Here is a 51380-nt window from a genome sequence, read left to right as displayed (position 1 = left end):
ATCGCCCGAATCGACTTGAACTTGCAGATCGTTACGGCAGGTAAGAAGATCTAAAACCGTCCACCATGTCTCCGAACATGTGTCCACCATGTCTCCGGTACATACACTCCCAGAGGTAGAGGGGGCCGACCGAGGTGTCTGGCGTTATCCATCGACCTGAAAGACCGGGTCGATTATGGATTCAATAAAGCACTTTCAGATCGGCGTAAATCTGAAATATCCCCCAATCAGTCCCCTCTCCCTCCGGGAGAGGGTTAGGGTGAGGGGCTCTTGACTTTGATGTCTATCAAGCCTTAAAAGCTTCGCGAGCAGGCTCGCGAAGGCGTCAGCTCAGGCACCGCATTTACTTGCCCTTGAACTCAGCCTCACGCTTGGCAATAAACGCCGCCATCCCTTCTTTCTGATCCTGCGTGGCAAACGCCGCATGGAACACTCGACGCTCGAAGCGCACGCCTTCCGTCAGGTTCACTTCAAAGGCACGATTCACGCTCTCTTTGACCATCATCGCAATCGGCAGCGACTTGCTGGCGATCACTACCGCAACCTTCAACGCTTCATCGAGCAACTCATCACTCGGCACGATCCGCGCGACGATACCGCAACGCTCGGCTTCCACCGCATCGATCAAGCGTCCGCTCAGGCACATCTCCATGGCTTTCGCTTTGCCGACGGCGCGCGTCAAGCGCTGGGTGCCGCCCATGCCCGGCAACACGCCGAGGTTGATTTCCGGTTGGCCGAATTTGGCGTTGTCGCCAGCCAGAATGAAGTCGCACATCAACGCCAGCTCACAGCCACCGCCAAGGGCGAAACCGTTGACCGCCGCGATGATTGGCTTGCGTCGGTTAGCCACACGATCGCTGTCGCTGAACAGGTCGTCCATGTAGATCTGCGGGTAAGTCAGCTCGGCCATTTCCTTGATGTCGGCACCGGCGGCAAAGGCCTTTTTCGAACCGGTGAGAACGATGCAGCCAATGTTCGCATCCGCTTCCAGCGCATCCAGGGCCTGGTTCACTTCGCTGACCAGTTGCGCATTCAGGGCATTCAACGCCTGCGGACGGTTGAGGGTGATCAGGCCAACGCGGCCATGGGTTTCCAGCAGAATGGTTTCGTACGTCATGAATCAAAATTCCTTCTTAAAGATTGCGCGAAATGACCATGCGCTGAATATCGCTGGTGCCTTCGTAGATCTGGCACACGCGCACATCGCGGTAGATGCGCTCCAGCGGGAAGTCGTTGAGGTAACCGTAACCGCCGAGGGTTTGCAACGCCATCGAGCAGACCTTCTCGGCCATCTCCGAGGCGAACAGTTTGGCCATCGACGCCTCGACCAGTGCCGGTTGCCCACTGTCACGCAGGGCCGCCGCGTAATGCACCATTTGCCGGGCGACGGCGATCTGCGTGGCCATGTCAGCCAAGCGAAAAGCCACGGCCTGATGCTCGATGATCGGCTTGCCGAAGGTGTCGCGTTCACGGGCGTAATCACGCGCCGCTTCAAACGCCGCGCGGGCCATGCCCACCGCTTGCGAAGCGATGCCGACGCGACCGCCTTCAAGGTTGGCCAGAGCAATCTTGTACCCCTCGCCCTCTTCACCCAGGCGGTTGGCCACCGGCACTTTGACGTCTTCAAAGAGGATCTGGCAGGTATCGGAGGCGTGTTGGCCGAGCTTGTCTTCGACGCGAGCGACTTTGTAGCCCGGTGAATCAGTCGGCACGATAAACGCGCTGATACCGCGTTTGCCGGCACTCTGATCGGTCACCGCAAACACAATTACGATCCCGGCGTTCTGCCCAGATGTGATGAACTGTTTGCAGCCGTTCAGCACGTAGTGATCGCCGTCCAGCCGTGCACGGGTTTTCAGGCTGCTGGCGTCGGAACCGGCCTGTGGTTCGGTCAATGCAAAGGCACCGAGCATGGCGCCGCTGGCCAACGGTTTGAGGAAGCGTTCACGCTGATCGTCGTTGCCGAACTTGAGGATCGGCACGCAGCCGACCGAGTTGTGCACGCTCATGATCGTCGAACAGGCGCCGTCGCCGGCGGCGATTTCTTCCAGGGCCATGGCGTACGCCAGGTAACCAGTGTCGCAACCACCCCATTGCTCCGGCACGAGCATGCCGAAGAAGCCCAGTTCGGCCATTTCAGCGATGGCTTCCTTGGGGAAACGGTGCTCGCGATCCCACTCGGCGGCGAACGGCTTCAAGCGTTCCTCGGCAAATTGCCGGGCCATATCACGGATCTGGGTTTGGTCTTCGTTGGGAATCATGGTGAATCCTTACTTCAAGTTCAGACACAAATCCTGTGGGAGCGAGCCTGCTCGCGAATGCGGTGTGTCATTCAACTCCAATGCTGGCTGACACGACGCCTTCGCGAGCAGGCTCGCTCCCACAGGGATTGGCGTTTGTTTCAGTAGACGCATTCCACAGCCATGGCCGTCGCTTCGCCGCCGCCAATGCAGATCGCCGCGATACCGCGTTTGAGCTTCTTCTGGCGCAAGGCCGAGAGCAACGTCACCAGAATCCGCGCGCCAGAGGCACCGATCGGATGGCCCAGCGCACAGGCCCCACCATGCACATTCAACTTGTCATGGGGAATTTCCAGATGTGTCATCGCCGCCATGCCGACCACGGCGAACGCTTCGTTGACCTCGAACAGATCGACGTCACCCAGCGACCAGCCGGTTTTCTTGATCAGCTTCTTGATCGCGTCAATCGGCGCCACCGGGAACAGGCCCGGGGTGTCGGCAAACGCGGCATGACCGTGAATCACCGCCAGCGGTTTCAGTCCGAGTTTCTGCGCCTGCGACTGGCGCATCAGCACCAGCGCCGCCGCACCGTCAGAGATCGAACTGGAATTCGCCGCCGTCACCGTACCGCCTTCACGGAACGCCGGTTTCAGCGAGGCCACTTTGTCGAGTTTGGCTTTCGGCGGCTGCTCGTCATGGCTGATCAGCACCTGTTCTTTGCCGACGGTCACGGTCAGCGGGACGATTTCGTCTTTGAAGCTGCCGTCCTTGATCGCCTGCTGCGCGCGGGTGGTCGAGGCGATGGCAAAGGCGTCTTGGGCCTCTCGACTGAAGTGGTTGGTTTCAGCGCAATCCTCGGCGAAGGTGCCCATCAAGCGGCCCTTGTCGTAGGCGTCTTCGAGGCCGTCGAGGAACATCGAGTCGAGCACGCGACCATGGCCCATGCGATAACCGGCACGCGCGCGATCCAGCAGGTACGGCGAGTTGGACATGCTTTCCATGCCGCCAGCGATGACCACATCGGCACTGCCGGCGATCAGCATGTCGTGGGCGAGAATGGTGGTCTCCATGCCCGAACCGCACATCTTGTTGACGGTGGTGCAACGGGTCGATTTATCCAGCCCGGCGCCCAAAGCCGCCTGACGCGCAGGCGCCTGACCGAGGCCCGCAGGCAATACGCAACCGAACAACACTTCATCGACTGCATCGCTGGCGACACCGGCGCGCTCAACCGCTGCCTTGATCGCTGCAGCACCGAGTTGCGGTGCGGTGAGGCTTTTCAGTTCGCCCTGAAAACCGCCCATTGGCGTGCGCACGGCGCTGACGATAACAATCGGATCGTTGGAAATAGTCATGACTAATCCTCCTTACTTGGCGGCCATGCGCAAGGCACCGTCGAGACGGATCACCTCGCCGTTGAGCATGCTGTTTTCGATGATATGCCGAACCAGCGCGGCGTACTCGGCAGGCTTGCCCAGACGCGGCGGGAACGGTACGCCGGCGGCCAGCGAATCGCGGACTTCCGGGGTCATGCCCGCCATCATCGGCGTTTCGAAAATGCCCGGGGCGATGGTCATCACGCGGATGCCGAAGCGCGCCAGTTCGCGGGCGGCTGGCAGCGTCAGGCTGGCGATCGCGCCTTTGGAGGCCGAGTAAGCCGCTTGGCCGATCTGGCCGTCGAACGCTGCGACCGAAGCGGTGTTGATGATCACACCGCGCTCGCCGTCCGCGTTGGCTTCGCTCTCGGCAATGGCCGCAGCGGCCAGACGCAGCATGTTGAAACTGCCGATCAGGTTGACGTTGATCACCTGAGCAAAGCTGCTCAGCGCATGCGGGCCGTTCTTGCCGAGGATCTTCTCGCCACGCACGATGCCGGCGCAGTTGACCAGACCGTTGAGGCTGCCAAAGGCTTTGACGGTGGCCTGCACGGCGGCTTCGGCAGCGGCTTCGTTGCTGATGTCGGCAACGACGCTTTGCGCGCCCAAACGCTGCGCCTGAGCGGCCACGGCTTCGGCGTTCATGTCCACCAGCATCACTTTCGCGCCGGCACTCACCAGCAATTCAGCGGTGGCAGCACCCAGGCCGGATGCGCCGCCGGTGACGATAAAAACCTTGTTCTCGATCTGCATGACTGTTTCCTTCGGTTCAAGCTGAAACGTTGTGCGCCGCGGCCTCTTGAGCCTTGGCGATTTCCTGGTTGCGCAAGATAAAGCGCTGCAATTTGCCACTTGGGGTCTTGGGCAATTCGCTGACAAATTCGATTTCACGCGGGTATGAGTGCGCGGCCAGACGCTTGCGCACATGTTGACGCAGCTCTTCGGCAAGCTCCGGCGCGGCACGGTATTGCGCACTCAGCACCACGAAGGCTTTGACCAGTTCGGTGCGCTCCGGGTCCGGTTTGCCGACGACCGCCGCTTCGACCACCGCCGGGTGTTCGATCAGCGCACTTTCCACATCGAACGGGCCGACGCGGTAGCCGGACGTGGTGATCACATCGTCGCTGCGGCCGACGAAGCTGATGCTGCCGTCCGGGTTCCATTCCACGGTGTCGCCGCTCAAGTAGTAATCGCCGACGAAGGCCTTGGTTGGCGCGCCTGCATAGCCGCCGAACCAGCACATCGGTGATTGCGGACGGTCTATGGCCAGGATGCCCGGCTGGCCGACGCCAAGTTCGTTGTACTGGTCGTCCAGCACGACGATGCGGTGCCCTGGCGAGGCAAAACCGGCAGCACCGACATGTACCGGGTGGTCGAGGCCGTGGTGGTTGCACAGCACCATGCCCAGTTCGGTCTGGCCGTAATGGTCGTGGATGACCACGTCGAGGTTGTCGGCGAACCAGCGGATCACTTCCGGGTTCAGCGGCTCGCCGGCGCTGCTGACGATGCGCAGCTTGCCTTTGATCGACTTGGCGAACTCATCGCCGCCCGCGATCAGCAGGCGATAAGCGGTTGGCGAACCCGTGAGGTTGGTAATGCCGTATTTGTTGATCACCCGACAGGTGCTTTCGAGGGTGAACGGGCCATCGTAAAACGTGATCGGATGGCCCATCGACAACGGCCCGGTGACGCCGAAGTAGATGCCGTAGGCCCAGCCCGGATCGGCGACGTTCCAGAACGAATCTTCCGGGCGCAGATCGACGGCATCACGGGTGTAACTCTGGAACGCGACGATGGCTTTGAGCGGCACCGACAGCGCTTTCGACGGGCCGGTGGTGCCGGACGTGAACATCAGCAGGAACGGGTCTTCGCCGGTCAGCAGTACCGGTTCGCACACATTGGAATAGTTGGCCAGTTCGGCCCAGAAGCTGAAGTCTCCACGGACGATGCCCTGGCCTTTCGCACCGCCGACGGTGACGAGGGTCGGGCAGTCAGCGACGTCAGCGAGTTTCGGCCGGTTGACCGCGTCGGTGACCACGACTTTAGCGCCGGAACAGTTCAGGCGATGCTCAAGGGCCTTGGGGCCGAACGCGGTGAACAACGGCTGATACACCGCGCCGATGCGCCAGGTGGCCAACACGGTGACGAGTAATTCGATATTGCGCGGCAGCAAACCGGCGACCTTGTCACCCTTCTGCACGCCTTGGGCGAGAAGGAAATTGGCGAAACGCGCGGCTTTGTCCTGCAGATCGCTGAACGTGTATGTCGCGCTGGCGCCGTCGCGGCCCTCCCAGAACAGCGCGATGCGCCCGGGCAAGGCGTGGCGGTCGCAGCATTCGACACAGGCGTTGAGCGCCTCAAGCGTACCGCTGAGCGCGGCATCGACGGTGTGCTGATAGTTGAACTGTGCGGTGGCAGACAAGTAATCGCGCATTGCCAGAATCCCTCTGTTTTTTATTAGGCTGGGAAGCGTAAACAACAGGGGGATAGTCGCGCTGTAGGGCGGTGGCGGCAATGGTCAAAGCCATCAAAGTGGCTGACTGGTTTGGCCATGCCTCAAGTTTTGTGTTGCCTGGACTGACCTCTTCGCGAGCAAGCTCGCTCCCACAGGGGGAATGCATTCCAAATGTGGGAGCGAGCTTGCTCGCGAAGAGGCCGGTTCAGACAACCTCGTTCAGGATCAACGTGCGGTAATGGCCCGGATTCGAACCCGACCACTTGCGAAACGCCTTGTAAAACGAACTCGCATCGGCAAATCCCAACCGCGCCGCAATCTCGACAAAACTGATCGAAGGCTCTGCCAGCCAGATAATGGCCAACTCCTTGCGCACACTGTCCTTGAGGCCTTGATAGGTCTGCCCTTCCTCGGCCAAACGCCGGCGCAGTGTCGAGGCCGACATGCACAGCTGTTGGGCCAGGGCTTCGGTTTCCGGCCATTGTTCAGCGGGCAGTTGCCGCAGATCCTGCTTGATCCGACTGGCCAGGCTCTCCGGGTCGCGGTACTTGACCAGAATGTTGGCCGGGGCTTGGGCGAGAAAACGTTTCAGCTCTTCGGCAGTGCGCTTGATCGGCAGATCGAGGCAATCGGCGGAGAAGATCATCCGTGTCCGTGGCCGCTCGAAACGCAGGTTTTCCGAGAACATCACCCGGTAGTCATCGGTGAAGTCCGGCGCCGCACAGCGCAATTCAATCGCCAGAATCGGTATCCGCCGCCCGGCCAGCCAGCAGGCCACACCGTGGACGATCATCCAGTAGGTGAAATAGCTGAAGGCGCGGCGTGGTTCGGGGTCATCTTCCATCAACACGATTTCCGCGAGACTTTGCTGGTGCAGCAGTTGCGCCGGCATGCGCTCAAGCATCAACGACAGAAAGCTCAAACCTGTGCTCAACCCCTCTGCCAGCGTCGGTTGCGCCATCGCGCTGCGACAGAGGAATTCAAGGCTGCCGGACTTGAGCTTGCGCGGGTCCATGCCGAAAAACTCGTCATCACCGCGTCGGGCCAATAACCGCCAGAGTTTCGCGTACTGCGAGGCCGGTACCCGGCCGTGCTCGGTTTGCAGCAACGCCGGATCAATCCCGACCTTGTTCAAGACCTCTTCGGTGGCTGTGCCCGGGGCACAACTTTGCTGCAGCGCTTCACGCACCAGTTGAACGGCGATGGTGTCTTTTTCCGACATGGAGCGCGATGAACCTTGTTGTTTTTAATTGACCGGCATCTTACCCCAAACCCGACTCCGATCCCTTGTGGGAGCGAGCTTGCTCGCGAAAGCGTTGGTTCAGTCACAGAGATGTCGACCGGTCAGCCCCCTTCGCGAGCAAGCTCGCTCCCACAGGGTTCTGTGTTGGGGCAAAAATTCAGGTCGTTCAGCAACTGTTCAGGTTTATGCCAATCATTGTCATGTGAGAATGCTTGTCATTATGTTACAACTTGTAACCTCTTCGAATGACTTGTTGGACACCGAATGCTCGTTCCCTTTCTGATCATGCTGCGCGAAGGCATTGAAGCCGCGCTGATCGTTGGCATTATCGCCAGCTACCTGCAACAGACCGGTCGTGGTCAATGGATGCCTGCCGTGTGGATCGGCGTATTCCTCGCCGCTGCCCTCGCCCTGCTGGTCGGCGGTGGTCTGGAACTGGTCAGTGCCGAATTCCCGCAAAAGCAGCAGGAGCTGTTCGAAGGCATCGTCGGCCTGGTCGCCGTGGCCATTCTCAGTTCGATGGTGTTCTGGATGCGCAAAGTGGCGCGTTCGATCAAGCATTCGCTGCAAGCCTCGCTGGATGAGGCGCTGACGTCTTCAAAACATCAGGTGATCGCACTGATCGCCATGGTCTTTTTCGCTGTCGCCCGTGAAGGTCTGGAAACGGTGTTCTTCCTGCTCGCCGTGTTTCAGCAGAGCGAAGGCCCGGGCGCGCCCGTCGGTGCTCTGCTCGGGCTGATTCTGGCGATCATTGTCGGCTTCCTGATCTACAGCGGCAGCATGCGCCTCAATCTTTCGGCGTTCTTCAAGTGGACCGGCCTGTTCATTCTGGTGGTCGCCGCCGGGATTCTTGCCAACTCGGTGCAAGCGCTGCATGAAGCCGGGCTGTGGAATCACCTGCAAACCGTGCTCTTCGACTTCAGCGCGACGTTGCCAATGGACGGCCCGCTGGGCTCGGTGCTGGCCGGCATGTTCGGTTATCAGGATGCGCCGACTGTCAGCACCCTCGGCGCGTATCTGATTTATCTGGTGGTGGCGCTGGTGATGTTTTTCTATCCCACCGCGCCGGCGACACCCACAGCCGCCAAATCGTCTTCAGTTTCCAGCCAATAAGGGCATTCATGTCAAAGCCTAATACTCCTCAGGCCTCCCCTCCTCGCGCCTTGCGCTGGGCGGTGGCCGGTTCGGTGGTGGTGATGATCGCCGCCGGTGGTCTGTTTTATTACGCGTCGAAAATGGCCGCGGCCAAGCGTCAGCACAACCACGATGAAGTGGTGGTGAATATCCATCCGGGCAATTGCGAGCCGAACGCGCTGACGGTGCCGGCTGGCCGCGCCAGTTTCCGCATCGTCAATCGCTCCGACCGTGCGGTGGAATGGGAAATTCTCGATGGCGTGCTCGTTGTCGAAGAACGCGAAAACATCGCGCCGGGCCTCAGCCAAGTGATCAACGCCAACCTGCAACCCGGCGACTATGCGATCACTTGCGGCCTGTTGAGCAACCCGCGCGGCACCTTGCACGTGACGCCAACCGCCGCCTCCGACGCTGCCGCCAAAGCCAAACCATCAATGGTCGCTTTCGTCGGGCCGCTGTCGGAGTTCCGCGTGTATCTGGCCAGCCAGGGCAGCGCGCTGATCAAAGCCGTCACGGCGCTCAATCAAGCGATTGAAAGCGGTGATCTCAGCCAAGCCCAGGCGTTGTACCTGCCCGCGCGTGCGGCTTATCAACATCTGGCGCCGGCCGCGCAGCGTCTGGCCGAACTGGACAACAGCATCAACGCCCGCGCCGATTACTTCGAAAAACGCGAGCAGGATCCAGCGTTCGTCGGTTTCCACCGTCTCGAATTCGGCCTGTTCCAGCAACGCAAACTCGACGATCTGACACCGGTCGCCCAACGCCTGCTCAGCGACGTGACCACACTCAAACAGCAACTGCTCGCGCAATCGCTGCCGCCGGAGCAACTGGTCAACATCGTCGTGCGCAACCTCAACACCTTGGCCGACGTGCGTGCTGCCAGCGGTGAAGAAGAACGCTACAGCCACAGCGACCTCAATGGATTCGCCGCCAATGCGCAAACCGCGCGTAAAGTCGTCGACCTGCTGCGGCCGATGCTGAGCAAATCTGCCGCTGACCTGCTGCCGAAAATCGACAAGGCACTGGCGGATTTCGACAGCGAACTCGACAGCTACAAGATCAAGGACGGCTACGCCAGCTACGACTCCATCAGCGGCGCACAACGCAAGCAGATCGCCGACAAGGCGCAGGCCCTGGCCGACGCACTGGATGGCATCGATCCCGCCCTCGGCCTCTCCGGCCTGTAAGCAGAAGACAAATTCCCGATGAAAGATTCAGAAAACCTCAACCTGCAACGTCGCCGCGTCCTGATGGGTATGGGCGCCGCGGGTGTCGCCCTCGCCGGTTCCGCCCTGAGCTGCCCGGCCATGGCTGCCGCGCCAGCACAAGTCACCGAAGCACCGAGCAGCGACAAGACTGAAGACCGCCACGATTTCCACGGCGTGCACCAGACCGGCATCGTCACCCCGCGTCCGGCGTCGGGCATGCTCGTCTCGTTCGATGTGTTGGCCAGTGATCGTGAAGATCTGGAGCGGCTGTTCCGCACGCTCAACGAGCGCATTGCGTTTCTGATGAAGGGCGGCCCGGTGGCGCAGATCGATCCGAAACTGCCGCCGCCGGATTCCGGGATTCTCGGCCCGAACGTCACGCCGGATAACCTGACCATCACCGTTTCCGTCGGTGAGTCGCTGTTCGACGAACGCTTCGGTCTGGCCGATGCAAAACCCAGACGACTGATGCGCATGGTCGGTTTCCCCAACGATGCGCTGGAAGCCGATTGCTGCCACGGCGACCTGAGCCTGCAGTTCTGCTCGAACACCGCCGACACCAACATTCACGCCCTGCGCGACATCGTCAAAAACCTTCCGGATCTGCTGCTGGTGCGCTGGAAACAGGAAGGCAGCGTGCCGCCGCAAGCCCCTGCGAAACCAGGGGTGCCGGCACAATCGGCGCGTAACTTCCTCGGCTTCCGCGACGGTTCGGCCAACCCTGACTCCAACGATGGCAAAGCCATGGACAGCATCGTCTGGGTGCAACCTGGCAGTGACGAACCGGCCTGGGCGGCGCACGGCAGCTATCAAGCGGTGCGGATCATCCGCAACTTCGTCGAACGTTGGGACCGCACGCCGTTGCAGGAACAGGAAAGCATCCTCGGTCGGGTGAAAACCACCGGCGCGCCTATCGGTGGCAAACATGAAAGCGAAGTGCCGGATTATCACAAGGATCCGGAAGGCAAGCTGACCAAACTCGACGCGCACATTCGTCTGGCCAACCCGCGCACGGCCGCGACTCAGGCCAACCTGATCCTGCGCCGGCCATTCAACTATTCCAACGGCGTCAACAAGAACGGCCAGCTCGACATGGGCCTGCTGTTCATCTGTTACCAGGCCGATCTGGAAAAAGGCTTTATCACCGTGCAGACCCGCCTTAACGGCGAGCCCCTTGAGGAATACCTCAAACCGGTCGGCGGCGGCTACTTCTTCACCCTGCCGGGTGTCACGGGCGACAAGGACTTCATCGGTCGCTCGTTGCTCAACGCTACACAACCGAAAACTGCTGCCTAAAACAACATCCCAACTGGAGCCGCCCCCATGAAAAAGACGCCACTCGCGTTATTGCTGACCCTTGGTTTGCTCAACACCCCGCTGTCGGCGTTTGCCGCGACAGCACCGCTGGATCTGGTCGGGCCGGTGTCGGACTACAAGATTTACGTCACCGAACAACTCGATGAACTGGGCAGCCACACCCAGCAGTTCACCGATGCGGTGAAAAAAGGCGACCTCGCCACCGCGCAAAAGCTCTACGCACCGACCCGCGTTTACTACGAGTCGATCGAGCCGATTGCCGAGCTGTTCAGTGACCTCGATGCGTCCATCGACTCCCGTGTCGACGACCACGAGAAAGGCGTGAAGGCTGAAGACTTCACCGGTTTCCACCGCATCGAATACACGCTGTTCTCGGAGAAAAGCACCGCAGGCCTGAACGAGCTGGCAGACAAGCTCAACAGCGACGTCAAAGACCTGCAGACCCGCGTGGCTGGCCTGACCTTCCCGCCTGAGAAAGTCGTCGGTGGTGCGGCTGCGCTGCTGGAAGAAGTGGCCGCCACCAAGATCTCTGGTGAGGAGGATCGCTACAGCCACACCGACCTGTATGACTTCCAGGGCAACATCGACGGTGCGAAGAAAATCGTCGACCTGTTCCGTCCGCAGATCGAGAAGCAGGACAAGGCCTTCGTAGCGAAAGTCGACAAGAACTTTGCCACCGTGGACAAGATTCTGGCCAAGTACAAGACCAAGGATGGCGGCTTTGAAACCTATGACAAGGTGAAGGATAACGACAGAAAAGCGCTGGTGGGGCCGGTGAATACACTGGCTGAAGATTTGTCCACGTTGCGTGGCAAACTGGGTCTGAATTAAGTTTATTTAGCGTCTAAGCGGGCCCCTTCGCGAGCAAGCTCGCTCCCACATTTTGAACTGCATTTCCCTGTGGGAGTGAGCTAGCTCCCACATCTGGAATGCATTCCCCCTGTGGGAGCGAGCTTGCTCGCGAAGGCTTTATCAGCCGCGCTAGATAATTTCGATTTTAGAGAATCCGGTAGAGCAACCGCTCAATCCGCACCCGACTCACGCGCTTGAGAAACTTGGCCACCCCGGCCGGGTATTCTGGCAGCGTCTCCAGACTCTGGAAATTCTCGATCCGTGTGGTGTGGCGGAAGATTTCTTCCAGCTCCTTCGCCCGAGGCGCCAGCCACTCGCCTTTCGGGTCATCAATCAGCAACGCGTTTTCCAGATCCAGGCGAAATGCCCGAGGATTGAGGTTGTTGCCAGTCAGCAACGTATAACGCTGATCGACCCACATGCCCTTGAGGTGATAGGTGTTGTCGCCATCACGCCACAGGTGCAGGTTCAACTGGCCGCTGTCGATGTTGCGCTGATGCCGTTTGGCAAAGCGGCGCAGGCTGATCTCGTACAGATACGGCAACGCCGCAATCACCTTGAATGGTTCGCTCGGCGGGATATAGAAGTCGTTGGCAGTCTTGTCGCCGACCACGATGTCGATCTTCACGCCACGGGCCAACGCACGGTTGACCTCACGGATCACGCCCAGCGGCAGGTTGAAGTACGGCGTGCAGATGGTCAGCTGTTTTTGCGCGCTGGCGATCAACTCAAGAATCGCCCGGTTCAACGGGTTGTTCTTGCCGACGCCGAGCAACGGGGTAACGGACAAGCCGTCTCGGGCGGTGCTGCCCGTGGCCGTGTCGTAAGTGGCATATTTCAAGCGGCTGCGCAGATCGCCGATGTCGTTGCGCAGGCTGCGCGTGGTCGGCAGATTCGGCAGATCGAGGCGGTGCACTGCTTTTGACTCGATCAGGCCGTGCTTGACCAGGTGATGCATCGAATCCGCCAGTTCGTGGCTTTGCAGGACGTGGTAGCGGTCGAAGCGGTACTTGTCGAACTTGTGCAGGTAAACGTTGTTCAGGCTCGCGCCGCTGTAAACCACGCAATCGTCAATCACGAAGCCCTTCAGATGCAGCACGCCGAACAGTTCACGGGTCTGCACCGGCACGCCGTACACCGGCACTTCGCTCTGGTGCGTGCGGGTCATTTCCTGATACCACGCCGAGTTGCCCGGCTGCTTGCCGGCACCGATCAGTCCACGCTGGGCGCGCAACCAATCGACGACCACGGCAATTTCCAGCTCGGGACGCTTGAGCTTGGCGGCGTGCAAGGCATCGAGGATTTCCTGACCGGCTTCGTCTTGCTGCAGATACAGCGCAACGATGTAGATACGCTGGGTCGCTGCGGCGATTTTCTCGAGCAGGCAACGACGAAATTCAGCGGCGCCGGACAGAATGGTCACGGCCTCGGCGGTCAGCGGGAAGCTGCGCAATTTGGGCAGCAAGGAGCGTTTGAAAAGCAACGGCATAGGGCTCGCAATGGGTCGAATCCGAAGAACCCGAGAGCTTACACCATCGCATCCTTCGGGTCTTGTTAGTGCCCGTAAAGAGATCAAAAGATCGCAGCCTTCGGCAGCTCCTACACGGGCCAATGTAGGAGCTGCCGAAGGCTGCGATCTTTTGATCCTAAAAAACCATTGCCAAAGGAGAACAATCGTTCTACTGTTCGTCACATGAACGAAATCACTAGCAACGACACACGCGACATCATTCTGGATGTCACCGAAAAGCTGATCTATAAAAGTGGCATCGCTGCCACCAGCATGGATCTTCTGGTGAAAACCGCCGGCGTCTCCAGAAAAAGTATTTACCGTTACTTTGCCGACAAGGACGCCTTGACCGTTGCCGCCCTGCAACGCCGCGACGTGCGCTGGATGCACTGGTACCGAAGCGCGGTCGATCAAGCCGAAACCCCGGCCGATCGCCTGCTCAACCTGTTTACCGTGCTCAAGAGCTGGTTCGCCTCGGAAGGTTTTCGCGGCTGCGCGTTCATCAACACCAGCGGCGAGACCGGCGATCCGCAGGACCCGGTGCGTCTGGTCGCCAAAGAACACAAACAGAAGCTGCTCGACTACGTGTGCGAGCTGTGTACCGAACATGGCGCCGAGGATCCGCAACTGCTGGCCAGACAGCTGCTGATCCTGATTGACGGTGCCATTACCGTAGCGCTTGTGATGGGTGATCACAGTGCCGCCGATAATGCGCAATGCATGGCGCGAAAGTTATTGGACCTGTAACGCCTTAATAAGCCGGACTTGTTGTTCAATTATTAATTAGATCGGGAGACTGAACATGTCTACTGCAGCCCAGGTACGTCCGCCATTGCCGCCCTTCAACCGTGAATCGGCCATCGAAAAAGTTCGTCTGGCCGAGGATGGCTGGAACTCCCGCGACCCGGAACGGGTATCGCTGGCTTACACACTCGACACCCAATGGCGCAACCGCGCCGAATTCGCCAACAACCGCGAAGAGGCGAAGGCGTTTCTGACCCGTAAATGGGCGAAGGAACTGGATTACCGTTTGATCAAGGAACTGTGGGCCTACTCCGACACCCGCATCGCCGTGCGTTACGCCTATGAATGGCACGATGATTCGGGCAACTGGTTCCGCTCCTACGGCAACGAAAACTGGGAATTCGATGAGCAAGGCCTGATGTTCCAGCGCTACGCGTGCATCAACGACATGCCGATCAAGGAAAGCGAACGCAAGTTCCACTGGCCGCTGGGTCGACGCCCGGATGATCATCCAGGCCTGTCCGACCTCGGTCTCTAAGACCCCGTAGATCTAATGTGGGAGCGAGCTTGCTCGCGAATGCGGTGTATCAGTAATCAAAATATTTACTGAAAGGACGCCTTCGCGAGCAAGCTCGCTCCCACAGGTTTTGCATAGGGTTCAGGCGACAGCGGCGGTCTTTTCGGCCTCCAGTTCGCGAACGAGCGGCAACACTCGCCGCCCGAAATATTCGACCTCTTCCTGAAAGTGCAGGAACCCCGCCAGCACCAGATCCACCCCCACCGCCTTCAAAGCCACAATCCGCTCGGCAATCTGCAATGGCGTACCAATCAGATTGGTCTTGAAGCCATCGTTGTACTGCACCAGATCCTCAAACGTCGATTTCGCCCAGTTGCCCTCACCCTCCGGCGATGCCCGGCCCGCCTGCTTCGCTGCATCGCCGAAGGCGTTCACGGCTTCCGGGTCAGCCTGATCGATGATCTGCGCGAGTACGGCCCTTGCCTCTTCTTCGGTGTCGCGGGCGATGACAAAGGCATTCACGCCAATCTTCACCGAATGATTATTTGCCGCTGCTTTGGCACGAATATCGTCGACCTGCGCCTTGATCCCCTCGACGCTGTTGCCATTGGTGAAATACCAGTCCGAAACCCGCGCCGCCATATCCCGTGCCGCACGGGAACTGCCGCCCTGAAAGATCTCCGGACGGCCCAAGGGTTTCGGTTTCAGGCTGTAATTGTCGAAACGGTAGAAGTCGCCGCGAAAGGTGAAGTTGTCCTGACTCCACACACCGCGCAATGAACGAATGAACTCTTCGGAACGGCGATAACGCTCGTCGTGCTCCAGCCAATGCTCGCCGATGGCCTGGAATTCGCCTTTGAACCAGCCGCTGACGATGTTCACCGCGATACGGCCGTTGGTGAGTTGATCGATGGTCGCCAGTTGCTTGGCGGCCAGCGCCGGTTGCCATGGGCCGGGGAGGATCGCTGCGATTACCTTGAGTTTGCTGGTGGCCGCGAGCAATGCGTGGCTGAACGCGACTGACTCATGCTGAAACTCGGCACCGTAGCCGGCGGTGAAGCGGATCTGCGTCAGCGCGTATTCGAACCCGGCCGCTTCGGCGATCTGTGCCAGTTTGCGGTTGTAGTCGATGCCCCAATCGGTGCGCTGCTCGATCTTGCTGACCACCAGCCCACCGCTGACGTTCGGCACCCAGTATGCAAATTTAACGGCTTGCTGACTCATTGGCGTGTCCTCGGGACATTTGCGGAGATGGGAGTGGTAGAGCAGCAAGCGTGCCAGGGTTGGAATGCCTGGTTTTGTTGGGTTTTCCTGTTATTCAGGTGTCTTTTTAAGTGAGATTTGTTGGCTGGATGTTGAGTAGGCAACAGTAGATTTTGGACTGGCTGGGAAGCCGCCTTCGCGAGCAAGCTCGCTCCCACAGGGGATTTGTAGTGATATTGATTTTGTGAACACCCCAAAAAACTGTGGGAGCGAGCTTGCTCGCGAAGGCGTCAACCGGGTCGCCGCAACAGTTGGATACAGGTAACATGACCGCCCTCCCCGCAGCCAAATCTGCGCCCTGCCGAATAAGCCGATTCCATGCCCTTCGAACTCAGCGTTGACCTCACCACCCTCGCCATTCTGGCCTTAGTCGCTTTCATTGCCGGTTTCATCGACGCCATCGCTGGCGGTGGCGGTCTGTTGACCACGCCTGCACTGCTGACGGCTGGCCTGCCGCCGCATCTGGTGCTCGGCACCAACAAGTTGAGTTCGACGTTCGGCTCGGCCACCGCCAGTTTCACCTTCTACAAACGCAAGCTGTTCCACCCGCGCCAATGGACCCACGCGATTGTCGGTACCCTTGTAGGCGCGCTCGCAGGCGCCATCGTCGCCCATTACCTGCCGGCCGAATGGCTGAACAAGATGCTCCCGGTCATCGTCTTCGCCTGCGGTCTGTACCTGTTGTTCGGCGGCACGCCAAAAGCACCGCTGGACAGCGACGCCCCAATCAAAAAGAAATGGCAATCGACCCAAGGCTTCAGCCTCGGTTTCTATGACGGCGTAGCCGGGCCCGGCACAGGCGCGTTCTGGACGGTGAGCAGCCTGCTGCTCTACCCGATCGACTTGGTCAAGGCCAGCGGCGTGGCGCGCAGCATGAACTTCGTCAGCAACATTGCGGCGCTGTCGGTGTTCGTGTTTTCCGGGCAGGTGGACTGGATCATCGGCCTGAGCATGGGCTTGTCGGTGATGGTCGGCGCGTTCTTTGGCGCGCGCACCGCGATCAGCGGCGGCGCCAAGTTCATTCGCCCGGTGTTCATCACCGTGGTGCTGGGTTTGACCGTGCGTTTAGCCTGGCAGCACTGGTTCAGCGTGGCCTAAACGCCGCGCCACGTAGACGTCGATCAGGTAACGGGCTATCGACTTTGACGCCGGCAACGGCGGCAGGTCGTGCACATTGAACCACTGGGCGTCTTCGATCTCGTCTTCCTGACAGACAATCTCGCCACCGGCGTATTCGGCATGGAAGCCGAGCATCATCGAATGCGGGAACGGCCAGCACTGGCTGCCTAGGTACTGAATGTTCTGCACCTCGATCTGCACTTCTTCACGCACTTCACGAATCAGGCAATCCTCGGCCGACTCGCCCGGTTCGGCAAACCCGGCCAGCGTGCTGTAAACCCCGGAGACGAAACGCGGCGAGCGCGCCAGCAGAATCTCGTCGCCGCGGGTGATCAGCACGATCATGCTCGGTGAAATGCGCGGATAACTGCGCAGATCGCACGGCTGGCAATACATCGCCCGCTCACGCGGTACTTGCGTCATCGCCTGGCCGCAATTACCGCAGAAGCGATGTTCGCGGGCCCACGTGCCGATCTGCGCGGCGTAACCGAGCACTTTATAAATGGTGTGATCGCCATCGAGCATGAACGCCCGCAGGCCTTTCCAGTTGCAACCCGGCACCTCACTGGCACTGCGCAACTCCAATAGGTACACCGGCTCGCCATCGAGATGGCCGATGCCGTGCTCGGCGAGGATCGACAAGTCCTGACGCTTGAGCCATTCCCGTGGGAACAGCGCGCCGTTGTCATCGAACAGAAAACCGTCCGGGCTGCGCGCCACGGCCCAGCCGCCGGGTTGATCGGTGTCCAGTACTGCAGTGGTCCAGCGAGATGTCATGGTTTCTCAGTCCAGAAATTCGGGTTTCTGTTTGCTCATATGGGCGGCCATGGCCACGCGCAAGTCGGTGGATTGCAACATGGCGGCGTTCCAGGTGGCAACGTATTCGAGACCGTCGTCGATGCGATGGTCGCGCATGTAGCTGATCATTTCCTTGGTGCCGGTAACCGCGATCGGCGATTTCGAAGCGATCTCGCGAGCGATGTCCAACACGCCTTCGAGCAGCGCGTCCTTGTCGCTGTAGACGCGATTGACCAGGCCAATGTTGCGTGCCTCGTCAGCGCCAAAAGTGCGACCGGTGTAAGCCAGTTCACGCAGCATGCCGTCACCGATGATCCGTGGCAACCGTTGCAAAGTGCCAACATCGGCGGCCATGCCGATATCGATTTCCTTGATCGAGAATTGCGCGTCTTCGGCGGCGTAACGCATATCGCACGCGGCGATCAGATCGATGGCGCCGCCCAGGCAATAACCTTGAATGGCGGCGATGACCGGTTTGCGGCAGTTGTCGACGGCGTTGAACGAGGTTTGCAGGGTCAGAATTTTTTTACGCAGCAGGCGCGCGTTGCGGCCAACGTCTTTGCCCAATTCATTGGCGACGCCGGCCAGCATCATCAGGTCGATGCCGGAGGAAAAGTGTTTACCGTTGCCGCTGAGCACCACCACGCGCACTTCGTCGGTGTCGTCGATCCACTGGAAGATCTCGACGATCTCGCTCCAGAACGCCGCGTTCATCGAGTTGATCTTTTCCGGACGATTGATCTGCACATGGGCGATGTTGTCGGCCAGTTCGACGCTGAAGGCGGAGTATTGAGTCATGGCAGTGATCCTTTACCGGGCTGAAAATGAGGCCCGAACTATAACAAGGCATCACAGTGGCGGTTCGGCCAAATGCGGGACTGTCCTGAGTTTTACTTTGCCTGCGCCGGCCCCTTCGCGAGCAAGCTCGCTCCCACCCTTTTGAAATGCATTCCCCCTGTGGGAGCGAGCTTGCTCGCGAAGAGGCCGGATCAAACAACCCAATTCATCTGGCCAAACGCCGCAGCCCAAACAACATCCCCCCCGCCCCCAACAACATCGCCGCCAGAAACACCGGGTACGAAACCCACCACGGTGTCCCCGCCGTCATCATGCTGAACTCCGACATGCCACCAATACTGGCAATCAGGTTCAACGGCAGAAACACCACGTTGATCAAGGTCAGTTTGCGCAGCAGGTTGTTCATGCTGTTGTTCATCAGATTGCCGCGCGCATCGATCAGTCCGGAAAACACTGTGGAGTAGATCTCCGCCTGCTTGTAGCACTGGTTGTTTTCGATGATCAGGTCGTCGATCAAACCGATCGCTTCGCTGCCGAAGTGCTGCTTCTCGGCATGATTGCGCAGGCGCGTCAGGACCGCGCCGTTGCTGTGCAGCGCGTTGATGTAATAGATCAGGCTTTCGCTGAGGTTGAACATCTGCACCAAGTGCTGGTTCTGCATCGAGGCGTTGAATTTCTGCTGCAACTCGCGGGCGACCAGTTTGATCACCTTCAGATGGCCGAGGTAGTGGTGGATGTTGTTGAACAGCAGATCAAGCAACACATCCAGCGGCGTGTTCAACGGCTGGCGGGTGCCGAGGCCGTGCAGCGGCGTGTCGTCGGTGGCGATCACCAGTAGTTGTCCCGGCGCGAACAGCAATCCGCAGGACGACACTTCAAATGCCAGACTGCCACCGCCGGAATAGTTTTCCGGGCGCTTCCAGATCAGGAACAGATGGTCGGGATGGAACTCGATGCGCGACACCTCGTCCGGGTCCAGCGCTGACGCCAGTGCATGCTCATCGACCTTGAAATGACTGTGCAGCAAGTCGCGCTCGGCAGCATTGGGATTGCTGAACAGCATCACCTCGGCGTCCAGTCGCTCGACCCGCTGCAGGGCGCCGTGGCTCAGTGCGAAGCTGTTGATCATCGGCGCGTCACCAGGCCTGACCGCGACGCTTGAGTTCCAGGCGGCGCACGAACTCCTCCAGCACCAGTGAATACAGGTCGTCGTGCAAATACGCGTCTTCAATGCCAGCGTCGAGGTTGGGGTTGTCGTTGACTTCGATCACCACCACTTTGTCGCCGGCCTGTTTCAGATCGACACCGTAGAGGCCGTCACCGATCAGGTTAGCGGTCTTCACCGCCAATTCCACCACCGCGCGCGGCGCCTCGTGGATCGCCATGGTCCGGCATTCGCCGTTGACGTCCTGGCCCTTGGCTTTGTGGTTGTAGATTTGCCAGTGGCCCTTGGACATGAAGTATTGGCAGGCGAAGATCGGTTTACGGTTGAGCACGCCGATGCGCCAGTCGTACTCGGTGTAGAAAAACTCCTGAGCCAGCAGCAATACCGAGTGTTCAAACAATTCGGCGGTGGCTTCGAGCAGCGCCTGCTGACTTTCGACCTTGATCACCCCACGGGAAAAACAGCCATCGGGAATCTTCAGCACCAGCGGAAAGCCAAGCCGCTCGCCGACCCGTTCGAAGTCTTCGGGTCGCTCCTTGTAGAGAATTTCGGTGGCGGGCATACCCAGTTGATGGCTGTTGAGCAGATCGGTCAGATAGACCTTGTTGGTGCAGCGCAGAATCGACGTCGGGTCATCCATCACCACCAATCCTTCGCTCTCGGCTTTCTTGGCAAACCGATAGGTGTGATTGTCGACACTGGTGGTTTCGCGGATCAGCAAACCGTCGTACTCGGCCAGACGTGCGTAATCCTTGCGCTCAATCAGTTCGACGTCGATACCCATGCCCTTGCCGACCCGGACGAAATTTGCCAGTGCCTTGGCGTTGGATGGCGGCAAAGCTTCTTGTGGATCGTGCAGTATCGCCAGGTCGTAACGCGCCACTTGCGGCGAGCGCGGCACTCGCCAGACTTTACGGCTGAAACCGTCCAGCGCGTTGGCAAACTGATCTTCCTGATCATCGCGCAACTTGTGCAAGGCGCCGGACTTTATACCTTCGATGTGCCAACCGTTAGTTCGGCGAAACTCAACTAACAGAATCGGACAGGGAAACACTTCAAACAACTGCCGCGCCAGATCCTGTAAGGGCTCGATATGTGTTCGGCCAAAATACAAGGTCAGAGTAAAACCTTCGGTATCACTGTAGAGATGATGACTGAGGGCTTTCTCCAGGGTTTTATCGAGATCGTCCAGTGCCAGGCCGTAGAGTGATTTTTTCGTCAGCTCGCTGATGGTACGCACCGACGGAATCACCTTGTGCCCCCGGGCTTCGGCCAACAACGAGCAGTAGTAGCCGTGGCCCAGATACTTGTAGCTACGGCACAGATTGATCACCTGCACACGCTTGCCAGGCTCGCTGCCACAGCTGTGCTCAAGGTATTCCTGAGCTGTCAGGATGTCTTCGCTGGGGAAGTATGAAGCCCAGTCCTCCTTGCGCTCGACGATAATCAACACTTGACTGGAGGCTTTAATCGCTGAATTTAAATAAGTTGCTGCCGGCAAACTTTGCTCGGATACTTCGCGCCAATGACCCTGTACCGCTGACATAGAGATTGATCCGTTGGAGAACAAGACCTTTTCTATTAAGCACGAAGTTTTTCGAAAGTCTCGTTTCGTTACGCAACTTTTACGGTGGTCATATGAAGGCTGTTTTTCGTTTGGCGGTAGTTGAAGACTTGCCGGCGCTGCTGGCACTGGAAATGCAGTGTTTCACCACGGATCGGCTCACCAGTCGCAGCTTTCAATGGATGATCACCCGCGCTCACGGGCGGTTGCTGGTGGCGGAGTGCGACGGTCGACTGCTGGGCTACGCACTGGTGTTGTTTCATCGCGGCACCTCGCTTGCGCGGCTGTATTCCATTGCGCTAGCCGTCGAGGCGCGCGGCACCGGCCTGAGCAAACAATTGCTGCAACGTATTGAAGCGCTGGCGCTGGAGCACGACTGCGCGTACCTGCGCCTGGAGGTGCGCACCGACAACCCTGCCGCAATTGCGCTGTATGAGCGCAACGGCTACCGGCGCTTTGCGCTGATCCACGATTACTACGAAGACCACGCCGATGCGCTGCGCCTGGAGAAACGCATTCTCCAACACCGCGACTCGCGCAACATCAAGGTGCCTTACTACCCGCAAACCACCGACTTCACCTGTGGCCCGGCATGTCTGTTGATGGCCATGGGCGCACTGCAATCAGAGCGGCTACTGGAGCGACGTGAAGAATTGCAGGTCTGGCGTGAAGCGACCACGGTGTTCATGACCTCCGGCCATGGCGGTTGCAGCCCGCAGGGATTGGCGTTGGCGGCGTGGCGTCGGGGCTTCAAGGTGTGCTTGCAGTTGAGTCTGGCTGGGCCGCTGTTCCTCGACGGTGTGCGTGATACGCATAAAAAAGACGTCATGCGTTTGGTGCACGACGAGTTCACAGCGCAATTGCAGGACACCGATGTCGAGTGCGTGATCGGTGTGGCGCTGGATCTGCCGCGCTTGCTCGCTGCCGGCGGGCAGCCGCTGGTGTTGATCAGCAGCTATCGGCTGACCCGTTCCAAATCGCCGCATTGGGTGGTGGTGACCGATTGCGACGAAGATTTCGTTTACCTGCACGACCCGGATGTTGACCACAGCCAGCATCGACAGTCTATGGACTGCCAGCATGTGCCGGTCAGCCATGGGGAATTCGAGAAAATGTGCCGGTTTGGCCGGGGAAAGTTACGCGCGGCGGTGATTTTGTATTCCCGCGAAACGTAAGCCTCCACATGCAGGAGCTGCCGCAGGCTGCGGCAGCTCCTGCAGGGGAATACCCGTCAAGGTGCAGGCTTCAGACCGATCTTGTACAGCGAGCCCTTCTCTTCATCCGTCAGCACATACAAATAGCCGTCCGGCCCTTGCCGCACATCGCGAATGCGCTGCTTGAGCTCGCCGAGCAAGCGCTCCTCGTGCACCACCTTGTCGCCATCGAACTGCAAGCGGATCAATTCCTGAGTCACCAGCGCTCCGATGAACGCATTGTGCTGCCACGGTTTAAAGCGATCGGCATCGTAAAACGCCATGCCGGTAACGCCCGGAGATTTCTCCCAGACATGGTGCGGCGCCACAGTGCCTTCGGCCGTTTTACCCTGAGCTTCCGGAATCGGCTGCATCGAGTAATTGATTCCATGGGTCGCCAGTGGCCAGCCGTAATTCTTGCCGCGTTCGATGATGTTCACCTCATCGCCACCGCGCGGGCCGTGCTCGTTCTCCCACAATGTACCGGTCCATGGGTTGAGCGCCGCGCCCTGCGGGTTGCGCAGGCCGTATGCCCAGATCTCGGGACGAACGCCGGACTGGCCGACAAAGGGGTTGTCCTCCGGCACTTTACCGTCCGGATAAATGCGCACGACCTTGCCTTGCAGCTTGTCGAGATCCTGCGCCGTTGGCCGGTCATTGTTCTCACCCAAGGTGATGAACAGATAGCCGTCGCGATCGAACACCAGCCGCGAGCCGAAATGATTGCCGACTGAAAGCTTCGGTTCCTGACGGAAGATCACGTTGAAATCCTTCAGTGTCTTCAAGTCATCCGTGAGCCGCCCGCGCCCGACGGCGGTACCGGCCTTGTCGCCGGCTCCACCACCTTCGGCATAGGAGAGATAGACCAGACGATCCTCTTTGAAGTCCGGCGACAGCACGACATCCAGCAACCCGCCCTGCCCTTTGGCCCAGACCTGCGGCACGCCGGAGATCGGCGCCGACAGTGTGCCGTCGGCCGCGACCACGCGCAGATTGCCGGGCCGTTCGGTCACCAGCATGCCTTGGCGGTCCGGCAGAAACGCCAGCGCCCACGGATGCTCAAGGCCTGCGGTGATGGTCGTGACTTCGAGGGTGCCCTGTTCGCTTTGCAGCTCTTTGGGCGCGGCGGCAAAAGCCGGAGCACTGAGCAGCGCGCCGGCACACAGTGTGGCTAGAAGGGTTTTACGCAACATGCACGATTCCTTTTGTTCGTTTGAATGGCCGGCAAAACTTCAGTTCTGCCGCTCAACGGTTGCTGCCTCCGCTGCGCGAAGGTGGGTTTGGAATGAACGTGGGTGGCGTGCTCGGCACCGAGCGGATCGGCTGGCCGTTGCCAATGCCCCGGTTCTCGACCGTAGGCTGACGCGGCGTCGGTACAGTGTTCGGGCCGCGAATGGGTGGAGCGCTGGGCTGGGTACCCTGCATGCTGTTGGGGTTGGCCCGGCGAATCGGGCTGTTGTAAGGGTTGTTGCTGTTACCCGTCGGGCTTTGCGCCAACAGGACGTCGGCATGAACCAGACCGCCACTGAGGGTCAGGACGACGATGCCAAGCAGAATGCGGTTCATGACGCTGCCTCTCGATGGGCCAAGGATAGAGCCTTCGAGTCCACGCTACGCCCAGGGTTCGGATTTGTTAACCCACAAGCCTTAAACAACATGTAACACGGCTTGACCGAGTCCCTGGAAACCCGCGCATCTCGGGGAAACTTTCAGCCACAGCCGCAGGTCATCCGATCATCACTCGGAGAACGCATCATGGCTCGGGCAATCTGGAAAGGCGCGATCAGTTTCGGACTGGTACACATCCCTGTCGCACTGGTCTCGGCGACCTCGTCGCAGGGCGTGGATTTCGATTGGCTCGACAGCCGCAGCATGGATCCGGTGGGTTATAAACGGGTCAACAAGGTCACCGGCAAAGAGGTCACCAAGGAGCACATCGTCAAAGGCGTGGCCTATGAAAAGGGCCGCTATGTGGTGCTCAGCGAAGAAGAGATCCGCTCGGCGCACCCGGTTTCAACGCAGACCATCGACATTTTTTCTTTCGTCGACGCCGAACAGATTCCCCTGCAAAACATCGACACGCCCTACTACCTGGCACCCGACAAGCGCGGTGGCAAGGTCTACGCATTGCTGCGCGAAACACTGAGCAAAACCAATAAAGTCGCCCTCGCCCGCGTGGTGCTGCATACGCGCCAGTACCTCGCAGCGTTGATGCCGCTGGATTCTGCCTTGGTGCTGGTGAAGTTACGCTGGCCGCAAGAAGTGCGCAGCCTCGATGAACTGGAACTGGGCAGCGAAGTGACCAAACCGCAACTGGCCAAGGGTGAACTGGACATGGCCAAACGGCTGGTGCAGGACATGAGCGCGGACTGGAAACCCGAAGACTACAAGGATGAATTTGAAGACAAGATCATGGCCCTGGTCGAGAAAAAGGCCCATGAAGGCAAGATCGAGGATGTTGAGTCGGTGGGTGGCGAGGAAGAGCGTAAAACCGCTGATGTGATCGACTTGACCGAGCTGCTTAAACGCAGTCTGGGTGGGAAAGCGGCGGTCAAGCCGAAGGCGAAAGCCGCCACCAAAGCAGCGCCGGCCAAGAGGGCAAACAAAGCCTCCGGCGAATGACAATCCAGTGATCGTCAGGCAACTGACAGGTTGTATTTGAGAGAGTCTTCGCGAGCAAGCTCGCTCCCACAGGGTTCTGAGTCGAATGCGAAATTCGCATTCACCCAATTCCACTGTGGGAGCGAGCTTGCTCGCGAAGGCGTAAGTTAATTCACTACATTGATCAGATCAGAATGAACACCGCCAGCAAACCACCGAAGATCGCCCACTTTTCCATGTAGTAACGTTTGCGATTGCGTTTCTTCAGCTCTTTGCCACGCAGGCGAATCTTGTAGATCCGGGTAAACAAGCGGTTGATCCCGCCAGTACGGTCGCCAGCATCGTTCGGTGCACCGGCAGCCGACATCACCGTACGGCTGAACCAGGCGTTAAACGCCGCCGCCCAGCGGTACTTCATCGGCCGCTCGATGTCGCAGAACAGGATGATGCGGTTCTTGTCAGTGGTGTTCTCGGCGTAATGAATAAACGTCTCGTCGAACATCACAGCTTCGCCGTCACGCCAGTGGTAGCTCTCGCCGTCGACGTTGATATAGCAGCCAGCGTCGTTTGGCGTGTCCAGACCCAGGTGATAGCGATACGAGCCTGCATACGGGTCACGGTGACGCACCAGTTTCGAACCCGGTGGCAGCTCGGCAAACATCGCGGCCTTGATCGAACCGATGCTCTGCACCAGTTCGGTGGTGCGCGGGCACAGCTTCATCGCCGACGGATGGCTCTCGCCGTACCACTTCAGATAGAAACGCTTCCAGCCGCTTTTGAAGAACGAGTTGAAACCGACATCGTCGTACTGGTTAGAGCGTTTGATCTCGCCGGCACGCAGCAAATTCTGCCCTTCTTCGCGGATTTCTTCCCAGTGCGCCTGCAACGGGCTCAAGTCAGGAAACTCGCTTGGGTCCAGGTACGGCTGGTTCGGCTTCTTCGAAAACAGATAAAGGAAGCAGTTGATCGGCGCGAGAAACGTCGAATGGTCACTCAGTTGTCGGCCGAGCTTGTGGCGCACACGCCCACGCAGATGAACGTATGCAATGGAAATGACATAAATAGCAGCAATGATGAGTTTCACGGAAATCGTCACATGTCAGAAGTGAACAAACTGCGCGCCGTGCGGCCTGAGGCTCAACGTCTTATGCAGTGGTCTGAATACAAATGGCACGTCCTTGGCCCGCGCCGTAACCGGACGCTCGGTGAAAGGTGGCATTTTAGCCACAGTTTGTAACTGATAGTGAACCTTCATCTGTGAAAAACTGTCCCGTGATCATGCCAATCGGCGATCGTGGCGTGATCGCCCTATCGTTTAAAGAGCCAGACCAGTACAATCGCCGCCAAACTTTACGCGCCCCCCTTGGTTGATGACGGGACTTCTCCGCTTCAGCGCACTTTGACTCGGGCCAAGCGCTCCAGCCGCACCCTCGCTTTTTAAGAATGCTTCGCAGGAATAACTCTTGATTTCTACAGCTAACATCACGATGCAGTTCGGCGCCAAGCCGCTCTTCGAAAACGTTTCGGTCAAATTCGGCGCGGGCAACCGCTACGGCCTGATCGGCGCCAACGGTTGCGGCAAGTCGACCTTTATGAAAATCCTCGGCGGTGACCTCGACCCGTCCGGCGGTCAGGTCATGCTTGAGCCGAACGTGCGCCTGGGTAAATTGCGCCAGGACCAGTTCGCTTACGAAGAATTCACCGTGATCGACACCGTGATCATGGGTCACGAAGAGCTGTGGAAGGTCAAGGCCGAGCGCGACCGCATCTATTCGCTGCCGGAAATGAGCGAAGAAGACGGCATGGCCGTGGCCGAGCTGGAAACCGAGTTCGCCGAGATGGACGGCTACACCGCCGAATCCCGCGCCGGTGAACTGTTGCTGGGCCTGGGTATCGGCATCGAGCAGCACTTCGGCCCGATGAGCGAAGTCTCGCCAGGCTGGAAACTGCGCGTATTGCTGGCGCAGGCGCTGTTCTCCGATCCGGAAGTGCTGTTGCTCGACGAACCGACCAACCACCTGGACATCAACACCATTCGCTGGCTGGAAAACGTGCTGACCCAGCGCAACAGCCTGATGATCATCATCTCTCACGACCGTCACTTCCTGAACAGCGTGTGCACACACATGGCTGACCTGGATTACGGCGAGCTGCGTCTGTTCCCAGGCAACTACGACGAGTACATGACCGTGGCGACCCAGTCCCGCGAGCAACTGCTGTCGGACAACGCCAAGAAGAAAGCACAGATTTCCGAGCTGCAATCGTTCGTCAGCCGCTTCTCGGCCAACGCCTCGAAAGCCAAGCAGGCCACCTCCCGCGCCAAGGCAATCGACAAGATCCAGCTGGCCGAAGTCAAGCCTTCGAGCCGCGTGAGCCCGTTCATCCGCTTCGATCAGAACAAGAAGCTGCACCGCCAGGCGGTCATCGTCGAAAAAATGGCCAAAGGCTTCGACGGCAAACCACTGTTCAAAGACTTCAGCTTCCAGGTTGAAGCTGGCGAGCGCGTGGCGATCATCGGCCCGAACGGTATCGGTAAAACTACCCTGCTGCGCACCCTGGTCAACGAGCTGACCCCGGACGCTGGCAGCATCAAGTGGACCGACGCGGCAGAACTGGGCTACTACGCTCAGGACCACGCGCACGATTTCGAAGACGACGTCACGCTGTTCGACTGGATGGGTCAGTGGACTCAGGGCGAGCAGATGATTCGCGGCACTTTGGGCCGCATGCTGTTCTCCAACGACGAGATCCTCAAGTCGGTCAAAGTGATTTCCGGTGGTGAGCAAGGTCGCATGCTGTTCGGCAAGCTGATCCTGCAAAAGCCGAACGTGCTGATCATGGACGAACCGACCAACCACTTGGACATGGAATCGATCGAGGCGCTGAACCTGGCGCTGGAAAACTACCCGGGCACGCTGATCTTCGTCAGCCACGACCGTGAGTTCGTATCGTCCCTGGCCACGCGCATCATCGAGCTGAGCCCGGATGGCGTGACCGACTTCAGCGGCACTTACGATGACTACCTGCGTAGTCAGGGCGTTGTGTTCTAAACAGCTGCTGCAATCTAAAAAGCCCTGCCCATGTGACAGGGCTTTTTGCATTCAGGGTGAGGAATTTGCTGGTGCTACTACCTTCGCGAGCAGGCTCGCTCCCACATTTGAAATACATTCCCCTGTGGGAGCGAGCTTGCTCGCGAAGACGCCAGTAGCTGCGACATCAATCTTTTGGGAAAGTAGTTAGCCTGCTTTCTTTTATCTGACACCCAAGCCATGATGCGAACTCTCCCACCGCCGCCCGCGAACGAGTCCTCATGTCTGCGCAGCAACAGCCACCGCAAAGCTCCATGGCGATCACCCTGCAGATCGTCTCCATCGTTTTCTATACCTTTATTGCCTTCCTCTGCATCGGTCTGCCGATCGCGGTGTTGCCTGGTTACGTGCACGAGCAACTGGGTTTCAGCGCAGTCATTGCCGGGCTGGTGATTGGCTCGCAGTATCTGGCCACCCTGCTCAGCCGGCCAATGGCCGGGCGCATGTCGGATACGGTGGGGACCAAGCGGGCGATCATTTATGGCTTGTGGGGGATTGTCCTCAGCGGTTTGCTGACACTGGTCTCCACGCTGCTGCAAGACTGGCCGCTGGCCAGCCTGATCATTCTGATTATCGGGCGCTTGCTGCTCGGCGTCGCTCAGGGGCTGATTGGCGTCGGCACGATCAGTTGGTGCATGGGCCAGGTCGGTGTCGAGCACACGGCTAAATCTATCGGCTGGAACGGCATCGCCTCCTATGGCGCGATTGCCATCGGCGCGCCATTGGGCGTGGTAATGGTCGCCGATTACGGCTTCACCAGCCTCGGTATCGCCTTGGCGGTGCTGGCGGCTGGCGCATTGCTGCTGATCCGCAATAAACCGTCGGTGCCGGTGATCCGTGGCGAGCGCTTGCCGTTCTGGGCGGTATTCGGGCGAATCGCCCCGTATGGCGCCAGCCTGACCCTGGCCTCGATCGGCTACGGCACGCTGACCACGTTTATCACCCTTTATTACCTCAACCGTGGCTGGACCGGCGCGGCGTATTGCCTGACGGTGTTTGGCGTATGTTTCATTCTATCGCGGCTGCTGTTTATTTCGGCGATCAGTCGCTTTGGTGGCTTCAAGTCGGCGATCGCCTGCATGACCATCGAAACCGTGGGCCTGGTGATGTTGTGGCTGGCGCCCTCCACCGCATTCGCTTTGATCGGCGCAGGACTGGCGGGGTTTGGCTTGTCGCTGGTGTATCCGGCGCTGGGCGTTGAAGCGATCAAACAGGTGCCCAGCTCCAGTCGAGGATCCGGTTTGGGCGCGTATGCGGTGTTCTTCGATCTGGCGCTGGCGATTGCCGGGCCGCTGATGGGCGCGGTGGCGCTGAATCTGGGGTATTCGTGGATTTTCTTCTGTGCGGCGCTGTTGTCGGTGATTGGACTGGGCCTGACTCTGCTGCTCCAGCGCCGGGCGATTTCCTGAAGTTCGCCGCGATCCCCTGTAGGAGTGAGCCTGCTCGCGATAGCGGTGTGTCAGCCACCTAATATGTTGAATGGTATGACGCCATCGCGAGCAGGCTCACTCCTACAGGGATTTGCGGGGTTATTGATCTGCGGTCTGCATGCCCGCCCGGGTCGGTTTGCCCAAGGCATGGGAGAAGAACCGCCCGGCCTCGGATATGAGGTTGCGATGGATATCCTCGCGATCCACGCCATCAGCATCGGTACACAACGCCGGCATGGCGCGAATCTGCTCTTCGTTGCACGGTGCCATAAAGACGAAGTGCCCTGCCCCGGCCAGCAATTTGAAATCCGGCGCTGTCGGCAGTTTGCGCGCCAGCGCGGCGGCGTTCTTGTCGAAGGCCACCAGTTTGTCGCCATCACCGCTGTAGAGCAGCACCGGCACATGCACGTCAGCCAAGGTGTGACGACCGAACTTGAGGCTCAGCGGCGCCATTAACAGCAGCGCATGAACACGCGGATCGGCCACCGGCTGCAGATCATCCCGATCAACAATCAATTCACCCTGCGTGTTGCAGGCATCACGATCATCCGGACGTTCCTGGCAATAACGACGCAGGCGATCGAGATCCGGTTGCGCCCCGGACAGGATCAACGCGGTCTCGCCGCCCGCCGAATAACCAATCACCCCGACCTGGTCAGCATTGACGTACGGCGCAAGCATGCGGTCGCCAAGGGTCGCGGTAATCGCTTCGGAAATCTGGATCGGCCGCCCGTACAGGTTGCTCAGGGTGCCGAGTCGGCTGTGGTCTTTGGAGTTGTCACCGGGATGGATCACCGCCACCACCACGAAGCCTTTGCGCGCCAGCGAAGTAGCGAGGTCGTGCAGCGCCAGCGGCGTGCCGGTGTTGCCATGGGAGAGCATCAACATCGGAAAGCGGCCGATGGCGACTTTGGTGTCTTCGCCGGCCTCGACCGAATAGCCTTCGAGCAGACTCAGGTGTTCGCGGTCGCTGGAGGGATAGAACGCGATGGCGCGCATCGGTTGCAGATCCAAGGGGTCGAGGAAGGTCATCTCGTGATAACCGACGCTCCACACAGGGTGTCGCCCAGGCGCAGCATGCACTGTGTTAAGGCTGCCAAGCAGGCAAATCAGTAACGTTGCACAAAGACGCATCATGGGATGCCCCACCCTGTTGTTACTCAATCGAAAGATCCGTTGCGTGGCGGGCCAGAAACGCCGGGATTCGGTGCTTCGGTACGACATGCATTCAGACACTGATTGTTCGACTGCATAACCCGGGCCAGATTATGTAACAGCCAGAAACAAAAAACTCCGTATTCGCCCCTTGCGGAACCAGAATACAGAGTTTTTTGGGTGTTACCTGAACATCAGCTGTTCTTTACGCAAGCCTTACGCTGCGGCGAACAGTTGCTCGCTGATTTTTGCCTGGGCAGCGGTCATGGCGTTGTTGCGTACTTCTTCGCCATACGCCAGGCCTTCGGCACGGACGATTTCGATGTCGGTGATGCCGAGGAAGCCCAGAACCAGCTTCAGGTATTCTTCGTGAGCGATGCCGCTGGCCTGGCCAGCGTGGATGCCACCCGAGGTGGAAACGATCACCACTTTCTTGCCACCGCACAGGCCTTCAGGGCCGGCTTCGGTGTAGCGGAAGGTCTGGCCGGCAACCGCAACGCGATCGATCCACGCTTTGAGTTGGGTCGGTACAGTGAAGTTGTACATGGGTGCGGCGATGACGACGGCGTCGGCAGCGATGAATTCGGCCAAAGTCGAAGCACTCAGATCGGCTTCGTGCTGCTGTGCGGCGTTGCGCAGTTCAGCGGTGGTGCCGGCGGCGACCAGCGTGGTCGACGAGAAGTGGCTGATGGCGTCGGCGGCCAGGTCACGGTAGGTCACCACAGCGCTTGGCTCGGCGGCTTGCCAGGCTTTGACGACTTCGCCGCTCAACTGACGGGAAGCCGAATTGTCGCCCAGAATGCTCGAATCGATATGCAGCAGTTTCATGTGGAATCTCCTGGAAGGAATCGCCGGTGGCGACGGAATGGAGACAATCCTACGCAAGAAACCAATGGATGATTAGCCGCCTGAAATGCGATAGTTTGTCCCACTGATAGAACAGTTGGATTTTCCGATGCAAGACCTCAACGATCTCTACTATTTCGCCAAAGTCGTCGAGGCCGGCGGTTTTGCCGCGGCCGGGCGCTTGCTGGGCATTCCCAAGTCACGGCTGTCGCGGCGTATTGCCGAACTGGAAGAACGCCTCGGCGCGCGTTTGCTGCAACGCACCACCCGGCAACTCAACCTCACGGCGGTGGGTGAGCGCTATCTGCGTCACTGCCAGGCCATGTTGCTGGAAGCGGAAATGGCCGATGAGGCGGTGGCGAGCATGTCCAGCGAGCCGCGTGGCCGCCTGCGGGTCTCCTGCCCTACCGGTCTGGCACGGGAAATGTTGCCGTGGGTCATCAGCGAGTTCCTTGGAAAATTTCCTCAGGTGCAGCTGGAAGTCGTCTTGCTCAATCGCCGGGTCGACCTGGTCGGCGAAGGCTTTGATGTGGCGCTGCGGGTGCGTGAACACGGTGACGAAGATCCCTTGCTGGTGACTCGGCGCTTGCGCCAGGCGCAAATGGTCGTGGTCGCCAGTCCGGGTTTTGTACAGGAGCAATCGATCAACCATCCGCAAGACCTGAAAAATCTGCCGGTGCTCGGTGCTCTGGAAGCTGATCGTATGGTGCATGTGCGCCTGCTTGATCAACAGGGTGAAAGCTTTGAGTTGAACATGGAAGCGCGCTTGGGCATCGATGACTTTATTGTGCGCAAAGCCTGCGTGCTGGCCGGTCAGGGATTTACCTTGCTGCCGATGATGTACTGCGAAGAAGAACTGAGAAACGGCACGCTGGTGCAATTGCTGCCAGAGTGGTCGCTGCCCGGCGGCTGGCTGCAAGCGGTGTATCCGCATCGGCGCGGAGTGATGCCGGCGGTGCGCGCGTGGATCGATCATCTGGTCGAGTCGTTCAATGCCTGTGGGGAGCGGTTGTTATGAGCAAAGGGAAGATGAACGAAGCCGACGTGGCGGCGTTCTGCCTGGCATTGCCGGGCGCTCGGGAAGATTACAAATGGGGTGGCGTGCGAGTGTTTTCGATTGCCGGCAACAAGATGTTTGCCTTGCAGGGGCTGCGTGGGGATTCGCTGGCATTCAAGGTCGACAAGGATCTGTTTCTCGGCCATTGCGACCGCCCGGGCATTCATCCGGCGCCGTATCTGGCGCGGGCGCAGTGGATCATCATGCATCCGCCCTACCCGTTGGCTGCTGAGGAGTTGCTGGGGTTGCTGCAGCGCTCGCATCAACTGGTGGTTAGCAAGTTGCCGAAAAAGACCCAAATCGGTTTATTGCTGTAAACCCGATTCCCCTGTGTAGGAGCTGCCGAAGGCTGCGATCTTTTGACTTTGATCTTTTAAAAGCAAGATCAAAAGATCGCAGCCTTCGGCAGCTCCTACATAGGGAATTGCGGTGTATTCAGAACAGTGCCAGCAGATTCGAGCCGAGAAACAGCTGGTCGATCCAGAACACCTGATGCAGCAGCACAATCACCCAGAACAGAATCTGAAACGACACCTTGCGCGTCTTGTGCCGGAACACCTGCTGGGCGATCAACGCGCCCGGCCAGCCGCCAGCCAGTTCGACGGCATGCAGGATGTTCTCCGGCGTGCGCCAGGCATCAGCGCGCGCCTTGCGTTTGTCGGCCCAATACATGAAGAACGCCAGCACGCTGACCAAGCCATAAGCGGTCAGCGGCACCAGCGAGATCCCGCGCAGCCACATCGATACAGAGCCGAACAGCGGCAGCGCGCAGACGACCAGCAGAACCACAAGTTTCAGCTTCAGATGCTGGATGTTGTTGCCACCGGAAGGCCTCCCTTCCGGCCGGCGTGCACGGGAATCACTCATGGCTTGGCTGCCGCCCAATCGATCCAGCCAAACTGCCACGTCGCCAGAATGACCAGACCAAACACGATCCGATACCAGGCGAACGCCGCGTAGCTGTGGCTGGCGATGAACTTGAGCAAGCCGCGCACGGCGATCATGGCGAAGATGAACGCGGTGACGAAACCGATGGCAAACACCGGAAAGTCCGCTGGCACAAACAGGTGGCGATACTTGTAGCCCGAGTAGACCGCCGCACCGACCATGGTCGGCATCGCGAGAAAGAACGAAAACTCGGTGGCGGTCTTGCGCGACAGGCCGAACAGCAAGCCGCCAATGATCGTTGAGCCGGAACGCGAGGTGCCGGGAATCATCGCCAGACACTGCGCGAAGCCGACCTTAAGGGCGTCTTTCCAAGTGATCTCGTCAACCGTTTCTGCGTGCACTTCATGCTGACGCTTTTCCGCCCACAACATGATGATGCCGCCCACCACCAGCGCGGTCGCGACGGTAATCGGGTTGAACAGGTACTGGTGAATCAGGTCGGCAAAGATCACCCCCAACACCACCGCCGGTACAAAAGCGATCAGCAGGTTGGCGGTAAAACGCCGGGCACTCGGCTGGGTCGGTAAACCGATGACCACGTCGAGAATCTTGCGCCGAAACTCCCAGACCACCGCGAGGATCGCGCCGAGCTGGATGATGATATTGAACGCCATGGCCCTTTCGCCGCCGAAATTCAGCAAGTCGGCAACAATGATCTGGTGTCCGGTACTGGAAATGGGCAAAAACTCCGTCAGCCCCTCTACAACTCCTAGTATCAGTGCCTGCAAGGCCGTCCAAAGATCCATCAATCCCCCAAAGAGCGATGCGCGCCGGCATGCCCCGATAGTATTTTTCTAGCGTTCACTGCGATCAGCGTAGCTGGTTATGGCTGTACCGATTCCGCGCGCACAGGATCCACACGAAACGGTCAAAATTCCGTGAAATATCAATTTGGATTCAGGTTTTCACGCGCGGGGCCGAAATCCTAACAGACAAGCCTTAATAGCGCTGCCGCGTTATACGACTTGGGTCGCGTATGCCCGCTCACGAAATCGTGGTTGGATGCTGGCGGTCGTTTATTACAAGAAAAAGAATCCGGAGTGACAGCGTTATGAACAGCTTGCGCAGTGTGTCGATCAGCCGACGCTTGTGGCTCATCTTGATTGTGGCGGTGGTCATGTTGCTGACCTTGGGCGTGTTGATGCTCAAGCAGATCCACGATGACCTGTATCACGCCAAGGCCCAAAAAACCCAGCACGTGGTGCAGACGGCCAGCGGCCTGCTGACCTATTACCACGACCTCGAAACCGCCGGAACCCTGAGCAAAGACGCCGCGCAGAAACAGGCGCTGACGGCAATTCGCGGCTTGCGCTACGACCAGAGCGACTACTTCTGGATCAACGACCTCACGCCCGTGATGGTCATGCACCCGACCAACCCGAAACTCGAAGGCCAGAACCTGTCGGCGATCCGTGATCCGGACGGCTTTGCGGTGTTCAACGAAATGGTTGCCATCGCCCGATCCAAGGGCGCCGGCATGGTCGACTATCGCTGGCCAAAACCGGGCGCCAGTGAGCCGGTGGCCAAGACTTCCTACGTCAAATTGTTCGAACCGTGGGGCTGGGTGCTCGGCTCCGGGGTTTACGTCGACGATGTGCAGGCTGAGTTCCAGGGCCAAGTGATCAAGGCCACGGTCATCGGCCTGGCGATTGCGCTGATCATGGCGTTGCTGGTGATCCTGATCGCGCGCAGCATCGTCCGCCCGCTACAGGAAACCGTGAACGCCATGGCCAACATCGCCAGTGGCGAGAGCGACCTGACCCGTAGCCTCGATACCCATGGCAAGGATGAAGTCACTGAACTGGCGCATCACTTCAACGCGTTCACCGCCAAACTGCGCGGGGTGATCGGTGACTTGCAGGTGTCGGCCAGTGCCCTTGGCCAGTCGTCCAGCGAACTGGGCAACGATGCCTCCCAGGCCCAGCAACGCAGCCAGCAGCAATCGCAGCAAATGGAACTGGTGGCCACGGCGATCAACGAAGTGACCTATGGCGTGCAGGACGTGGCGAAGAACGCCGAGCATGCCGCCGCCGAAATGCGTGACGCCGAAGCGCAGGCGCAACAGGGCCAGATCAATATCGATGGCAGCTTGCAACAGATCGACAAGCTGTCCGGGACCATTGATCAAGCGGTTGAAGTGATTCGCACCCTGGCGGCCGAAAGCACGCAGATCGGCAGTGTGCTGGAAGTGATCCGCTCGATTGCCGAGCAGACCAACCTGCTCGCCCTCAACGCAGCGATCGAAGCGGCGCGGGCCGGTGAGCAAGGTCGCGGCTTTGCCGTGGTGGCGGACGAAGTGCGCTTGTTGGCGCAGCGCACCCAGAAATCGACTGCGGAAATCCAGTCGATGATCGAACGCTTGCAGAACCATTCCGAAGCCGCCGTGAAGGTAATCGGCGACAGCAGCAAAGCGTCGCAATTGACCATCGAACAGGCGGGACTGGCCGGCGCCAGTCTGAATGCTATTGGCCAAGCGTTGCGCAATCTCAATGGTCTGAATGCGTCGATTGCCAGCGCCACCTTGCAGCAGGCGCATGTGGTCGAGGACATCAATCAGAACGTCACCCAAGCGGCCGGCCTCTCGCACAGTACGGCGATCGCGGCCGAACAGTCGAGCGCGGCCAGTCTGCGCCTTGGTCAATTGAGCGAGCAACTCAACGGCCTCCTGCGCCAGTTCCGCGTCTGACCCGTGTAACTGTGGTGAGCCCACCCCTCACCCCAGCCCTCTCCCCGAGGAGAGGGGGCTGACCGAGGTGTATCAAGCTATACGTCGACCTGAAAAATCGAGTCGATTATGGATTCAACGCAGAAAGATCAGGTCGGCGTATCTCGAACATCCAACTCGGTCAGCCCCCTCTCCCACCGGGAGAGGGTGAGGGGTTTGGCCCAATGCAGTACAATCCGCCCCTTCTTTCTCTCCCCCAAGGAACCTCCATGTCCGGGCTTGAACTGTTTGCCGCCGCCCTCGGTGTGATCGCCGTGTGGCTGACGGTCAAACAGAATCCGTGGTGCTGGCCGATCGGGCTGGTCATGGTGCTGCTCTATAGCTGGATCTTCTTTGAAGTGAAGCTGTACTCGGACATGTTGCTGCAAGTGATCTACGCCGCGCTGCAAGTCTACGGCTGGTGGCAATGGACCCGCGCCGGGACGATGCATGACGGCCGTGAGGTCACCCGCCTCGATCAGCGTTCTATCCTGATCGGCCTCGGTGCAGGTGCCGTTGGCAGCCTGCTGCTCGGCGCGGCCATGGCCCACTGGACCGATGCCGCGCAACCGTGGCTCGATGCGGCGCTCACCGGTTTCAGCCTGGTTGCGCAACTGTGGATGGCACAGAAACGCCTGCAATGCTGGGCGCTGTGGTTCGTTCTCGATGTGATTTTTGTCGGGTTGTTCATCTATAAAGGGCTGTACCTGACCGCTGCGCTGTACGGGCTGTTCACCCTGCTGGCGGTGCAAGGCTATCGCGAATGGCGCGCCGACCCGGCGTTGCGCCCATGAAGGTTGTGGTTCTGACCGGCCCCGAATCCACCGGCAAGAGCTGGCTGGCGGCGGGCCTGCAGCAACGCTTTGGCGGCGTGCGGGTGGATGAGTACGTGCGTCGGTTCATTGAGCTCAATCCACGTGATACGTGTCTGGCCGATATCCCTGATATCGCTCGGGGCCAGTTGCAACGGGAGGATGAGGCTCGGGCGCAACAGCCGTCACTGCTGATTCTCGACACCCATTTGCTGAGCAACATACTGTGGAGCCAGACGCTGTTTGCAGACTGTCCGGGCTGGCTGGAAACCGAGCTGTTGGCACGGCATTACGACCTGCACCTTCTTTTGTCCCCGGAACAGGTCGACTGGACCGATGACGGTCAGCGCTGCCAACCTGATCTGGACGAGCGTCTGGCGTTTTACCAGTCCACGCAAAACTGGCTGGAAAACCACCATCAGCGCTTTCTGATCATTCAGGGCAATTGGGCCGAACGCCAACTACAGGCCTTTGCCGCGGTCGAGCAACTGCTGGCCGAGTGACCCGGTCAACGGGTCAGTTTCCCCAAGGATTTCCCCTGTTTTGGGGGCAAAGTGTCCGATCCTGAAACACTGTGTGAGGTGCAAAGTGCCCGTCTCAACACTGTTCACCGTTTTGTCATCGCCGTTGTTTCACGGTTGAAACACATCGTCGCAAACCCTCGTTCCAGAGCTTTGTTCAGCCAATAGACAGATCGGCGCGCTCATGCGTGTATCAGCCATGAAACAGCGTGTGTATCAGGTGCGCGCCTGGTTTCTGCAAGTATCTGAAAGCAAACAACATTTGAAAAGCGGCACAGCTTTCGCTCTCTCCTTCACAACGCTGACTAGGGCCAGCCCACTGAAGAAGGAATTGCAGCCGTGGGGAATATCCAAAAAGGTTTGACCTGCCTTCTGCTGATCGGATCAGCAGCCAGTACGTTGATCAGTTTCAACGCGCAGGCAGAAGGTAATGGCGTGATCGTCCTCAATCGCGACGTTCAGCCGATTCCTATCGGTCGTAGCGGCGGTAAAGACCCCTATCCAACTACCGTCAATGCCAACCCTTCAGGCCGCATCAATCAAGCGATGAGCAGCACTGAGCTCAATGACGGCGAGTTTGCCAGCGTAGCCAGTGGCTCTTCGATCCGCGGCAACATCAACACGCCGACGGCGAACCTGCCCGGCATGAACACCCTGACCAATCCCAACGGCCTGCCCGGCATGAGCAGCGGCCACGGCGGCGGCGCCGGCGGTTCCATCTCCAATACCGTCAACCGCGCCATGGGCGCAGGCCTTGCGCCGCTGACCCGCATGGCGGGAGGCCAATAAGATGAATCGTTGCCTGCTCCTGCTTGCCCTCTTCGGCTGCGCCAGTGCCATGGCGGCCGACCCCAGCTCAGTGAACAACGCGAACATTCAGGACACCGGCATTCAGTACCGCGGCAACTACAACGTCAACCAGGCCGCTGGCGACCAGATGCAACAGACCAACACCAAGGCGATCGCCATTGGCACCTCAGCCAGCGCCACCACCCATGTTCGCCAAGCGATCGATACACCCGCCAATCCTTCGACGAATGCCAGCGCAACCATTGGCGGCAATGCTTTCAGTAATGGCAACGGAATCCTGGGTGTGAACCAGGGCGCCGGGGCCAACAACCAGATGGCCAACGTCACGCGCGTCAGCATCAGTGCTGCCCCGCAGAGCGTTGACGACAGTGCCCTTTCACAACAGAACGTGGCGCTTTTACCGAGCTCAGGAGCAACTGGTACCTCATCCGGCAGTCGCCAGGTCACGACAAGTGACCAGGCCTTCACCGGCAGCCGCGGGGTAATCCAGGTGAACCAGAGTGCCGGGGTGGGGAACCGAATGGCTAACACCCTGAGCATCCGGGTCGCTGACTGACCCAAACAAAAAAAAGCAGTGCAATTAGAAAGTACCAACACTTAACCAACTAATAAGCACGATGGAGAAACACCATGAAACCTACAATGGCTCTCAAACCACTGGTTTTCGCACTTGCAGCAGTGATGGCAATCGCAGCACAGGCAGGCGGTCGTGATGACGATCATGGTAACGGGCACGGCAACGGTCATGGCAACCATGAACCAAAAGGCCCTACCCTGGAACAACTTCTGCAAATCGGCGCCGGCGCTGGTGCGGCCGTACTCGACACGCAGAACAGCGATGGCAACCTGGTGGGCAACCAAGGCACCAAAAATGATGCCTCCGTTCGCGACTCGGCCAATGGCACCAACGGCAACGTCGGCATGAACAACACCGCCGGCGATGGCAACCAACAAGACAACGCCGCTGCACTCGCAACTGCCGACGAAAGCTTCATCTTCGGCACTGCCGTGTCCGTTTCCAGCGCGACTCAGGTCAACAACAACAACGCGGTTGCCAACTACTCGACAACCAACAATGCCAACCTCAACAACGTGGGTAACGGCGGTTCCGGCAACATCGGTGTGAACAACAGTGCCGGCAACTTCAACCAACAGAAAAACAACCTGGCCATTGCTGTATCCGGTGGTCGTGTAGCTAACGCCGCTGCCGCTGCCAACCAAAGCTCCACTGGGTTGACTGTGTCCAACAACGGCACTCAAACCTATAAAACCGATACTCTGAGAGGCACCTTCACCGCTGCTGGCGCATTCGCGGCAGCTGGCAAAGCGACCATCGAAGGCGACAAAGGCCATGGTGGTGGCGGTTATGGCGACAACGACCGTGGTCATGGCGGCAACGGCGGCAGCAAAGATCAGAAAGCGACCTTTGAAGCTGTCGGCATCTTCGGTCTCGCCGGTGTAACCACACAACAAGTGCTGACCCCAGACGGCTGGAAAAACCCTGTGACCAACAACGCAAACATCTCCAACGTTGGTAACAACTTCTCCGGCAACGCTGGTTACAACAACGCCGCCGGTGTTGGTAACCAACAAAGCAACTCGCTGTCCATCGCTGCAGGTTGCAAAGCCTGCCTGTAGTCGCGATCGAAACGAAAGCCCCGGAAACGGGGCTTTTCCTCAGTCCGCAAAGGCGTATCGATCATGCGTAAGACTGCCCTCCTCGCCCTGCTTTGCGTCTGTGGCCTGACTCAGGCCGCCCAGATGCCCGTCGCTGCCCTGCCGGGTGGCACGCTCGTCTACAAAAACGTGCAAAGCATTCGTGAGCGCAAGTTTGCCGACATCGTCGAACAGAAAACCGATTTCAGCTGCGGCGCTGCTGCACTGGCCACGGTGTTACGCCAGGCCTATTGGCTCGACGTCGATGAGGAGCACATCATCAAAGGCATGCTGGTCAACGCTGACCAGGACCTTGTTCGCACTCAAGGGTTTTCCATGCTGGACATGAAGCGCTACATAGAAAGCATCGGCATGCGCGCCAGGGGTTACAAGATTCCAACGGAAAAGCTCGACGCTGTCACTATTCCGGTGGTGGTACTGATGGAAATTCGCGGCTACAAGCATTTCGTGGTTCTGCAGCGGGCAGACAAGGATTGGGTTTACATCGGAGACCCGGTTTTAGGTCACAAACGCTACACCCATGATGACTTTGTCAAAGGTTGGAACGGCATTGTTTTCGCCATCGTCGGTCCCGGATACGACAAGGCCAACGCCTTGCGCAGCCCTCCGGTACCGCTGACCGCCAAGAACAAGCTGGATGGCTTCAACCCTGTCAAAGATGCTGAATTGATGGACTTCGGGTTCATACAGAGCGACTTCTTTTAATCGCCGATTATAAAGAATGGGGCTGGATGTCCCGGGAGCAGCAAATGAAAACCTCATACTGGCTGGCCGCCGCCTGCCTGGCAGCGAGTGCGTCAGGCTATGCCAATGCAGGATTCAAACCTATAGAAATACAGGACAAGGAGTTGTCCGAGTTACGTGGTCGTTATGTCATGCCGGGGCGGATCATCAGCTTCGGCATTGTCATGAGCAGTACCTGGCGCAACGCCAGTGGCGATCTGATCGGGGCAGCCACCTCGATGCAACTTCAGGCAGCAACGGTTAAACCCGAATTCTACGTGCAAACGATCAAGGAGCACGGCAACGGCAGCACTCTTCCTACGGGTACCGGCACGATCACCGGTGGCGCCGGTCTCGACAGCAGCCAGGGCGTAACACAGAGCGTACGCGCTGCGGGTGACAGCAATACCGCCTACAACAACGTCGCCATCAACGTTAAAGAAGCCAGTCAGGCGCCAGCACTGGTGCCCACCCAAGGGCAGGCGCTGATGGCCGGGCAAACCATCGGCGGCAGCAATGCGGCGGGCAGCGTCGCAGTCTCGGCAAGCGGAGGCGGCGTACAGATGGCCATTCAGGCCTCAGGCAATCAAGGAACGGCCCTGCAGCAGGTCGCCCAGGGTGGCTTGCTGCAGAACACCCGTCTGCTCGGCAGTGCCAACGTGGTCAATAACATGACTCAACTCAACGTCGTACTGAACAATAACGGCCTGAGTGCCGGCGCACTGGATTGCAACCTGACGCAACTCAGGGCGCTACGCAATATTGGATATTGAACTACGCTGAGTCTCGATCATTGGGCTTAAAGGGACGGCTTATTCATGTATCGATCAGTATCACTGCGTGCCGCTGTTTGTTTGAGCACTCTTCTACCTGCAGCAATGCTGCAAGCGGCACCGGACGCCGACGTGGAAGTCCTGAAACAAGAACTTCTGGAGCTGAAGCAACGTTACGAAGTACAACAAAAAGCCCTGGCGGTACTCGAACAACGGGTTCGCCAGGTCGAAGATCAACCCGCGGCGCCGCAACCGAAACGGTTGGCCAAGTCGCCGTCGGATCTCAAAGGCAATCCAAAAGTGGCCACCGGCACCGGGGCCGCAGCAGCGTCGGGGGGCGCAGCCGGAGGTAGTGGGGCTTCTTACGGGCAATCGCTGGCAGATGATTCGCAACCGGCACAAAGTGTGTCCAACCTGTACGACGAAGCCAGTGGTTTCTTCGGCGGTGGCAAATTCAGCTTCGAAACCGGTATCACCTACTCGCGCTACGACACCCGTCAGTTGATCCTCAACGGCTTCCTGGCACTGGACTCGATTTTTCTCGGCAACATCAACCTTGACCGGATCAAGGCCGATACCTGGACCCTCGACCTCACGGGCCGCTACAACTTCGACAATCGCTGGCAGTTCGACCTGAACGTGCCCGTGGTCTACCGCGATTCGACTTATCAATCCGGCGGCGGTAACGGCGGGGCGTCCAACGTCACGACCGAGCAGGACGTGACACGCGATCCAACCATTGGCGACGTCAACTTCGGCATCGCCTACAAGTTCCTCGATGAGTCAGCCAACACGCCGGATGCGGTCGTCACCTTGCGGGTCAAGGCACCCACCGGCAAGGATCCGTTCGGGATCAAGCTGCGCCAGACCGACGCCAACTCCAACCTGTTCGTGCCTGACACCCTGCCGACCGGCAACGGCGTCTGGTCGGTCACGCCGGGGATCTCGCTGGTCAAGACGTTCGACCCGGCGGTGCTGTTCGGCAGCTTGTCCTACACCCACAACCTGGAGGAGTCGTTTGACGACATCAGCTCGACGGTCAACCAGAAAAACCCGGGCAAGGTAAAGATCGGCGACAGCTTCCAGATCGGCGCCGGTATTGCGTTTGCGCTGAACGAGAAGATGAGTATGTCGTTCTCGATGTCTGATCTGGTGCAGCGCAAAAGCAAGCTGAAACAGGATGGCGGCGATTGGCAATCGGTGGTGTCCAGTGACGCCAACGCCGGTTACTTCAACGTCGGCATGACCATCGCGGCCACCGACAACCTGACCATTGTTCCGAACTTGTCGATCGGTTTGACCGACGATGCCCCGGACTTTTCCTTCAGTCTGAAATTCCCGTACTACTTCTAATCATCAGGAAACGCAAAAGGCCCGTTGCGCTCACCTCGCAACGGGCCTTTTGCGTTTCCCCGCCCTAGCGGATCTGATGCTTGTGGAGCAAACGGTAGAACGTCGGCCGTGATACGCCCAGCACTTTCGCCGCAACACTGAGGTTGTCGCTGTGCCGGTTCAGCACATCGCACAGTGCCTGGCGCTCGGCGCGGGTTTTGTAATCTTCCAGCGTGCCCATCGGTGTGGCGATCGAGTGCTGACTGATCAAGCCCAGATCGCGGGCCTCGATCTGCCGACCCTCGGCCAGCACCAATCCGCGCCGTACACGGTTGGCCAGTTCCCGGACATTGCCCGGCCAGTCATGTTTGCCCATGGCAATCAGCGCGTCTTCGCTGAAGCTGCGCGGGCGGCGACCGGTTTCATGGCTGTAGAAGTGGGAAAAGTGGTTGGCCAGCATCGATAAATCACCATGGCGCTCACGCAACGGCGCGGTGACGACTTGCAGCACGTTGAGCCGGTAATACAGGTCTTCGCGAAAACGCTTCTTCTCGATGGCCGCCTCAAGGTCGACGTGGGTCGCCGCCAGCACCCGCACGTCCACCGGAATCGGCTGACTGCCGCCGACGCGTTCGATGTGTTTCTCCTGCAGGAAGCGCAACAGATTGGCTTGCAACTCCAGCGGCAGATCACCGATTTCATCGAGGAACAACGTGCCGCCATTGGCCGCTTCAATGCGCCCGACCTTGCGCTGATGCGCGCCGGTAAAGGCGCCCTTTTCGTGGCCGAACAGCTCGGATTGGATCAAATGCTCGGGAATCGCCCCACAGTTGATTGCCACAAACGGTTTGCTGTGACGCTGGGATTGCCGATGCAACGTGCGCGCAACCAGCTCTTTACCGGTGCCGCTTTCGCCACGGATCAACACCGGCGATTCGGTCGGAGCCAGTTTGCTGAGCAACTTGCGCAGTTCGCGGATGGGTTTGCTGTCGCCGAGCAGTTCATGTTCGGGCTGATCGACGTGAATCGTGCCCTGCCCGCGCAAACGCGCCATGCCGAACGCTCGACCGAGGGTGACCTGCACCCGCGAAACATCGAACGGCAAGGTGTGAAAATCGAAAAACCATTCGCAGACGAAATCACCGACGTTTTGTAAACGCAGGACTTCCTGATTGAGCACGGCGATCCACTCGGTGCCACTGCGGCTGATCAGTTCCTTGACGGCTTCGGGACGTTCGAGGTGAAACGGCTGTAATCGCAGCAAGCCCACATCACAACTGCGGTCGGCGGCGTTTTCCAGGGTACAGCTATCAACATCCCAACCTACGGCGCGTAATCCGGGCAATAAGCGGTGGCAGTCGTCGCACGGATCGACCACCAATAAACGTCGTAACGCAGGCGCTTCGCTCATGACTGTTCCTTGGCGCCAAATTATTAGAAATGATTGTAAAAACAGTCATTTGGCAGACCCGACTGTAACATTAGCAAGATTTTGACAGGGCCTTGTATCGATTGCTTATAGGTGTACAAGCAAACACGTTATAAGAAACCAGGTTGTTAGTTAGCTATCGACTAAATTGCTGTTTCAACCTTTCAGTGAGCTTTTAAAACCTGCCTGCAAAGCAACGCCATGAAAGAAAGTTGAAATTTCTTTGTTTCATGTGTGACCTGCCTGCCGGTTCGGTGCATCAGTACAAGTACCAGCCGAACGGTAAGCCCAACCGACGGCACATCACTTGATTGGGCACGACAGAGAGAAAACCCCATGACCGCCCCGCTCCGTATCAACGAAGCTCTTTTGATTGCCAACCACGCGTTCAAACCTTTCCAGTGCGTGGCCTGGGCGCCACAAGACGGCAATGGCGAATTGAGCCTGACCGTGATCGACCGGACCAACTCGCACATCGGTCGCAAACAGATCCCGAGCAGCGCCTACTCCGATCCAGCGCAACTAGAACAACTGTTGCAGCAGGCTCGCGCTGAACTCAGCGAAGAAGGTTACAGCCTGCAATCCTGGTCGATGCCACACTAACAGCCGGGCGATGCGGATGACTTTCAGGTCATCCGCCCTCTTCGCTTAGTTGTGATCTTTTTAAACACCCGCTACGTTTGTACAACTATTTGCAACTTGTTCAGGCGCAACTGCTTGGCCGGCTTGCTATTGGTTCAAAAAGACACTGTTCTGGCACAGTGCGACCCTCCACCTGTTAGTTCTTACAGTTGTACTTCTCCCGGTTCAGGGATTGAATGTTCCGCTCATGCAGTTACCCACCCGGTTCCCGGTAAAGGTCAACTCGCAAGGAGATGCGTGCATGTCCACCCTGAACACTTTTGCCCTCTCGGCGTTACCGAAGACGTTGTTGAATCGGGCCGGTCAACTCGACAGGACGTTTGCCGCCATCGGCGTCGCCCAAGTGTATTTCGCGGGCAGCGTGTCCAGCCTGACGGAAAATATCGCGCTCGATGCGCAGGGGCGGATCCTCGTCGCCGCCAAAGTCGGCATCGCCGCCGGCAGCCGTTTCGGCCTGGCCCGCATGCTCGCCGATGGCTCAGCCGACCTGGCCTTTGGCGAGCAAGGCAGCGTGATCGATACCTTTGCTCCAGGCTTCGAAGCCACGGCCGGTAAAGTCCAGGCACTGCCCGATGGGCGCATCCTGCTCGCCGGCCTGCATTATGAAAACGCGCATCGTACCTTGCCGGCGCTGGCCTTGTTCGATGCACAGGGCAAACCGGACCTGAGCTTCGGTGACAACGGGCGTCAGGTGGTGCGGTTGCCTGGCGACTTGTCCATGGGCAGCCGCGATGCCTGGCTGCCGCCGGGCGTCCCGGGCGCTGAAGCCTGCGACTTTGTCGTCCAGAACGACGGCCATATTCTGTTGATCGCCAATCATCATTTCGAACTCGCCGACCATGCCGGCATGCTGATTCGCCTCAAGCCCGACGGCAGCCTCGATGAAACCTTCAACGGCCGCGGCTTCGTGATGATTCGCCACTTGCTGCTCAACACCTGGCTCAGCAGCCTGCTGCTGCAAAAGGATGGGCGGATTGTGGTGGCCGGCTCCATCGACTTTCCGCAAGAGGGTCTGTTGGCACGCTACCTACCCGACGGCCGCCTCGACGAGCGTTTTGCCGTGGACGGATTCATGGCGTTCAAGGCTCACAGCCAAAGCGCTCAGGTCAGTCAGGTCATTGAGTCCACCGACGCGTTGCACTGTTTCGGCAGCAGTCGCGACCCGATTCGTTGCATGGCCTACAGCGTACACACCAATGGTCGACCGAACTTGCACCACCACGGCGGGCAACCACAACTGCTGGAAATCGGCCCCAGCGGCTGCCAATGGAGCGCCGCCCAGCGCATGGCGGACGGCCGCATCATCGCGGTCGGTGCAACCATTGGTGGAATCGAAGCAGATTTTATAGTCGCCCGCTACTTGAGTGATGGCGACCTGGATCACAGTTTTGGCGACGGTAAAGGCTGGCTGCGCACGCGGCTGGGCCGAAGTCTGGACACGGCCAATTCACTGGCCGTGCAAGCAGATAATGCCATTCTCGTTGGCGGTTATTCATTGGATGGTAACTATCGGGCGATGGTGGCACGGTACCTGAACCATTGAAAAACACGGACTGTACTTGATCTTCCGTAACGCATCCGGCAACTTGCGCGCTTCGATAAAACAAGGAGCAACCGATGTCCGGTTCAATGGCCCAGGCGTTCGCGCACAATTTTCTCGGGCAATCGCCACGCTGGTACAAGGCGACCATCGTCGGTTTTCTGATCCTCAATGCGCTGGTGCTGTTCACGGTTGGCCCGGTCGCGGCCGGCTGGCTGCTGGTGATCGAATTCATCTTCACCCTGGCGATGGCGCTCAAGTGTTATCCGCTGATGCCCGGCGGCTTGCTGCTGATCGAAGCGCTGCTGCTGAAGATGACCACGCCGCAAGCGCTTTACGATGAACTGGTGCACAACTTCCCGGTGATCCTGCTGCTGATGTTCATGGTGGCCGGCATCTATTTCATGAAGGATCTGCTGCTGTTTCTGTTCTCGCGCCTGCTATTGGGCGTGCGTTCAAAAGCGGCGCTGGCGTTGATGTTCTGTTTTCTTTCCGCGTTTCTCTCGGCGTTTCTGGATGCCCTGACGGTGACGGCGGTGATCATCAGCGCGGCGGTCGGCTTTTATTCCGTCTATCACCGCGTCGCGTCCGGCAATGATCCGCGTCAGGACAGTGAGTTCGCTGACGACCAGAACCTGCCGAAACTGCATCACGCCGACCTGGAGCAGTTCCGCGCCTTCCTGCGCAGTCTGTTGATGCACGGCGCAGTCGGTACGGCGTTGGGCGGTGTGTGCACGCTGGTGGGCGAACCGCAGAACCTGTTGATCGGCCACGAAATGGGCTGGCACTTCGGCGAGTTCTTCACCAAGGTTGCGCCGGTTTCGCTGCCGGTGCTGGCAGCGGGTCTGGTCACCTGCGTGTTGCTGGAGAAACTGCGCTGGTTCGGTTACGGCACACTGCTGCCGGACAATGTTCGCGCCGTGCTGGCCAACTACGCCGCCGAAGACAATGCCGAACGCACGGCGCGCCAACGCGCAGCACTGCTGGTGCAAGGCGCTGCGGCATTGATTCTGATCGGCTGCCTGGCCTTGCACATCGCTGAAGTCGGCCTGATCGGGTTGATGGTGATCGTGTTGATCACCGCGTTTACCGGGATCACTGACGAGCACCGTTTGGGCAGTGCATTCAAGGACGCCATGCCGTTCACCGCGTTGCTGGTGGTGTTTTTTGCGGTGGTGGCGGTGATTCACGATCAACAGCTGTTTGCGCCGTTGATTCAATGGGTGCTGGCGCTACCGGTCGAGCAACAACCGGGCATGTTGTTTATTGCCAACGGCCTGCTGTCGGCAATCAGTGACAATGTGTTTGTCGCGACGATCTACATCACTGAAGTGAAGCAGGCATTCCTCGCCGGGCACATGAGTCGTGAGCATTTCGAGACATTGGCGATTGCGATCAACACCGGTACGAACCTGCCGAGCGTGGCGACACCGAATGGTCAGGCCGCGTTCCTGTTCCTGCTGACTTCGGCGATTGCACCGCTGGTGCGCCTGTCGTACGGGCGCATGGTATGGATGGCGTTGCCGTACACCTTCGTGATGGGGCTGTTGGGCTGGTATGCCGTCAGCTACTGGCTCTGACAAACACCGCGTAAAAACTGTAGGAGTGAGCCTGCTCGCGATAGCGGTGTGTCAGCCCAGGAAATGCTGACTGATACATTGCTATCGCGAGCAGGCTCACTCCTACATTTGGTCTTGGGTGGTGTCAGTGAGGCAGGATGTATTTCTCGATCGCCTGGGCCACGCCATCCTCGGTGTTCGGCGCGGTGACCACGTCAGCCTGACGCTTCACAGCCTCCTCCGCCTGACCCATCGCAATCGACAGGCCTGCGCAATGAAACATTGCCGGGTCGTTGCCGCCATCACCGATGGCCGCTGTCTGTTCCAGTGGGATCCCGAGATGCGCGGCCAGCGTTGCCAGCGCGGTGCCCTTGTTGGCCTCCAGAGCGGTCACGTCGAGATACACCGGTTGCGAACGCGAGACCTGTGCCATGCCGTTGACCTTGGGCAGCAAGCGCGCCTCAAGCTCGATCAACAGCTCAGTGTTGTTACTGGTCGCGACGATCTTGTCGATGCGCTCCAGATACGGCTCGAAACTCTCGACCACCACCGGCGGATAGCCGAGACCATGCTGCTCGCGCGGCACCATCGGCCCGTGCGGATCCTTGAGCAGCCAGTCACCGCCGCTGAACACCCAGATTTCCACATCCGGCTGATCGGCAAACGTGGCCAGCGCAATCAGCGCGGTGGTGGCCGGCAGATAATGCGCGACCAACAAACTGCCATCCGGATTGACGATGGTCCCACCGTTAAACGCCGCTGTCGGCAGATCTACGCCCAGGGCTTCAATCTGCTGCAGCATGGCTTTCGGTGGTCGACCGGTGGCGAGACTGAACAACACGCCCGCCTCACGCAACGAACGCACCGCATCAATGGTGCGCTGGCTCAACGTGTGATCCGGCAGCAACAACGTGCCGTCCATGTCACTGAGCAGAAAACGGATAGGTTGTTGCGGCAAGTCACTCATCCGAGGCCATGCCAGACGCGACCATCGCGAGTCAGCAGGTCTTCGGCAGCTTGCGGGCCGTCTTCACCGGCGGCGTAGGTCTGCACACTTGCATCCTGCTGCCAGGCGTCGAGGAACGGTTGCACCGCACGCCAACCATTCTCGATATTGTCGGCGCGCTGAAACAGCGTCTGATCGCCGGTCAGGCAGTCGTAGATCAACGTTTCGTAACCGGTCGACGGCTGCATCTCGAAAAAGTCTTTATAAGCAAAACCCAGTTCGATGTTGGCCATGTTCAACGCCGGCCCCGGCCGTTTGGCCAGCAGGTCGAACCACATGCCTTCGTTTGGCTGGATCTGGATGCGCAGGTACGTCGGCTGCAACTCGTCGACTTCGGTGTCACGGAACTGTGCGTACGGCGCCGGTTTGAAGCAGATGACGATCTCGGTGTCGCGCACGCTCATGCGTTTGCCGGTGCGCAGGTAGAACGGCACGCCGACCCAGCGCCAGTTGTCGATCATCACCTTCAGGGCGACGTAGGTTTCGGTGCTGCTGTCGGGCGCGACGTTGGGCTCTTGGCGATAACCGTTCAGAGGCTTGCCGGCAACCTCGCCCGCGCTGTATTGGCCACGTACCGAATTGGCCCGCGCCTCTTCAGTGGTCCAAGGGCGGATCGCTCCAACAACCTTGGCCTTCTCGCCTCGCACTGCATCAGCGCCGAACGCTGCCGGCGGTTCCATCGCAACCATGGCGAGCAACTGGAACAGGTGATTGGGCACCATGTCGCGCAGTGCACCGGTGTGTTCGTAAAAACTGCCACGGGTTTCGACACCGACGGTTTCGGCGGCGGTGATCTGTACGTGGTCGATGTAGTGGTTGTTCCAGAACGCTTCGAACAGGCTGTTGGAGAACCGGCTGACCAGAATGTTCTGCACGGTTTCCTTGCCCAGATAATGATCGATCCGATAGATCTGCTTCTCGGACATCACCTTGAGCAGGCAGGCGTTCAATGCTTCGGCGGTTTGCAGATCGGAGCCGAACGGCTTCTCGATTACCACCCTTCTGAACGCTTCCGGGGTTTCTTCAAGCAAACCGGCGCTGCCGAGTCGGCGCACCACTTCACTGAAGAAACGCGGCGCGGTGGCCAGGTAGAACACCGCATTGCCAGTGCCGCTGTCGGCGATTTTCGCCGCCAGCGCGGAATAAGTGCTGTCGTCCAGGAAGTCGCCCTGGACGTAGCTGATACCTTTGGCGAGCTTGGCCCACAAGGCCGGATCAAGCATCTGATCACCCTTGCCGACCTTCGCCGCCACTTCGGTGCGGATGAAGTCTTCGAGCTTCTGCGCGAAGGCCTCATCGGTAATGGCGTTGTGATCAACGCCAACGATCCGCAGATTTTCGTCAAGCAAGCCGTCGCGACTGAGGTTGTACAGCGCCGGCATCAGCAAGCGCTTGACCAGGTCGCCGTGGGCACCGAACAGAAACAGCGTGGTCGGTGGTGCGGGTTCTGCTTTGGATTTCCTGCGGATCGTATGGGTCATTTCTTCGGTGTCTCCACGTGGCCGCCGAAGCCGAAGCGCTGGGCCGATAGAATCTTGTCGCCAAAGGTGCCCTGGCCGCGCGAGCGGTAGCGCGAGAACAGCGAGTTCGACAGCACCGGGACCGGCACCGCTTGTTCCATGGCCGCTTCGATGGTCCATTGACCTTCGCCGCTGTCCGCTACGGAGCCGGAGAAGCCGTCGAGTTTCGGATCGCTGGCCAGTGCATCGGCGGTCAGGTCGAGCAACCACGACGAGACCACGCTGCCACGGCGCCACACTTCCGCGATGTCGGCGACGTTCAGATCAAAGCGCTGATCTTCCGGCAGGCGTTCGCTGGACTTGGTCTTGAGGATGTCGAAACCCTCGGCGAACGCGGCCATCATGCCGTACTCGATGCCGTTGTGAATCATCTTTACGAAGTGCCCGGCACCGGCAGGACCGGCGTGGATGTAACCGTGTTCGGCGCGGTGGTCGTCGGACTTGCGATCCTTGGTGCGCGGGATGTCACCCATGCCCGGCGCCAGTGCGGCGAACAGCGGATCGAGGCGCTGCACGGTTTCAGCGTCGCCGCCGATCATCATGCAATAGCCGCGCTCCAGGCCCCAGACGCCGCCGGAGGTGCCGACGTCGATGTAGTGCAGGCCCTTCTCGTTCAGGGTCTTGGCCCGGCGAATATCATCCTTATAGTTGGTGTTGCCGCCGTCGATGATGGTGTCGCCGGCTTCGAGCAGAGTGCTCAGGGTGTTGAT

General features: G+C 59.1%; 48 protein-coding genes (1 of these 48 running past the window's edge). 25 read left to right on the top strand and 23 right to left on the bottom strand.

Translation table 11 applies throughout. The annotated features are described in order from the left end of the window. Positions 1-343 precede the first annotated feature (343 nt). The 6 genes from GTU76_RS13600 to GTU76_RS13575 all read right to left on the bottom strand — a co-directional run bounded on the left by GTU76_RS13600 (position 344) and on the right by GTU76_RS13575 (position 7293). Complete coding sequence (locus GTU76_RS13600; protein WP_175554277.1) at positions 344-1117, bottom strand: enoyl-CoA hydratase; 774 nt, start codon at positions 1115-1117, stop codon at positions 344-346. Positions 1118-1133: 16 nt separating this feature from the next. Beyond that, a complete protein-coding gene (locus tag GTU76_RS13595) occupies positions 1134-2261 on the bottom strand; it encodes an acyl-CoA dehydrogenase (protein ID WP_180698817.1) in 1128 nt (375 codons plus the stop codon). Between the two features lie 140 nt (positions 2262-2401). Further along, a complete protein-coding gene (locus GTU76_RS13590; RefSeq protein ID WP_180698816.1) occupies positions 2402-3595 on the bottom strand; it encodes an acetyl-CoA C-acyltransferase in 1194 nt (397 codons plus the stop codon). Between the two features lie 12 nt (positions 3596-3607). After that, positions 3608-4369, bottom strand: a complete 762-nt coding sequence (locus GTU76_RS13585; protein WP_007918867.1) for an SDR family NAD(P)-dependent oxidoreductase — start codon at positions 4367-4369, stop codon at positions 3608-3610. A 16-nt stretch (positions 4370-4385) separates the two neighbouring features. Further along, positions 4386-6050, bottom strand: a complete 1665-nt coding sequence (locus GTU76_RS13580; RefSeq protein ID WP_180698815.1) for an AMP-binding protein — start codon at positions 6048-6050, stop codon at positions 4386-4388. 226 nt (positions 6051-6276) lie between these two features. Further along, positions 6277-7293: an AraC family transcriptional regulator gene (locus GTU76_RS13575; protein ID WP_180698814.1), complete on the bottom strand. Its 1017-nt coding sequence runs from the start codon at positions 7291-7293 to the stop codon at positions 6277-6279. Between the two features lie 285 nt (positions 7294-7578). Between GTU76_RS13575 and efeU the strand changes: the two genes are divergently transcribed. The 4 genes from efeU to efeO (GTU76_RS13555) are packed head-to-tail and all read left to right on the top strand — an operon-like array spanning position 7579 to position 11804. Further along, entirely contained in the window at positions 7579-8427 is an 849-nt protein-coding gene (efeU, locus tag GTU76_RS13570) for an iron uptake transporter permease EfeU (protein WP_180698813.1), read from the top strand. 8 nt (positions 8428-8435) lie between these two features. Further along, positions 8436-9635: an iron uptake system protein EfeO gene (efeO, locus tag GTU76_RS13565; RefSeq protein ID WP_175554272.1), complete on the top strand. Its 1200-nt coding sequence runs from the start codon at positions 8436-8438 to the stop codon at positions 9633-9635. Between the two features lie 18 nt (positions 9636-9653). Continuing rightward, complete coding sequence (efeB, locus tag GTU76_RS13560; RefSeq protein ID WP_016986781.1) at positions 9654-10952, top strand: iron uptake transporter deferrochelatase/peroxidase subunit; 1299 nt, start codon at positions 9654-9656, stop codon at positions 10950-10952. A 27-nt stretch (positions 10953-10979) separates the two neighbouring features. Beyond that, positions 10980-11804, top strand: a complete 825-nt coding sequence (efeO, locus tag GTU76_RS13555; RefSeq protein WP_064118169.1) for an iron uptake system protein EfeO — start codon at positions 10980-10982, stop codon at positions 11802-11804. 166 nt (positions 11805-11970) lie between these two features. Here efeO (GTU76_RS13555) and pssA read toward each other — a convergent pair whose 3' ends face one another. Further along, positions 11971-13314 carry a CDP-diacylglycerol--serine O-phosphatidyltransferase gene (gene pssA / locus GTU76_RS13550; RefSeq protein ID WP_016986783.1) on the bottom strand — a complete coding sequence of 448 codons (1344 nt, stop codon included), beginning with the start codon at positions 13312-13314 and terminating at the stop codon, positions 11971-11973. A gap of 204 nt (positions 13315-13518) precedes the next feature. On the opposite strand from pssA, the gene GTU76_RS13545 reads away from it, so the two are divergent. Then, positions 13519-14082, top strand: coding sequence for a TetR/AcrR family transcriptional regulator (locus GTU76_RS13545; RefSeq protein ID WP_150792674.1), 564 nt, complete (start codon positions 13519-13521; stop codon positions 14080-14082). A gap of 55 nt (positions 14083-14137) precedes the next feature. Next, positions 14138-14617: a nuclear transport factor 2 family protein gene (locus GTU76_RS13540; protein WP_123449987.1), complete on the top strand. Its 480-nt coding sequence runs from the start codon at positions 14138-14140 to the stop codon at positions 14615-14617. Between the two features lie 120 nt (positions 14618-14737). On the opposite strand, the gene sfnG is transcribed toward GTU76_RS13540, so the two are convergent. Then, positions 14738-15820, bottom strand: a complete 1083-nt coding sequence (sfnG, locus tag GTU76_RS13535) for a dimethylsulfone monooxygenase SfnG (protein ID WP_116256206.1) — start codon at positions 15818-15820, stop codon at positions 14738-14740. 357 nt (positions 15821-16177) lie between these two features. On the opposite strand from sfnG, the gene GTU76_RS13530 reads away from it, so the two are divergent. Continuing rightward, positions 16178-16957, top strand: coding sequence for a TSUP family transporter (locus GTU76_RS13530; RefSeq protein WP_175554268.1), 780 nt, complete (start codon positions 16178-16180; stop codon positions 16955-16957). Here GTU76_RS13530 and nudC read toward each other — a convergent pair. The 4 genes from nudC to GTU76_RS13510 all read right to left on the bottom strand — a co-directional run bounded on the left by nudC (position 16925) and on the right by GTU76_RS13510 (position 21285). Continuing rightward, entirely contained in the window at positions 16925-17755 is an 831-nt protein-coding gene (nudC, locus tag GTU76_RS13525) for an NAD(+) diphosphatase (protein ID WP_016986786.1), read from the bottom strand. The two genes, GTU76_RS13530 and nudC, sit on opposite strands and share 33 nt — an antisense overlap. Positions 17756-17761: 6 nt before the next feature. Continuing rightward, positions 17762-18574, bottom strand: coding sequence for a crotonase/enoyl-CoA hydratase family protein (locus GTU76_RS13520; RefSeq protein ID WP_180698812.1), 813 nt, complete (start codon positions 18572-18574; stop codon positions 17762-17764). 205 nt (positions 18575-18779) lie between these two features. Then, entirely contained in the window at positions 18780-19703 is a 924-nt protein-coding gene (locus tag GTU76_RS13515; RefSeq protein ID WP_180698811.1) for a magnesium transporter CorA family protein, read from the bottom strand. A gap of 7 nt (positions 19704-19710) precedes the next feature. Then, entirely contained in the window at positions 19711-21285 is a 1575-nt protein-coding gene (locus GTU76_RS13510; RefSeq protein ID WP_246376036.1) for a RimK family protein, read from the bottom strand. Positions 21286-21377: 92 nt separating this feature from the next. Between GTU76_RS13510 and GTU76_RS13505 the strand changes: the two genes are divergently transcribed. Then, positions 21378-22478, top strand: coding sequence for a peptidase C39 family protein (locus tag GTU76_RS13505; protein WP_175554266.1), 1101 nt, complete (start codon positions 21378-21380; stop codon positions 22476-22478). Between the two features lie 56 nt (positions 22479-22534). On the opposite strand, the gene GTU76_RS13500 is transcribed toward GTU76_RS13505, so the two are convergent. Then, positions 22535-23689, bottom strand: coding sequence for a PQQ-dependent sugar dehydrogenase (locus GTU76_RS13500; protein ID WP_180698810.1), 1155 nt, complete (start codon positions 23687-23689; stop codon positions 22535-22537). Between the two features lie 52 nt (positions 23690-23741). Further along, a complete protein-coding gene (locus GTU76_RS13495) occupies positions 23742-24062 on the bottom strand; it encodes a hypothetical protein (RefSeq protein ID WP_016984635.1) in 321 nt (106 codons plus the stop codon). A 189-nt stretch (positions 24063-24251) separates the two neighbouring features. On the opposite strand from GTU76_RS13495, the gene ku reads away from it, so the two are divergent. After that, entirely contained in the window at positions 24252-25118 is an 867-nt protein-coding gene (ku, locus tag GTU76_RS13490; RefSeq protein WP_016984634.1) for a non-homologous end joining protein Ku, read from the top strand. 163 nt (positions 25119-25281) lie between these two features. Here ku and lpxO read toward each other — a convergent pair whose 3' ends face one another. Then, positions 25282-26181 (bottom strand): lipid A hydroxylase LpxO, encoded by a 900-nt coding sequence (gene lpxO, locus GTU76_RS13485; protein WP_016984633.1) that lies wholly within the window; start codon positions 26179-26181, stop codon positions 25282-25284. A 379-nt stretch (positions 26182-26560) separates the two neighbouring features. Between lpxO and GTU76_RS13480 the strand changes: the two genes are divergently transcribed. After that, entirely contained in the window at positions 26561-28147 is a 1587-nt protein-coding gene (locus GTU76_RS13480) for an ABC-F family ATPase (RefSeq protein ID WP_007914779.1), read from the top strand. Positions 28148-28407: 260 nt separating this feature from the next. Continuing rightward, the gene (locus GTU76_RS13475; RefSeq protein ID WP_016984631.1) at positions 28408-29595 is read left to right on the top strand and encodes an MFS transporter; all 1188 of its coding nucleotides are present in this window, start codon (positions 28408-28410) and stop codon (positions 29593-29595) included. A 120-nt stretch (positions 29596-29715) separates the two neighbouring features. Here the strand turns inward: GTU76_RS13475 and GTU76_RS13470 are convergent, their stop codons facing one another. Both GTU76_RS13470 and GTU76_RS13465 read right to left on the bottom strand, forming a co-directional pair. Next, complete coding sequence (locus GTU76_RS13470; protein WP_016984630.1) at positions 29716-30753, bottom strand: alpha/beta hydrolase family protein; 1038 nt, start codon at positions 30751-30753, stop codon at positions 29716-29718. Between the two features lie 234 nt (positions 30754-30987). Continuing rightward, complete coding sequence (locus GTU76_RS13465) at positions 30988-31599, bottom strand: FMN-dependent NADH-azoreductase (protein WP_016984629.1); 612 nt, start codon at positions 31597-31599, stop codon at positions 30988-30990. Positions 31600-31726: 127 nt separating this feature from the next. On the opposite strand from GTU76_RS13465, the gene GTU76_RS13460 reads away from it, so the two are divergent. Together GTU76_RS13460 and GTU76_RS13455 are read left to right on the top strand one after the other, a co-directional pair. Then, complete coding sequence (locus tag GTU76_RS13460; RefSeq protein WP_016984628.1) at positions 31727-32635, top strand: LysR substrate-binding domain-containing protein; 909 nt, start codon at positions 31727-31729, stop codon at positions 32633-32635. After that, positions 32632-32991, top strand: a complete 360-nt coding sequence (locus GTU76_RS13455) for an MmcQ/YjbR family DNA-binding protein (protein WP_180698809.1) — start codon at positions 32632-32634, stop codon at positions 32989-32991. The genes GTU76_RS13460 and GTU76_RS13455 overlap by 4 nt, the downstream gene beginning before the upstream one ends. 118 nt (positions 32992-33109) lie before the next feature. Here the strand turns inward: GTU76_RS13455 and GTU76_RS13450 are convergent, their stop codons facing one another. Next, positions 33110-33541 carry a DUF1294 domain-containing protein gene (locus GTU76_RS13450; RefSeq protein ID WP_180698808.1) on the bottom strand — a complete coding sequence of 144 codons (432 nt, stop codon included), beginning with the start codon at positions 33539-33541 and terminating at the stop codon, positions 33110-33112. Then, a complete protein-coding gene (locus tag GTU76_RS13445; protein WP_180698807.1) occupies positions 33538-34368 on the bottom strand; it encodes an undecaprenyl-diphosphate phosphatase in 831 nt (276 codons plus the stop codon). The genes GTU76_RS13450 and GTU76_RS13445 overlap by 4 nt, the downstream gene beginning before the upstream one ends. 305 nt (positions 34369-34673) lie before the next feature. Here GTU76_RS13445 and GTU76_RS13440 point away from each other — a divergent pair, with 305 nt between their 5' ends. The 9 genes from GTU76_RS13440 to GTU76_RS13400 all read left to right on the top strand — a co-directional run bounded on the left by GTU76_RS13440 (position 34674) and on the right by GTU76_RS13400 (position 42995). Then, positions 34674-36308 (top strand): methyl-accepting chemotaxis protein, encoded by a 1635-nt coding sequence (locus tag GTU76_RS13440; RefSeq protein ID WP_180698806.1) that lies wholly within the window; start codon positions 34674-34676, stop codon positions 36306-36308. Between the two features lie 248 nt (positions 36309-36556). Continuing rightward, on the top strand, positions 36557-37120 hold the full coding sequence (gene pnuC / locus GTU76_RS13435) for a nicotinamide riboside transporter PnuC (protein WP_102900999.1): 564 nt from the start codon (positions 36557-36559) through the stop codon (positions 37118-37120). Beyond that, a complete protein-coding gene (locus GTU76_RS13430) occupies positions 37117-37641 on the top strand; it encodes an AAA family ATPase (protein WP_016983755.1) in 525 nt (174 codons plus the stop codon). Before pnuC ends, GTU76_RS13430 begins: the two co-directional genes overlap by 4 nt. Positions 37642-37998: 357 nt before the next feature. Further along, positions 37999-38448, top strand: coding sequence for a hypothetical protein (locus tag GTU76_RS13425; protein ID WP_175554260.1), 450 nt, complete (start codon positions 37999-38001; stop codon positions 38446-38448). Position 38449: 1 nt separating this feature from the next. Next, positions 38450-39025 carry a hypothetical protein gene (locus tag GTU76_RS13420; protein ID WP_016983757.1) on the top strand — a complete coding sequence of 192 codons (576 nt, stop codon included), beginning with the start codon at positions 38450-38452 and terminating at the stop codon, positions 39023-39025. Positions 39026-39099: 74 nt separating this feature from the next. After that, positions 39100-40107, top strand: a complete 1008-nt coding sequence (locus tag GTU76_RS13415; protein WP_016983758.1) for a hypothetical protein — start codon at positions 39100-39102, stop codon at positions 40105-40107. 63 nt (positions 40108-40170) lie between these two features. Next, complete coding sequence (locus GTU76_RS13410; protein WP_016983759.1) at positions 40171-40851, top strand: C39 family peptidase; 681 nt, start codon at positions 40171-40173, stop codon at positions 40849-40851. A gap of 44 nt (positions 40852-40895) precedes the next feature. Continuing rightward, the gene (locus GTU76_RS13405) at positions 40896-41642 is read left to right on the top strand and encodes a hypothetical protein (protein ID WP_016983760.1); all 747 of its coding nucleotides are present in this window, start codon (positions 40896-40898) and stop codon (positions 41640-41642) included. A gap of 45 nt (positions 41643-41687) precedes the next feature. Then, on the top strand, positions 41688-42995 hold the full coding sequence (locus GTU76_RS13400; protein WP_016983761.1) for a transporter: 1308 nt from the start codon (positions 41688-41690) through the stop codon (positions 42993-42995). Positions 42996-43059: 64 nt separating this feature from the next. Here GTU76_RS13400 and GTU76_RS13395 read toward each other — a convergent pair whose 3' ends face one another. Then, entirely contained in the window at positions 43060-44385 is a 1326-nt protein-coding gene (locus GTU76_RS13395; protein WP_016983762.1) for a sigma-54 dependent transcriptional regulator, read from the bottom strand. 354 nt (positions 44386-44739) lie between these two features. Between GTU76_RS13395 and GTU76_RS13390 the strand changes: the two genes are divergently transcribed. From GTU76_RS13390 to nhaB, 3 genes are all read left to right on the top strand, one after another. Then, positions 44740-45006 (top strand): hypothetical protein, encoded by a 267-nt coding sequence (locus GTU76_RS13390; RefSeq protein ID WP_016983763.1) that lies wholly within the window; start codon positions 44740-44742, stop codon positions 45004-45006. Positions 45007-45286: 280 nt separating this feature from the next. Beyond that, positions 45287-46588, top strand: coding sequence for an NHL repeat-containing protein (locus GTU76_RS13385; protein WP_180698805.1), 1302 nt, complete (start codon positions 45287-45289; stop codon positions 46586-46588). Between the two features lie 74 nt (positions 46589-46662). Next, positions 46663-48165, top strand: a complete 1503-nt coding sequence (gene nhaB, locus GTU76_RS13380; protein WP_180698804.1) for a sodium/proton antiporter NhaB — start codon at positions 46663-46665, stop codon at positions 48163-48165. Positions 48166-48289: 124 nt separating this feature from the next. Here nhaB and GTU76_RS13375 read toward each other — a convergent pair whose 3' ends face one another. The 3 genes in view from GTU76_RS13375 to gnd are tightly spaced (each overlapping or abutting the next) and all read right to left on the bottom strand, a layout consistent with a single transcriptional unit that may run on beyond the window. Then, entirely contained in the window at positions 48290-49111 is an 822-nt protein-coding gene (locus GTU76_RS13375; RefSeq protein WP_175554257.1) for an HAD family hydrolase, read from the bottom strand. Then, entirely contained in the window at positions 49108-50631 is a 1524-nt protein-coding gene (gene zwf / locus GTU76_RS13370) for a glucose-6-phosphate dehydrogenase (RefSeq protein ID WP_180698803.1), read from the bottom strand. The genes GTU76_RS13375 and zwf overlap by 4 nt, the downstream gene beginning before the upstream one ends. After that, positions 50628-51380: the 3' portion of a phosphogluconate dehydrogenase (NAD(+)-dependent, decarboxylating) gene (gene gnd, locus GTU76_RS13365; RefSeq protein WP_008082539.1), read on the bottom strand. Its footprint extends 228 nt past the window's final position; the window shows 753 of its 981 coding nt (coding positions 229-981); the start codon falls outside the window, past its right edge; its stop codon occupies positions 50628-50630. Before gnd ends, zwf begins: the two co-directional genes overlap by 4 nt.

This window comes from Pseudomonas crudilactis, assembly GCF_013433315.1.
Lineage (GTDB): Bacteria > Pseudomonadota > Gammaproteobacteria > Pseudomonadales > Pseudomonadaceae > Aquipseudomonas > Aquipseudomonas crudilactis.
The sequence above is the reverse complement of the archived record's forward strand: the minus strand, read 5'-3'. Positions and strand labels throughout refer to the sequence as shown.

Coding starts and splice junctions, on each gene's coding strand:
- GTU76_RS13470 (WP_016984630.1), bottom strand. CDS start 30,753: ATGATGCGTCTTTGTGCAACGTTACTGATTTGCCTGCTTGGCAGCCTT.
- GTU76_RS13385 (WP_180698805.1), top strand. CDS start 45,287: ATGTCCACCCTGAACACTTTTGCCCTCTCGGCGTTACCGAAGACGTTG.
- efeO (WP_064118169.1), top strand. CDS start 10,980: ATGAAAAAGACGCCACTCGCGTTATTGCTGACCCTTGGTTTGCTCAAC.
- pssA (WP_016986783.1), bottom strand. CDS start 13,314: ATGCCGTTGCTTTTCAAACGCTCCTTGCTGCCCAAATTGCGCAGCTTC.
- GTU76_RS13445 (WP_180698807.1), bottom strand. CDS start 34,368: ATGGATCTTTGGACGGCCTTGCAGGCACTGATACTAGGAGTTGTAGAG.
- GTU76_RS13595 (WP_180698817.1), bottom strand. CDS start 2,261: ATGATTCCCAACGAAGACCAAACCCAGATCCGTGATATGGCCCGGCAA.
- GTU76_RS13495 (WP_016984635.1), bottom strand. CDS start 24,062: ATGAACCGCATTCTGCTTGGCATCGTCGTCCTGACCCTCAGTGGCGGT.
- GTU76_RS13540 (WP_123449987.1), top strand. CDS start 14,138: ATGTCTACTGCAGCCCAGGTACGTCCGCCATTGCCGCCCTTCAACCGT.
- GTU76_RS13585 (WP_007918867.1), bottom strand. CDS start 4,369: ATGCAGATCGAGAACAAGGTTTTTATCGTCACCGGCGGCGCATCCGGC.
- GTU76_RS13590 (WP_180698816.1), bottom strand. CDS start 3,595: ATGACTATTTCCAACGATCCGATTGTTATCGTCAGCGCCGTGCGCACG.
- GTU76_RS13545 (WP_150792674.1), top strand. CDS start 13,519: ATGAACGAAATCACTAGCAACGACACACGCGACATCATTCTGGATGTC.
- zwf (WP_180698803.1), bottom strand. CDS start 50,631: ATGACCCATACGATCCGCAGGAAATCCAAAGCAGAACCCGCACCACCG.
- nhaB (WP_180698804.1), top strand. CDS start 46,663: ATGTCCGGTTCAATGGCCCAGGCGTTCGCGCACAATTTTCTCGGGCAA.
- GTU76_RS13510 (WP_246376036.1), bottom strand. CDS start 21,285: ATGTCAGCGGTACAGGGTCATTGGCGCGAAGTATCCGAGCAAAGTTTG.
- GTU76_RS13455 (WP_180698809.1), top strand. CDS start 32,632: ATGAGCAAAGGGAAGATGAACGAAGCCGACGTGGCGGCGTTCTGCCTG.
- GTU76_RS13440 (WP_180698806.1), top strand. CDS start 34,674: ATGAACAGCTTGCGCAGTGTGTCGATCAGCCGACGCTTGTGGCTCATC.
- GTU76_RS13400 (WP_016983761.1), top strand. CDS start 41,688: ATGTATCGATCAGTATCACTGCGTGCCGCTGTTTGTTTGAGCACTCTT.
- GTU76_RS13580 (WP_180698815.1), bottom strand. CDS start 6,050: ATGCGCGATTACTTGTCTGCCACCGCACAGTTCAACTATCAGCACACC.
- GTU76_RS13460 (WP_016984628.1), top strand. CDS start 31,727: ATGCAAGACCTCAACGATCTCTACTATTTCGCCAAAGTCGTCGAGGCC.
- efeO (WP_175554272.1), top strand. CDS start 8,436: ATGTCAAAGCCTAATACTCCTCAGGCCTCCCCTCCTCGCGCCTTGCGC.
- GTU76_RS13600 (WP_175554277.1), bottom strand. CDS start 1,117: ATGACGTACGAAACCATTCTGCTGGAAACCCATGGCCGCGTTGGCCTG.
- GTU76_RS13410 (WP_016983759.1), top strand. CDS start 40,171: ATGCGTAAGACTGCCCTCCTCGCCCTGCTTTGCGTCTGTGGCCTGACT.
- GTU76_RS13375 (WP_175554257.1), bottom strand. CDS start 49,111: ATGAGTGACTTGCCGCAACAACCTATCCGTTTTCTGCTCAGTGACATG.
- efeB (WP_016986781.1), top strand. CDS start 9,654: ATGAAAGATTCAGAAAACCTCAACCTGCAACGTCGCCGCGTCCTGATG.
- GTU76_RS13520 (WP_180698812.1), bottom strand. CDS start 18,574: ATGACTCAATACTCCGCCTTCAGCGTCGAACTGGCCGACAACATCGCC.
- GTU76_RS13415 (WP_016983758.1), top strand. CDS start 39,100: ATGAAACCTACAATGGCTCTCAAACCACTGGTTTTCGCACTTGCAGCA.
- GTU76_RS13395 (WP_016983762.1), bottom strand. CDS start 44,385: ATGAGCGAAGCGCCTGCGTTACGACGTTTATTGGTGGTCGATCCGTGC.
- GTU76_RS13405 (WP_016983760.1), top strand. CDS start 40,896: ATGAAAACCTCATACTGGCTGGCCGCCGCCTGCCTGGCAGCGAGTGCG.
- ku (WP_016984634.1), top strand. CDS start 24,252: ATGGCTCGGGCAATCTGGAAAGGCGCGATCAGTTTCGGACTGGTACAC.
- nudC (WP_016986786.1), bottom strand. CDS start 17,755: ATGACATCTCGCTGGACCACTGCAGTACTGGACACCGATCAACCCGGC.
- sfnG (WP_116256206.1), bottom strand. CDS start 15,820: ATGAGTCAGCAAGCCGTTAAATTTGCATACTGGGTGCCGAACGTCAGC.
- GTU76_RS13500 (WP_180698810.1), bottom strand. CDS start 23,689: ATGTTGCGTAAAACCCTTCTAGCCACACTGTGTGCCGGCGCGCTGCTC.
- GTU76_RS13390 (WP_016983763.1), top strand. CDS start 44,740: ATGACCGCCCCGCTCCGTATCAACGAAGCTCTTTTGATTGCCAACCAC.
- pnuC (WP_102900999.1), top strand. CDS start 36,557: ATGTCCGGGCTTGAACTGTTTGCCGCCGCCCTCGGTGTGATCGCCGTG.
- GTU76_RS13420 (WP_016983757.1), top strand. CDS start 38,450: ATGAATCGTTGCCTGCTCCTGCTTGCCCTCTTCGGCTGCGCCAGTGCC.
- GTU76_RS13530 (WP_175554268.1), top strand. CDS start 16,178: ATGCCCTTCGAACTCAGCGTTGACCTCACCACCCTCGCCATTCTGGCC.
- efeU (WP_180698813.1), top strand. CDS start 7,579: ATGCTCGTTCCCTTTCTGATCATGCTGCGCGAAGGCATTGAAGCCGCG.
- GTU76_RS13575 (WP_180698814.1), bottom strand. CDS start 7,293: ATGTCGGAAAAAGACACCATCGCCGTTCAACTGGTGCGTGAAGCGCTG.
- GTU76_RS13475 (WP_016984631.1), top strand. CDS start 28,408: ATGTCTGCGCAGCAACAGCCACCGCAAAGCTCCATGGCGATCACCCTG.
- GTU76_RS13515 (WP_180698811.1), bottom strand. CDS start 19,703: ATGATCAACAGCTTCGCACTGAGCCACGGCGCCCTGCAGCGGGTCGAG.
- GTU76_RS13430 (WP_016983755.1), top strand. CDS start 37,117: ATGAAGGTTGTGGTTCTGACCGGCCCCGAATCCACCGGCAAGAGCTGG.
- GTU76_RS13450 (WP_180698808.1), bottom strand. CDS start 33,541: ATGAGTGATTCCCGTGCACGCCGGCCGGAAGGGAGGCCTTCCGGTGGC.
- GTU76_RS13505 (WP_175554266.1), top strand. CDS start 21,378: ATGAAGGCTGTTTTTCGTTTGGCGGTAGTTGAAGACTTGCCGGCGCTG.
- GTU76_RS13465 (WP_016984629.1), bottom strand. CDS start 31,599: ATGAAACTGCTGCATATCGATTCGAGCATTCTGGGCGACAATTCGGCT.